At 60.8% G+C, this 56,045-nt stretch carries 53 protein-coding genes, 2 tRNA genes and 1 pseudogene (1 of these 56 running past the window's edge); 29 read left to right on the top strand and 27 right to left on the bottom strand.

Annotated elements, in window-relative coordinates; genetic code table 11:
- The 6 genes and pseudogenes from ACYASU_RS22935 to ACYASU_RS22910 all read right to left on the bottom strand — a co-directional run.
- On the bottom strand, positions 1 to 444 hold the 5' portion of the coding sequence (locus ACYASU_RS22935) for a CMD domain protein (RefSeq protein ID WP_463584297.1). It extends 78 nt beyond the left edge of the window; the window shows 444 of its 522 coding nt (coding positions 1-444); the start codon lies at positions 442 to 444; its stop codon lies off the left edge, out of view.
- Between the two features lie 93 nt (positions 445 to 537).
- Entirely contained in the window at positions 538 to 2,103 is a 1,566-nt protein-coding gene (locus ACYASU_RS22930; RefSeq protein WP_463584170.1) for an ABC transporter substrate-binding protein, read from the bottom strand.
- A 55-nt stretch (positions 2,104 to 2,158) separates the two neighbouring features.
- Positions 2,159 to 3,169 (bottom strand): ABC transporter ATP-binding protein, encoded by a 1,011-nt coding sequence (locus ACYASU_RS22925; protein ID WP_463584169.1) that lies wholly within the window; start codon positions 3,167 to 3,169, stop codon positions 2,159 to 2,161.
- Positions 3,159 to 4,178 (bottom strand): ABC transporter ATP-binding protein, encoded by a 1,020-nt coding sequence (locus ACYASU_RS22920; protein WP_463584168.1) that lies wholly within the window; start codon positions 4,176 to 4,178, stop codon positions 3,159 to 3,161. Before ACYASU_RS22920 ends, ACYASU_RS22925 begins: the two co-directional genes overlap by 11 nt.
- Positions 4,175 to 5,095 carry an ABC transporter permease gene (locus ACYASU_RS22915; protein WP_463584167.1) on the bottom strand — a complete coding sequence of 307 codons (921 nt, stop codon included), beginning with the start codon at positions 5,093 to 5,095 and terminating at the stop codon, positions 4,175 to 4,177. Before ACYASU_RS22915 ends, ACYASU_RS22920 begins: the two co-directional genes overlap by 4 nt.
- Positions 5,092 to 5,727 (bottom strand): annotated as a pseudogene (locus tag ACYASU_RS22910) (ABC transporter permease); the annotation flags it as partial. The gene ACYASU_RS22915 and the pseudogene ACYASU_RS22910, both read right to left, overlap by 4 nt.
- Before the next feature lie 227 nt (positions 5,728 to 5,954).
- Here ACYASU_RS22910 and ACYASU_RS22905 point away from each other — a divergent pair.
- The 9 genes from ACYASU_RS22905 to ACYASU_RS22865 all read left to right on the top strand — a co-directional run bounded on the left by ACYASU_RS22905 (position 5,955) and on the right by ACYASU_RS22865 (position 15,224).
- Positions 5,955 to 7,310: an iron-containing redox enzyme family protein gene (locus ACYASU_RS22905; protein WP_463584166.1), complete on the top strand. Its 1,356-nt coding sequence runs from the start codon at positions 5,955 to 5,957 to the stop codon at positions 7,308 to 7,310.
- A gap of 41 nt (positions 7,311 to 7,351) precedes the next feature.
- Positions 7,352 to 8,293 carry a methyltransferase gene (locus tag ACYASU_RS22900; protein ID WP_463584296.1) on the top strand — a complete coding sequence of 314 codons (942 nt, stop codon included), beginning with the start codon at positions 7,352 to 7,354 and terminating at the stop codon, positions 8,291 to 8,293.
- Positions 8,293 to 8,607, top strand: a complete 315-nt coding sequence (locus tag ACYASU_RS22895; RefSeq protein WP_463584295.1) for a hypothetical protein — start codon at positions 8,293 to 8,295, stop codon at positions 8,605 to 8,607. Before ACYASU_RS22900 ends, ACYASU_RS22895 begins: the two co-directional genes overlap by 1 nt.
- A 138-nt stretch (positions 8,608 to 8,745) precedes the next feature.
- Positions 8,746 to 9,261 (top strand): DUF4142 domain-containing protein, encoded by a 516-nt coding sequence (locus ACYASU_RS22890; protein WP_463584165.1) that lies wholly within the window; start codon positions 8,746 to 8,748, stop codon positions 9,259 to 9,261.
- Between the two features lie 134 nt (positions 9,262 to 9,395).
- Complete coding sequence (locus ACYASU_RS22885; RefSeq protein WP_192172498.1) at positions 9,396 to 9,638, top strand: hypothetical protein; 243 nt, start codon at positions 9,396 to 9,398, stop codon at positions 9,636 to 9,638.
- A gap of 342 nt (positions 9,639 to 9,980) precedes the next feature.
- Positions 9,981 to 12,662, top strand: coding sequence for a DNA ligase D (ligD, locus tag ACYASU_RS22880; protein WP_463584164.1), 2,682 nt, complete (start codon positions 9,981 to 9,983; stop codon positions 12,660 to 12,662).
- 415 nt (positions 12,663 to 13,077) lie between these two features.
- Positions 13,078 to 14,319 (top strand): zinc-dependent alcohol dehydrogenase, encoded by a 1,242-nt coding sequence (locus ACYASU_RS22875; RefSeq protein ID WP_192172496.1) that lies wholly within the window; start codon positions 13,078 to 13,080, stop codon positions 14,317 to 14,319.
- Between the two features lie 25 nt (positions 14,320 to 14,344).
- On the top strand, positions 14,345 to 14,563 hold the full coding sequence (locus ACYASU_RS22870) for a PLD nuclease N-terminal domain-containing protein (RefSeq protein ID WP_282371371.1): 219 nt from the start codon (positions 14,345 to 14,347) through the stop codon (positions 14,561 to 14,563).
- Positions 14,564 to 14,855: 292 nt separating this feature from the next.
- The gene (locus ACYASU_RS22865) at positions 14,856 to 15,224 is read left to right on the top strand and encodes a hypothetical protein (protein WP_463584163.1); all 369 of its coding nucleotides are present in this window, start codon (positions 14,856 to 14,858) and stop codon (positions 15,222 to 15,224) included.
- Positions 15,225 to 15,305: 81 nt separating this feature from the next.
- Here ACYASU_RS22865 and ACYASU_RS22860 read toward each other — a convergent pair whose 3' ends face one another.
- On the bottom strand, positions 15,306 to 16,163 hold the full coding sequence (locus tag ACYASU_RS22860) for an SDR family oxidoreductase (RefSeq protein ID WP_346628960.1): 858 nt from the start codon (positions 16,161 to 16,163) through the stop codon (positions 15,306 to 15,308).
- 443 nt (positions 16,164 to 16,606) lie between these two features.
- On the opposite strand from ACYASU_RS22860, the gene ACYASU_RS22855 reads away from it, so the two are divergent.
- On the top strand, positions 16,607 to 16,987 hold the full coding sequence (locus ACYASU_RS22855) for a RidA family protein (RefSeq protein WP_463584162.1): 381 nt from the start codon (positions 16,607 to 16,609) through the stop codon (positions 16,985 to 16,987).
- Between the two features lie 122 nt (positions 16,988 to 17,109).
- Complete coding sequence (locus ACYASU_RS22850) at positions 17,110 to 19,104, top strand: peptidase U32 family protein (protein ID WP_463584161.1); 1,995 nt, start codon at positions 17,110 to 17,112, stop codon at positions 19,102 to 19,104.
- Between the two features lie 67 nt (positions 19,105 to 19,171).
- On the opposite strand, the gene ACYASU_RS22845 is transcribed toward ACYASU_RS22850, so the two are convergent.
- Positions 19,172 to 19,501, bottom strand: a complete 330-nt coding sequence (locus ACYASU_RS22845) for a hypothetical protein (RefSeq protein WP_463584160.1) — start codon at positions 19,499 to 19,501, stop codon at positions 19,172 to 19,174.
- A 286-nt stretch (positions 19,502 to 19,787) separates the two neighbouring features.
- Between ACYASU_RS22845 and pcsA the strand changes: the two genes are divergently transcribed.
- Positions 19,788 to 20,507, top strand: a complete 720-nt coding sequence (gene pcsA / locus ACYASU_RS22840; RefSeq protein WP_133770588.1) for a phosphatidylcholine synthase — start codon at positions 19,788 to 19,790, stop codon at positions 20,505 to 20,507.
- A 98-nt stretch (positions 20,508 to 20,605) separates the two neighbouring features.
- Here the strand turns inward: pcsA and ACYASU_RS22835 are convergent, their stop codons facing one another.
- On the bottom strand, positions 20,606 to 21,067 hold the full coding sequence (locus ACYASU_RS22835) for an Lrp/AsnC family transcriptional regulator (RefSeq protein ID WP_463584159.1): 462 nt from the start codon (positions 21,065 to 21,067) through the stop codon (positions 20,606 to 20,608).
- A 206-nt stretch (positions 21,068 to 21,273) separates the two neighbouring features.
- Between ACYASU_RS22835 and ACYASU_RS22830 the strand changes: the two genes are divergently transcribed.
- Positions 21,274 to 22,440, top strand: coding sequence for a cysteine desulfurase family protein (locus ACYASU_RS22830; protein ID WP_463584158.1), 1,167 nt, complete (start codon positions 21,274 to 21,276; stop codon positions 22,438 to 22,440).
- A gap of 170 nt (positions 22,441 to 22,610) precedes the next feature.
- Here the strand turns inward: ACYASU_RS22830 and ACYASU_RS22825 are convergent, their stop codons facing one another.
- From ACYASU_RS22825 to ACYASU_RS22815, 3 genes are read right to left on the bottom strand one after another with little or no spacing between them, the layout of a single operon-like run.
- A complete protein-coding gene (locus ACYASU_RS22825) occupies positions 22,611 to 23,072 on the bottom strand; it encodes a hypothetical protein (protein WP_463584157.1) in 462 nt (153 codons plus the stop codon).
- Between the two features lie 6 nt (positions 23,073 to 23,078).
- Positions 23,079 to 23,486: a hypothetical protein gene (locus ACYASU_RS22820; protein ID WP_244655917.1), complete on the bottom strand. Its 408-nt coding sequence runs from the start codon at positions 23,484 to 23,486 to the stop codon at positions 23,079 to 23,081.
- Positions 23,483 to 28,159: an RHS repeat-associated core domain-containing protein gene (locus ACYASU_RS22815; RefSeq protein ID WP_463584156.1), complete on the bottom strand. Its 4,677-nt coding sequence runs from the start codon at positions 28,157 to 28,159 to the stop codon at positions 23,483 to 23,485. Before ACYASU_RS22815 ends, ACYASU_RS22820 begins: the two co-directional genes overlap by 4 nt.
- 454 nt (positions 28,160 to 28,613) lie before the next feature.
- Here ACYASU_RS22815 and ACYASU_RS22810 point away from each other — a divergent pair, with 454 nt between their 5' ends.
- Positions 28,614 to 28,958, top strand: coding sequence for a YggL family protein (locus ACYASU_RS22810; RefSeq protein WP_463584155.1), 345 nt, complete (start codon positions 28,614 to 28,616; stop codon positions 28,956 to 28,958).
- Between the two features lie 386 nt (positions 28,959 to 29,344).
- Entirely contained in the window at positions 29,345 to 30,811 is a 1,467-nt protein-coding gene (gene dacB / locus ACYASU_RS22805) for a D-alanyl-D-alanine carboxypeptidase/D-alanyl-D-alanine endopeptidase (protein ID WP_192172483.1), read from the top strand.
- Between the two features lie 78 nt (positions 30,812 to 30,889).
- Here the strand turns inward: dacB and ACYASU_RS22800 are convergent, their stop codons facing one another.
- The 3 genes from ACYASU_RS22800 to ACYASU_RS22790 are packed head-to-tail and all read right to left on the bottom strand — an operon-like array spanning position 30,890 to position 33,754.
- On the bottom strand, positions 30,890 to 31,684 hold the full coding sequence (locus ACYASU_RS22800; protein ID WP_463584154.1) for an ABC transporter ATP-binding protein: 795 nt from the start codon (positions 31,682 to 31,684) through the stop codon (positions 30,890 to 30,892).
- Positions 31,678 to 32,676 carry an ABC transporter permease gene (locus ACYASU_RS22795; RefSeq protein ID WP_463584153.1) on the bottom strand — a complete coding sequence of 333 codons (999 nt, stop codon included), beginning with the start codon at positions 32,674 to 32,676 and terminating at the stop codon, positions 31,678 to 31,680. Before ACYASU_RS22795 ends, ACYASU_RS22800 begins: the two co-directional genes overlap by 7 nt.
- Positions 32,663 to 33,754 (bottom strand): ABC transporter substrate-binding protein, encoded by a 1,092-nt coding sequence (locus tag ACYASU_RS22790; protein ID WP_463584152.1) that lies wholly within the window; start codon positions 33,752 to 33,754, stop codon positions 32,663 to 32,665. Before ACYASU_RS22790 ends, ACYASU_RS22795 begins: the two co-directional genes overlap by 14 nt.
- A 279-nt stretch (positions 33,755 to 34,033) precedes the next feature.
- Here ACYASU_RS22790 and ACYASU_RS22785 point away from each other — a divergent pair, with 279 nt between their 5' ends.
- On the top strand, positions 34,034 to 34,666 hold the full coding sequence (locus tag ACYASU_RS22785) for a DUF5666 domain-containing protein (RefSeq protein WP_463584151.1): 633 nt from the start codon (positions 34,034 to 34,036) through the stop codon (positions 34,664 to 34,666).
- 100 nt (positions 34,667 to 34,766) lie between these two features.
- Here ACYASU_RS22785 and ACYASU_RS22780 read toward each other — a convergent pair whose 3' ends face one another.
- From ACYASU_RS22780 to ACYASU_RS22770, 3 genes are all read right to left on the bottom strand, one after another.
- Positions 34,767 to 35,126, bottom strand: coding sequence for a 2-oxoacid ferredoxin oxidoreductase (locus ACYASU_RS22780; protein ID WP_244655915.1), 360 nt, complete (start codon positions 35,124 to 35,126; stop codon positions 34,767 to 34,769).
- Between the two features lie 78 nt (positions 35,127 to 35,204).
- The gene (locus tag ACYASU_RS22775; protein WP_192172478.1) at positions 35,205 to 35,762 is read right to left on the bottom strand and encodes a DUF4174 domain-containing protein; all 558 of its coding nucleotides are present in this window, start codon (positions 35,760 to 35,762) and stop codon (positions 35,205 to 35,207) included.
- Between the two features lie 255 nt (positions 35,763 to 36,017).
- A tRNA-Val gene (locus ACYASU_RS22770) sits at positions 36,018 to 36,094 on the bottom strand.
- Between the two features lie 309 nt (positions 36,095 to 36,403).
- Between ACYASU_RS22770 and ACYASU_RS22765 the strand changes: the two genes are divergently transcribed.
- Positions 36,404 to 36,727, top strand: coding sequence for a hypothetical protein (locus tag ACYASU_RS22765; RefSeq protein WP_282371330.1), 324 nt, complete (start codon positions 36,404 to 36,406; stop codon positions 36,725 to 36,727).
- A gap of 176 nt (positions 36,728 to 36,903) precedes the next feature.
- On the top strand, positions 36,904 to 37,125 hold the full coding sequence (locus ACYASU_RS22760; protein ID WP_197983806.1) for a hypothetical protein: 222 nt from the start codon (positions 36,904 to 36,906) through the stop codon (positions 37,123 to 37,125).
- A 111-nt stretch (positions 37,126 to 37,236) separates the two neighbouring features.
- On the opposite strand, the gene ACYASU_RS22755 is transcribed toward ACYASU_RS22760, so the two are convergent.
- Positions 37,237 to 37,313 (bottom strand) — tRNA-Val (locus ACYASU_RS22755).
- 248 nt (positions 37,314 to 37,561) lie between these two features.
- Between ACYASU_RS22755 and ACYASU_RS22750 the strand changes: the two genes are divergently transcribed.
- On the top strand, positions 37,562 to 38,845 hold the full coding sequence (locus tag ACYASU_RS22750) for an NAD(P)/FAD-dependent oxidoreductase (protein ID WP_346628948.1): 1,284 nt from the start codon (positions 37,562 to 37,564) through the stop codon (positions 38,843 to 38,845).
- 25 nt (positions 38,846 to 38,870) lie between these two features.
- On the opposite strand, the gene ACYASU_RS22745 is transcribed toward ACYASU_RS22750, so the two are convergent.
- Positions 38,871 to 39,572 (bottom strand): peptidase C39 family protein, encoded by a 702-nt coding sequence (locus ACYASU_RS22745; protein ID WP_463584150.1) that lies wholly within the window; start codon positions 39,570 to 39,572, stop codon positions 38,871 to 38,873.
- A 238-nt stretch (positions 39,573 to 39,810) separates the two neighbouring features.
- Between ACYASU_RS22745 and ACYASU_RS22740 the strand changes: the two genes are divergently transcribed.
- Positions 39,811 to 39,975, top strand: coding sequence for a hypothetical protein (locus tag ACYASU_RS22740; RefSeq protein ID WP_166650453.1), 165 nt, complete (start codon positions 39,811 to 39,813; stop codon positions 39,973 to 39,975).
- A 131-nt stretch (positions 39,976 to 40,106) separates the two neighbouring features.
- Here ACYASU_RS22740 and ACYASU_RS22735 read toward each other — a convergent pair whose 3' ends face one another.
- A complete protein-coding gene (locus ACYASU_RS22735) occupies positions 40,107 to 40,871 on the bottom strand; it encodes a TerC family protein (protein ID WP_192172472.1) in 765 nt (254 codons plus the stop codon).
- A 118-nt stretch (positions 40,872 to 40,989) separates the two neighbouring features.
- Between ACYASU_RS22735 and nhaR the strand changes: the two genes are divergently transcribed.
- Positions 40,990 to 41,886 carry a transcriptional activator NhaR gene (gene nhaR, locus ACYASU_RS22730; RefSeq protein WP_192172471.1) on the top strand — a complete coding sequence of 299 codons (897 nt, stop codon included), beginning with the start codon at positions 40,990 to 40,992 and terminating at the stop codon, positions 41,884 to 41,886.
- On the opposite strand, the gene ACYASU_RS22725 is transcribed toward nhaR, so the two are convergent.
- Both ACYASU_RS22725 and ACYASU_RS22720 read right to left on the bottom strand, forming a co-directional pair.
- Positions 41,883 to 43,040, bottom strand: a complete 1,158-nt coding sequence (locus tag ACYASU_RS22725; RefSeq protein WP_463584149.1) for an MFS transporter — start codon at positions 43,038 to 43,040, stop codon at positions 41,883 to 41,885. The genes nhaR and ACYASU_RS22725 overlap by 4 nt on opposite strands.
- A gap of 157 nt (positions 43,041 to 43,197) precedes the next feature.
- On the bottom strand, positions 43,198 to 43,707 hold the full coding sequence (locus tag ACYASU_RS22720; protein ID WP_192172469.1) for a DUF1993 domain-containing protein: 510 nt from the start codon (positions 43,705 to 43,707) through the stop codon (positions 43,198 to 43,200).
- A 109-nt stretch (positions 43,708 to 43,816) separates the two neighbouring features.
- On the opposite strand from ACYASU_RS22720, the gene ACYASU_RS22715 reads away from it, so the two are divergent.
- The gene (locus tag ACYASU_RS22715; protein ID WP_463584148.1) at positions 43,817 to 44,506 is read left to right on the top strand and encodes a YceH family protein; all 690 of its coding nucleotides are present in this window, start codon (positions 43,817 to 43,819) and stop codon (positions 44,504 to 44,506) included.
- 209 nt (positions 44,507 to 44,715) lie between these two features.
- Here the strand turns inward: ACYASU_RS22715 and ACYASU_RS22710 are convergent, their stop codons facing one another.
- Positions 44,716 to 45,528, bottom strand: coding sequence for a shikimate 5-dehydrogenase (locus ACYASU_RS22710; protein WP_463584147.1), 813 nt, complete (start codon positions 45,526 to 45,528; stop codon positions 44,716 to 44,718).
- 227 nt (positions 45,529 to 45,755) lie between these two features.
- Here ACYASU_RS22710 and ACYASU_RS22705 point away from each other — a divergent pair, with 227 nt between their 5' ends.
- The 3 genes from ACYASU_RS22705 to pbpG all read left to right on the top strand — a co-directional run bounded on the left by ACYASU_RS22705 (position 45,756) and on the right by pbpG (position 47,816).
- On the top strand, positions 45,756 to 46,103 hold the full coding sequence (locus tag ACYASU_RS22705; RefSeq protein ID WP_192172466.1) for a hypothetical protein: 348 nt from the start codon (positions 45,756 to 45,758) through the stop codon (positions 46,101 to 46,103).
- A gap of 242 nt (positions 46,104 to 46,345) precedes the next feature.
- Complete coding sequence (locus ACYASU_RS22700; protein WP_122538145.1) at positions 46,346 to 46,528, top strand: hypothetical protein; 183 nt, start codon at positions 46,346 to 46,348, stop codon at positions 46,526 to 46,528.
- A gap of 331 nt (positions 46,529 to 46,859) precedes the next feature.
- Positions 46,860 to 47,816 carry a D-alanyl-D-alanine endopeptidase gene (pbpG, locus tag ACYASU_RS22695; protein ID WP_407073228.1) on the top strand — a complete coding sequence of 319 codons (957 nt, stop codon included), beginning with the start codon at positions 46,860 to 46,862 and terminating at the stop codon, positions 47,814 to 47,816.
- Between the two features lie 44 nt (positions 47,817 to 47,860).
- Here the strand turns inward: pbpG and ACYASU_RS22690 are convergent, their stop codons facing one another.
- Positions 47,861 to 48,793, bottom strand: a complete 933-nt coding sequence (locus ACYASU_RS22690; protein WP_463584146.1) for a magnesium transporter CorA family protein — start codon at positions 48,791 to 48,793, stop codon at positions 47,861 to 47,863.
- A gap of 4 nt (positions 48,794 to 48,797) precedes the next feature.
- Positions 48,798 to 50,381: a RimK family protein gene (locus tag ACYASU_RS22685; protein WP_463584145.1), complete on the bottom strand. Its 1,584-nt coding sequence runs from the start codon at positions 50,379 to 50,381 to the stop codon at positions 48,798 to 48,800.
- An 89-nt stretch (positions 50,382 to 50,470) separates the two neighbouring features.
- On the opposite strand from ACYASU_RS22685, the gene ACYASU_RS22680 reads away from it, so the two are divergent.
- Together ACYASU_RS22680 and ACYASU_RS22675 are read left to right on the top strand one after the other, a co-directional pair.
- Positions 50,471 to 51,589, top strand: a complete 1,119-nt coding sequence (locus ACYASU_RS22680) for a peptidase C39 family protein (protein WP_463584144.1) — start codon at positions 50,471 to 50,473, stop codon at positions 51,587 to 51,589.
- A 353-nt stretch (positions 51,590 to 51,942) separates the two neighbouring features.
- Complete coding sequence (locus tag ACYASU_RS22675; protein ID WP_282373354.1) at positions 51,943 to 52,401, top strand: DUF2214 family protein; 459 nt, start codon at positions 51,943 to 51,945, stop codon at positions 52,399 to 52,401.
- Between the two features lie 30 nt (positions 52,402 to 52,431).
- Here ACYASU_RS22675 and ACYASU_RS22670 read toward each other — a convergent pair whose 3' ends face one another.
- A complete protein-coding gene (locus ACYASU_RS22670; RefSeq protein ID WP_463584143.1) occupies positions 52,432 to 53,751 on the bottom strand; it encodes an Nramp family divalent metal transporter in 1,320 nt (439 codons plus the stop codon).
- A 114-nt stretch (positions 53,752 to 53,865) separates the two neighbouring features.
- Between ACYASU_RS22670 and ACYASU_RS22665 the strand changes: the two genes are divergently transcribed.
- Positions 53,866 to 55,302, top strand: coding sequence for an MFS transporter (locus tag ACYASU_RS22665; RefSeq protein ID WP_463584142.1), 1,437 nt, complete (start codon positions 53,866 to 53,868; stop codon positions 55,300 to 55,302).
- 461 nt (positions 55,303 to 55,763) lie between these two features.
- Positions 55,764 to 56,045, top strand: a 282-nt coding sequence (locus ACYASU_RS22660; RefSeq protein WP_463584141.1) for a hypothetical protein, incomplete at its 3' end; no start/stop codon positions are given.

The following is a 56,045-nucleotide window of genomic DNA, read 5'->3' as shown; positions in this document are numbered from 1 at the left end:
CGCCAGCACGACGATTTCCTCAGTGCTCAGCCCGACATTGTGCAGCGCCTGCAACGCCGCCTGGTCGCCATGCACTGGCGACTCGATCAATGTCCGGGTGAATTCCAGAATGCCGCGCAATCGAGGGTCGCTCAGCTCATCCAGCGAACCGGAGTCAATGCTCGCCACGCTCAACGCGTCCACACGCTGGGCGTGCAACTGCGCCAGATAGTGCGCGGCCAGCGTTGGGTGCGGGGTCAGATGGGCGGCGTAATAGGCCACCCACAGGCGTTCGGTCAGCGACAGATTGCCCGGCAGTTCAGGGGCAAAAAACAAATCCTGACTGCCCTGGGTGGCCGAGGCGACCTTGTCGCGGGCATGGCGAACAGTGTGAAGCGTCGAGCCCGGCTGAATACCGAGCAGACCATCAAGCACATCGGGCTCAGTGCCCGGCACAGTGTCCAGCGGGTGAGAGGCGTTCAATGACATGACGTTTCCTGACAGTAAGTGGGACGTCGTCCCCGCCGCGCACCTGTGTCGCCGCGGGGACATGCAGAATCAAGGTTGCTCGGTGACCATGGTCGCGGCGGTGCGGTCGCTCACCAGCGGCTCGACTTTCAGGCCCTTACGCGCCGCCCAGATGTTCTGGTAATGAAACAGCGGGATGATGCCGACGTCGTCGCTGACCACCTTCACTGAGTCCTCCAGAATCTGCCGGCGCTTGGCTTCGTCGAATTCGGCGGTTGAATCGACCAGCGCCTTGTCCACCAGCGGGTTGCTGTAATGACCCCAGTTCGAAGCGCCCTGCCCCTTGGCGCTGTCGACGGTGGTGAGAATGTTGGTCAGCGCGTAGGCCGCTTCGCCGGTGCCGTTGCCCCAGGCGATGACACTGATCGCCAGTTCATTCTTGTTGGCCTTGCCGGCATACACCGCCCACGGCAGCACTTCGAGCTGCACCTTGACGCCGATCCGCGACCAGAACTGCGCCACCGCCTGCATCGCTTCCGGCGCCTGCGGGTAACGGTCGCCCGGCACGTGGACGGTCAGCTGAAAGCCTTCGGGAAAGCCGGCCTGGGCCAGCAGATCTTTGGCCTGCTTGACGTCGTAGGGGATGTTTTTCACCTGCGGGTTGTAGCCGAAGGTGTTGGCCGGCATCCACTGATTGGCCTCGGTCACGGTGCCTTGCATGATGCGTTCGTCGATGGCCTGGCGGTTGATCGCCAGGGACAGCGCCTTGCGCACGCGTACGTCACGCAGCGGGTTCTCGGCCAGCGGCTTGCCGGCGTTGTCGCGGATGAACTCGTTAGGCCCTTCGCGGAAACTCGGCTGAATGATCAGCGCACGCAGGCCCTGATAGGCAAACACGTTGACGCTCGGGGTCTTGCGCAACCGCTCCACGTCCGTCGGCGAAACCTTGTCGATCACGTCGACGTCGCCGGCCAGAAGCGCGGCCGTGCGGTTCGCGGCGTTGGCGATAAAGCGAAAATCGACCTTGTCCCAGGTCGGCTTGCCGCCCCAGTAACTGTCGTTGCGCGCGAAGATCGTCCGGTCACCCGGCACGTAGGAGACGAAGCGATACGGCCCGGTGCCGATCATCGCCTTGCCGGCGTTGTAATCGGCACTGCTGGCGTTCGCCCCGGCATGGCGGCTGACGATGTAGATCGAGTCGACGTCAGGCAGCAGATTGGCGTTCGGCGTGCGGGTTTTGATGATCAGCGTGTGGGCGTCCTTCGCGCTGACCGACTCGACCGTGCGCATGGCGCCGGCGTACGACGCCACACTGCCGGGCACGTTGCGCGCGCGCTCGAAGGAGAACACGAAATCATCGGCGGTCAGCGGCGTGCCGTCCTGCCATTTGACGTCATCGCGCAGGTCGAACTGCCAGGTGGTCGGGTCCACGACTTTCCAGCTCTTGGCCAGGCCCGGCAGGGTCTTGTCATCGTGGCGATTGACCAGGGATTCGAAGGCGTGCAGCGCCACCGAGCGGTCGCCGGCGTAGTTGTTCAGTTGCGGGTCGAGGGACGAGACCGGGTCGGCGTAACCGATCCGCAGATCCTGGGCCGAGACACCCCCGGCGGCCAGCAGCAGTGCCGTGGCGATCAGTGAGCGAACACGTGGTTGCATGGGAGATTCCTTGTACGCAATGGCTGGGATTCAGGACGCGCTTCGAGGGGCGCGCTCATGACAGATCGTTGAGGTGACAAGCACTCAGGTGGTTCGGCGAAACCTCCCTCAGGGCCGGAACTTCCTCGCGGCAGCGCGCCGTGGCATGCGGGCAGCGAGGGTGGAAATGACACCCGGCAGGCGGGTTCAGCGGGCTGGGGATTTCCCCTTTGATCGCGTCATAACGGGTACTGCGCACATCGAAACGCGGGATCTGCGCCAACAGCGCCTGGGTGTAGGGATGATTGGCGCGGGCGAACAGGTCATCGACCGAGGCGCTTTCCACCACCCGGCCGAGGTACATGACCACCACGCGATCGCACAGGTGCTCGACCACGCCCAGGTCATGGCTGATGAACAGATAGGTCAGCCCCAGTTCGTCGCGCAGGTCCATGAACAGATTGAGGATCTGCGCCTGAATCGACACGTCCAGCGCCGCCACGGACTCGTCGCACACCAGCAACTCAGGCTGCACCGCCAGCGCCCGGGCGATGCCGATGCGCTGGCGCTGGCCGCCGCTGAACTGGTGCGGATAACGCTGGCGCAGTTGCGGGCTGAGCCCGGCGCGCTGCAATTGCGCGCTGACGTAATCGTCGAAACCGGCCTTATCAGTCAGACCGTGCAACAGCGCGCCCTCGCCGACGATGCGGTCCACCCGCAGGCGCGGGTTCAGGCTCGACGACGGGTCCTGGAAAATCATCTGCACTTTCAAGCGTACGGCGTGGCGCTCTTGCGGGGTCAGGCTGTCCCGCGCCTGACCGTCCACCAGCGCGGTGCCCGACGACACCGGCAACAGCCCCGCGACCATGCGACCGAGGGAGGACTTGCCGCAGCCGGACTCGCCAACCAGCCCCACCACTTCGCCGCGCTGAATGCGCAGATCCACCTTGTCGACGGCGTGGGTGACCGGCCGTGGACGGGTAACGTGCAGGCGTTGCAGAAGGCGCTGAACGGAGCTGTCCGCCGCTGTGCCGAAGGTCTTGCTGACCTGGCGCAGCTCGATGAGCGGGGTTGATTCACTGCGCATCGGCGGCTCCGGGATGAAAACAACGGACGGTCTGGCCGGGCGCAATCTCGCGCTCGGCCGGTTCTTCAGCGCAGACCGACGAGGCGCGCGAGCAGCGCGCGGCAAAGGCGCAACCGGTCGGCATCGACAGCAGATCCGGGGCCATGCCGGGGATCTGCCGCAGGCGCTGGCCGCGCTTGTTGCGGCTCGGCAGGCTGTCGATCAGGCCCTGGGTGTAAGGGTGTTGCGGACGGTCGAGCACATCGGCCACCGAACCCTGCTCGACGATGCGCCCGGCGTACATCACCGCCACGTCATCGGCCAGGCCGGCGACCACCGACAGGTCATGGGTGATCCAGATCAGCGAGGTGCCCTGCTCCCGCACCAGCTTCTGCACCTCGCTGAGGATCTGCGCCTGAATGGTCACGTCCAGCGCCGTGGTCGGTTCGTCGGCGATGATCAAGTCCGGGGCATGCAGTAGCGCAATGGCAATCGCCACCCGCTGACGCATGCCGCCGGACAGTTGGTGCGGGTAGGCACGCAGGCGTTCTTCCGGGCTGGGAATGCCCATCAGCGCCAGGGTACGACCGGCATGGGCGCGGGCTTCGCGTTTGCTGACGGTACGATGGGCGCGCACGGCCTCGATCATTTGCGTGTCGACCCGCAGCACCGGGTTCAGGGTCATCATCGGGTCCTGAAAAATCATGGCGATGCGGTTGCCCTGCAATTCCCGCAAGCCGGCTGCGCTGAGCTGGGTCAGGTCACGCCCCTTGAAGAGCACCTGACCGCCGCTGATCCGGCCGGGCCCATCGACCAGGCCAAGGATGGAAAAGCCGGTCACGGACTTGCCCGAACCGGACTCCCCCACCAGACCGAGAATGCGCCCCGGCGCGACCCGCAATGACACGTCGCGCACTGCCGGCAACACGCCCGCGCGGGTGTAGAAAGAGGTGCATAGATTGCGCACTTCCAGCGTTGGCGTTTGTGTGGGCGTGGACATGGTCGCCGCGTTGCGTTCAGGCAGGCTCATCGCAACAACCTCGGGTTGAGGACATCGCGCAAACGATCGCCCACCAGATTGATAGCGACGATGGTGATCAACAGCGCCAGGCCGGGAAACAGGCTGATCCAGTACTCGTTGCTGAGCATGTATTGAAAGCCGTTGGCGATCAGCAACCCCAGTGAAGGCTCGGTGACCGGCACGCCCAGGCCGAGAAATGACAGGGTCGCTTCCAGGGTAATCGCCCGGGCAATCTGCAGCGCGCCGATGACGATCAGCGGCGGCAGGCAGTTGGGCAGAATGTGGCCGACGACAATGCGCCACGGTCGGATGCCCTGGCCGCGGGCGGCATCCACGTATTCGCGGCGGCTTTCGGTCAGGGCCTGACCCCGCGCCGTGCGGGCGTAATACGCCCATTCCAGCAGGATCAGCGTGAGCATCACGTTGCCCACGCCCTTGCCCAGCCACGCCAGAATCATCAGCGCCATGAGAATCACCGGGAACGACAGCAGCAGGTCGACCAGGCGCATCAGCAAGGCGTCGAGCCAGCCGCCGACGTAAGCCGAGACCAGCCCGACCAGGGTGCCGATGACCGCCGCGATCAGCGCCGAACCGATGCCGACCCACAGGCTGATGCGCAGGCCATACAGGATCGCCGACACCAGATCGCGGCCCTGTCCGTCAGTGCCCAGCCAATAGGTGTAACCGCTGTCCATATTGGCGCTGCCGGGTGCGAGCCGCGCATCCAGCACGTTCAGTTGCATGAGGTCGTAGGGGTTTTGCACCACGATCCATGGCGCCAGCACCGCCACCAGCACGATCAGCACAAGCACCAGCAAGCCAACGACGGCAGTGGGCGAACTGATGAATTCGAGGACGACCCGGCGCCAGGGTGATTGCGCCTGCAGGCCAACGTGGGACGGGACCGGTTTGGAAGCGGCGTTCATCGCGAGCCCTCCACACGAACCCGGGGATCGAGCAGGTAATACAGGCCATCGACGATCAGGTTAAGCACCACGAATATCACCACCACGACCATCAGATAAGCCACCACCACCGGGCGATCCAGCATGTTGATGCTGTCCAGAATCAGCTTGCCGGCACCGGGCCAGGAAAAAATGCTCTCGGTGACCACGGCGTAGGCGATGGTCGAGCCCAGTTCCATGGCCAGCACCGTCACCACCGGAATCATGGTGTTGCGCATGACGTGCATGCACATCACCCGCATCGGCGAGAGGCCTTTGGCCCGGGCGAATTTGACGAACTCCTGGGGCAGCACTTCGCGCACACCGGCGCGGGTCAGACGCAGCACCAGCGAGATTTTGAACAGCGCCAGATTCAACGCCGGCAGCAGCAGGTGTTGCAGGCCGTCGAGGGTCAGCCACGACCACTGCACGCCAAACAGCTCGCGGGTTTCACCGCGACCGCTGGCCGGCAGCCAGCCGAGCTTGATGGAGAACAGCATGATCATCATCAGCGCGACCCAGAACGCCGGCAGCGAGAAGCCGACGATGCTGGCGGCCATCATCATTCGCGACAGCGGGTGATCCGGGAAGGTGCCGGCAAACATGCCCAGGGGCCCGAAGTCTACACGGTGAGGCGAAAACGGCGCGAGGTCCTCTACCCGACCCTCGGCGCCGGTGCCCGTCCTTGTACGATCCTGACTTCAGTGATCGTCATTTGAGTACAGATCCCGGCCATTCATCCGCCACGGGTGTCGATCATCGACTGCCCTGCAACTCGATGGAATTTTCGCGAACCGCCTCCCTCTGAACCTACATATCAAGAAAAGTCAGCAGGCTACCCATGACCTCTTTACAGCTTCTTTCCGAGCGTTCTGCCACGGCGCACTTATCCAACGGCGCCCACCACTCGCTTTACTCCCGTCTGCTGCGCGGACAGGTGGAAGCCGAGCGGGACAACGCCCGTGATTTCCTTCAGGAGCAACTGGATGTCGCGAAGATGCTGCCGTCAAACCTGCCTGATGACCTGAATGATCTGTCGGCATGGGTGGCCAATAACAGTCATTCAGTGGCCGAGCAATATCGCGTCTATCTCGAGGAACGCCGCGCCGGCGGGCCCCGCAAGTTCTTCACCAACAAAGCTCACGCCCTGTTCTTCCTGCAAAGCGTTGCACCGAGCAAGCTGGTGGACGGCGCCTGGCTGTACGGCACGGTGAAGCATGCCAATGACTGGCGCTATCACGGCCTGATCCGCACCTACCTCGAAGAGCTGGGCGACGGTGAGCCTGCACTGAACCACGTGGTGCTGTACCGCAATCTGCTGACCGAACACGATTGCGCGCCCATCGCGCAGCTGGACGACTCGTTGTATTTGCAGGGCGCCATTCAACTGGGTCTCGGCCACTTGAGCGACGAGTTCCTGCCAGAAGTGCTGGGCTACAACCTCGGCTACGAACAACTGCCGCTGCACCTGCTGATCACCGCCTTCGAACTGAGTGAGCTGGGCATCGACCCGTATTACTTTACCCTGCACGTGACCATCGACAACGCCAGCTCGGGCCACGCCCACAAGGCGGTACAGGCCGTATTGGATCTGTTGCCGAACGACGATAGCAAGGATGAATTTCTTCAGCGTCTGCGCGCAGGCTACCTGCTCAATGATCTAGGCATTGGTTCGACCGACATCGTCCGCGCGTTCGATCTGGAAGAAGAAGTGGTCTCGATGCTGGAGACCAAAAGCACCTTCGGCCAGCATATGCATTCGGACTATTGCCGCCTCGAAGGTCGCACGATCAATGACTGGCTCGCCACTCCTGGCCAGAGCCGTCGGCTGCTGAGTGCGCTGGAAGATCGCGGCTGGATCAAGCGCAATCAAGACCCGCAGGACAGCCGCTTCTGGCAACTGATCGACGGCCCCGGCGCGGTGATGTTCGGCGTGTTCAGCGGTTATGAAATGCAGCTGTTGAAAGACTGGATCGCCGGTGACTGGCAGGCCGCCGAGCAGAGCAACCCGTTCCGCACCCGCTTTCGTCGCCGCCACGTGGCCGCCAACGACGTCGCACAGCCGCGCAACGCCCCTGCCCTGCCTCTGGAGAAGCTGGTTGAGCTGATCGCTCCCGATTCCCATCCAACGCCGGAAGGTCTGGCGGCCACCCGAATCTATGCCCGCCAGTTGGCGCAAGGAAGCCTGACACGATGAACCAGCAGACATTGCTCGGGCCGACATTCGATACCCCGGAAATGACCGACGAAAGCCACGACCTCGCGCTGCTGCAGTTGGGCCAACGCCTGCAGGCGGATAACTATCGTTTCATGACGGTTACACCGTTGACCCATCAGCGCGTCAACGGACGTGAGCAGAACCGTAAAGCCCGTAGCCTGCGCGACGTTTTCGGCTGGAGCCGCCCTTTCGAAACCGGCCTGCTGGACGAAGCCGAGCTCGAAACCTTGCTTGCCGCCGGCGTACTCCGTGCCCATGCTGGCCTGTGGGTCAGCGACGTGCGCTGGTCGAGCCTCGACGATTTGCTGTTCGTCCACTCCGCCTTCCCTACCGTGGCCCACGATTCGGTGTTCTTCGGACCCGACACCTATCGCTTCGCCCAGGCCATCGAGGAGCATTTGCGCACCTCGACGCACCCGATCCGCACCGCCGTCGACATCGGCTGCGGCAGTGGCGTCGGCGCGATCTTGATCGGCCGTGCCCGCCGGGATGCCAGCGTGCTGGCCGTGGACATCAACCCCACTGCCCTGCGCTTTACCGCCGTCAACGCGTCGCTGGCCAAGGCCGATAACGTGGTCGCCTACCACAGCGACATTCTGGCGGGCACCACGGGCGAGTTTGACTTGATCGTCGCCAACCCGCCTTACATGAAAGACAGTCAGGAACGCGCCTACCGCCATGGTGGCGATCAGCTGGGTTCGGAGCTTTCGGTGCGCATTCTGGCCCAAGCCATCGAGCGACTGGCCCCGGGCGGCAGCGTCTTGTTGTACACCGGCGCTCCCTCGGTGGACGGCGTTGACCTCTTCCTTGAGCAGGCGCGCAAGCTTGTCGACCGTCCTGACCTCGCCTGGTCCTATCGCGAGATGGACCCCGACGTGTTCGGTGAAGAGCTGGACACCGAGACCTATCAGGAAGCTGACCGCATTGCCGCCGTGGTGCTGACGGTGACGCGGATCCAGTGATCTATCCGACCACGCCGGATGGCCGCTATTTCGTGGTCAAGGGCCAACTGTGGCGCTGCAGCAACCCCGCCCTTGGCGAAGAAGAGCGGCAGCAGTGGGTCAACGCGCTGATGAAGGCCCGCCAAGCGGTCAAAGTCGCCAAGCGCGCCGATGATGCAGACGCGCTCAAGGCGGCCCGTGCTTCGGTCAACGCGGCGAAGATTGCACTGGGTGAGCGCGGTCCGGTGTGGTGGTCGGACGGCGCGGCAGATTTCAATCGCTACAAGGCTGTGAATACGCCCTATCGGAACTGGTTCGAGTCAATGCAACAGTGAGCGGCTGCTGACGCCAGACTTGCAACACATGACCTGACAGCGGCGCGTTATCAAATTCTCTGAACGATTAACGCGTTCATTGCGTCGGAATAAATACGGGCACTCAAGCCACGTCAAGGACAGAAGAGGAACTTCACTATGGCAAATCTCATTCAGACTTCCGCACTCGCATTGTTGATGGCCATCGGTAGCCAAGGCGCTTTCGCTGCCCAAGACAATGACGACTTCGTTGAAGATGCATCCGCCAAAGGTGTGGCTGAAGTCGAAGCCGGCAAACTCGCGCTGGAAAAAGGCAGTTCTGCGGATGTAAAAGCGTTCGCGGAAATGATGGTCAAAGACCACACCGCCGCCAATGCCAAACTCAAAGGCATCGCTGACACCAAGAAGCTGGAAGTCTCCGACAACGCCATGCTGATGGACAAAGCGAAAGCGATGATCCTGGAATTGCGCAGCTCGAAGTCGTTCGATCAGGCGTATGCGAACAACCAGGTGGTTGCCCACGAACAAACGATCGCGCTGTTCAAGAAAGAAGCCGCTGAAGGTAAGGACGCTGATCTGAAAGCGTTCGCGACGGCGACTCTGCCTAAGCTGGAAGAGCACCTGACCCACGCCAAGGCCCTGGCCAAAGCACACGGCGGTGACGCTGCCAAGTAATTCGGGCGGTGCCTGTTAAAGGCTAATTCGAACATTTAGTTGAGAGAGGCAGGGTTTAGAGACCCTGCCTTTTTCATATCTGTCAGAGTGTCTTCATGGGACATACGCCCGCCCCTTAGTAAGTGAGGCCCGACATGAGCAATGCAACCCGCAATCAAATGGCTGTTGTCCTCAACCAACTCAACGAACTTCGCGGCAGCGTGAACGAACTGTTCCGCCTTGAGCTGTCCGAGGTCACCGAGCTGACCGGGCACCAGACGGTGGACGACAAGCAGAGCATCGCCCAGTGCTTCGCCACGCTGGAGGCCTCCATCGTCGACATGGAGCAGACCCTGGCGATGCTGGCCGAAGCGACCGAGCAGCGTGGGGCTGTTTGACCTGCTCCGCTATCGTGATCTTGCAGTGTCTGGGCCGACGCCTTCCCGGCTGAAGCCAGTCCTACTATGGAAACGCGATCCTTTAGTGGGACCGGCTTTAGCCGGGAAGAGGCCCGTTCAAGCGCCTCCGTACTGCAGTGTCTTAGGCGACGCCTTCCCGGCTGAAGCCAGTCCTACTATGGAAACGCGATCCTTTAGTGGGACCGGCTTCAGCCGGGAAGAGGCCCGTTCAGGCGCCATCATTTTTGCAGGTGTAAGGAGACGATCGCTCCCACTCTGGAACTCCGACCTCGCCGCGAACTCTGCGTTTAACAGACACATGCCGCAGGGTGAGGGATTTCCATGAGCGCCGGACTGGACGAATACAACCGCAAGCGAGATTTCGACGCCACGCCTGAGCCCTCAGGCAGCGCAAAGAAAAAACGCGCTTCGAGCAAAAAGGCCGCCCATGCCCTGCAGTTCTGTATCCAGAAGCATGACGCCTCCCGCCTGCATTACGACTTCCGCCTCGAGATCGATGGCACCCTGAAAAGCTGGGCCGTGCCCAAGGGCCCTTCGCTGGACCCCAAAGCCAAGCGCCTGGCGGTCCATGTGGAAGACCACCCCGTCGAATACGCCACCTTCGAGGGCAGCATTCCCGAAGGGCATTACGGTGCAGGCGACGTCATCGTCTGGGACCGCGGCGTGTGGACGCCCCTCTCCGACCCCGCCGACGCCTACGCCAAGGGCAAACTCAAATTTGAATTGCAGGGCGAGAAGCTCGGCGGCGTGTGGAACCTGGTCAAGACGCACATTCCCGGCAGGCAGGAACAATGGTTTCTGATCAAGCATCAGGACGAATTCGCCCGCCCGGAAACCGACTACGACGTGGTCAAGGCGCTGCCCGACAGCGTGCTCAGCGAGCGCACCCTGATCCCGAAAAAACGTGGCGGCACGTCGACCGCGTCCAGGTCGGCAAAGCCCCAGCCTGAACAGCCGAAGCCCGTAGAGAAGGTCCCTGCCCCACGGAAAAAATCCGCCAAGGCGCAGCTGGTGGGCGCCGAACCTGCAGAGCTCCCGGACCTCATCAAGCCGGAACTGGCCACCCTGGTGGAGTCCGCCCCCGAAGGCGACTGGCGCTACGAGATCAAATTCGATGGCTACCGGGTCATGGCGCGGGTCGCCGACGGCAAGGTGCAGCTGTTCACCCGCAACGGCCATGACTGGACCCATAAACTGCCGCGCCAGGCCGAAGCCATCGCCGGGCTGGGCCTTGAGTCGGCCTGGCTCGACGGCGAGATGGTCGTCGCCAACGATGACGGCGTGCCTGACTTCCAGGCCCTGCAGAACGCCTTCGAGGCCGGCCGCAGCGGCAACATCATTTATTACCTGTTCGACATGCCTTTCCTGAACGGCATGGACCTGCGGGAAGTGCCGGTGGAACAGCGACGCACCGCACTGTCCAAGGTGCTCGAACGCACCGACGACGAGGTGCTCAGGTACTCCGAGGACTTCGCCGAAGTGCCGGAAGTCCTGCTTAACAGCGCCTGCCAGATGAAGATGGAAGGCCTGATCGGCAAGCGCGCCGGCAGCCCCTACGTGTCACGCCGCAGCGGCGACTGGATCAAGCTCAAGTGCAAACGCCGCCAGGAATTCATCGTCGTGGGCTACACCGATCCGAAGGGCGCGCGCAGCAAATTCGGCGCGTTGCTGCTGGGTCTGCACGATGCCGACAGCGGTGAACTGAGGTACGCCGGCAAGGTGGGCACCGGTTTCAACGAAGCGACATTGGGCACGATCTACGACCAGTTGACCCCGCTCCACGGGAAGAAGGCTGCGGTGGTCAATCCGCCCACCGGATTTGAAGCCAAAGGCGTGCACTGGCTGAAACCGGTGCTGCTGGCGGAAGTGGCCTTCGCCGAGATCACCAAAGACGGATCGGTGCGGCACGCAGTGTTCCATGGCCTGCGCACCGACAAACCTGCCGAATCGATCACCGAAGAGCTTCCGGCTCCGGCGGTTTCTGCCGAGCAAACCTCCGAGCCAGAGTCGGAGCGAGAAGAGCCTGAGGAGAAGCCAAAGCCCGCGCGCAAACGCGCAACAGCATCCAGGGCAGCCAAGTCCGAAGAAAGCCGGCCTGGATCAGCAGCGCCCACCGACGCCACAACGGGCAAGATCCGCCTGACCCACCCCGAGCGGGTCATCGACCCCACCAGCGGCGCGACCAAGCGTGACCTCGCCGATTACTACATCCGTATTTCCGAGTGGCTGCTGCCGCAACTGGCCCAACGCCCCGTGGCACTGGTGCGTGCGCCGGAGGGCATCGGCGGGGAGCTGTTCTTTCAGAAAAACGCCGACCGCCTGGCCATCCCCGGCATCGAGACCATGGGCAAGGAATACACCGGCCACCCCGTGATGCTGCTCAACAACATCGAGGCGCTGATCGGTGCGGTGCAGATGAGCGCCATGGAACTGCACACCTGGAACGCTGTTTCCAGGGATCTGGAGCGGCCGGACCGCTTCATTCTCGACCTCGACCCTGACCCGGCGCTGCCCTGGAAAACCATGGTGGAGGCCACGCAATTGACCCTCGCCGTGCTGGATGAACTGGGGCTTAAATCGTTCCTGAAAACCAGCGGCGGCAAGGGCATTCATGTGGTCGTGCCGCTGACGCCGAAAGCCGACTGGGACGCCGTGAAGGAGTTCAGCCACGCCATCGTCAAGCACATCGCCAGGCTGCTGCCGGAGCGGTTTTCGGCGGTGTCGGGGCCGAAGAACCGGATTGGCAAGATATTCATCGATTACCTGCGCAACGGCCTCGGCGCCACCACCATCTGCGCCTACTCGGTGCGCACCCGGGAAGGCCTGCCGGTGTCGGTGCCGATCCATCGCGAAGAGCTGCTGGAGATCAAAGGCGCCAACGCCTGGGACATCAACACCGTCCACGAACGCCTTGCCGAAATCGACAGCGACCCGTGGGCGGACTTGAGCAAAACCCGGCAGACCATCACGGCGGAGATGCGCAAGCGGGTTGGCCTCAAATAGCCCCGCCGCGCGCACTCCGTTGTGAGGCCGCGATCCCATAGTGGGACCGCGTGCTCATTGCAGGACTGGCTTTAGCCGGGAAGGCGTCAGCAATCACACTGCAGAATTGATGGCGCACACACAGCCCTCTTCCCGGCTGAAGCCGGTCCTACTAATCGACCGCGTGCTCATGGTAGGACCGGCTTTAGCCGGGAAGGCGTCGGTTGTCACACCGCAGAATTGAGGGTGCACCCACTGGCCTCTTCCCGGCCGAAGCCGATCCCACCAAAGCAACGCGTTTTACCAGCGGGACCGCGATCACATAGTGGCCCCGCACGCACCGCTAATCCCCCACCGCTGCAAAGTCCTGAACTAAACCCCTCGCCGCCTGCTCCGCTACTTAGTTGCCCCTAATTAATCGCGGAGAAAAATCACAATGAGAGCACTCACCTACCACGGCGCCCATGACGTCAAAGTCGACACCGTTGCCGATCCGGTCCTCGAACAAGCTGACGACATCATCCTGCGCGTGACCGCCACGGCGATCTGCGGCTCCGACCTGCACCTGTATCGCGGCAAAATCCCCACCGTTGAACACGGCGATATCTTCGGCCACGAATTCATGGGCATTGTTGAAGACACCGGCTCAGCCGTGACCGCCGTGCAGCGCGGCGACCGGGTCGTGATCCCCTTCGTCATTGCCTGCGGCGAATGCTTCTTCTGCAACCTGGACCTGTACGCCGCCTGTGAAACCACCAACACCGGTCGCGGCGCGATCATGAACAAGAAGGCCATACCGCCGGGGGCGGCGCTGTTCGGCTTCAGCCACTTGTACGGCGGTATCCCCGGCGGCCAGGCCGAATACGTGCGAGTGCCGAAGGCTAACACCGGCCCGTTCAAGGTCCCCGGCACGCTGTCGGACGAGAAGGTGCTGTTCCTCTCCGACATCCTGCCCACCGGCTATCAGGCGGTCCTGAACACCGGCATCGGCCAGGGCTCAAGCATCGCCATCTACGGCGCGGGGCCTGTGGGTCTGATGGCGGCGGCCGTCGCCCGGATGCTCGGCGCCGATCAGATTTTCATGGTCGACCACCACGCCTACCGGCTCGCATACGCCCAGGCCACCTACGGCGTGATCCCGATCAACTTCGATGAAGACGACGATCCGGCCGACACCATCATTCGTCAGACCAAGGGCATGCGCGGCGTCGACGGCGTGGTCGATGCGGTAGGTTTCGAAGCCAAAGGCAGCACCACCGAAACCATTCTGACCAACCTGAAAATGGAAGGCAGCAGCGGCAAGGCCTTGCGCCAGTGCATCGCAGCAGTACGCCGTGGTGGCGTGGTCAGCGTGCCGGGTGTGTACGCCGGCTTCATCCACGGCTTCCTGTTCGGCGATGCGTTCGACAAGGGCCTGACCTTCAAAATGGGCCAGACCCACGTGCAACGCTACCTGCCGGAACTGCTCGAGCACATTGAGGCCGGCCGCCTTGCCCCCGAGGCGATCATCAGCCACCGAATGTCGCTGGAGCAGGCCGCCGAAGGCTACAAGATTTTCGACAAGAAACAGGAAGACTGCCGCAAGGTCATCCTGACACCGGGCAGCCCTGAAATCCCTCTGACCGAAACCGAAACCGTGACCCAAACCGGAACCGTCACCGGCATCCCCGCCATGTGATTGCGCGCGCACCGAGGACATTGATATGGAAACGCTCTTCTCGATCGCCCTGGCGGTGATCATCCTTCTGGTCGACGTGTGGGCCATCGCCAGTGTCTGGCGCAGCACCAAATCGTCCGGCACCAAGATCGGCTGGGCGGTGCTGATCTTCATCTTCCCTGTCATCGGTGTCGCCATCTGGGGCATCGCCGGCCCGCGAGGTATCGTCGAGGCACCCACGTCCAAGGCGCACAGCAAGGGCTGAGACAGGCCCGTTTTACGGCGCGCGGTCGCAATGACCGCGCGCCGATGCTGCCCTCACATTCCCCTCGTTTGAATCAATTCACGCCCGAACAGATCGATCATGGCCCCGCCTTTCCAGCGTTCGGATCAACTGCTCGACCGTCCGTCTTCGACCCCGAACTCCCGCTTCCCTAGGCCCCTCCACCCTTACACAGCGTGCAGATTCGCTGCCGCGTGAGATGGCCAGGTGCGCCCGTCCCTGAGTGTGCCTTTGCCCCGAATGATGTCCCGATTGATTTAAGGATGATGATCAAATGCCCACATTCAGCGAAGACACCCCAGGCACTCAAAACCCCCATGGGTCAGCCGGCGAAGCGCAGCACACGCGGCACGACAACGCGAAAGGCCTGATTGACGCAGCCCGTGACCACGGTACCGAGCCGTTCGGCAGTGATCGCGACAGCGCCGCCGATCAGATTGAAAACCTGGCACGGACGGCAAGCGCTGCGGCTGAAGAACTGCAAGACAGAGACACCCTCGGCATCTCCCATTGCATCAGCGACATCGCCGAAAGCCTGAGCGCGTTTGCAACCAGCCTGCGCAGTAAAAGCGCCGAGGAAATGCTGCAGCGGGCAAGCCGTCTGGCAGGGGTAAAGCTCGACGGTATTCGGCCAACCCGGTGAGGGACGAAAAAAGGGGCTGCGTTGGCAGCCCCTTCCTGGACGCGCTACGAGCCAAACGTCCACGCACGGCAATCGAGCCCCTTACAGAATGGGCTTGCCGCCGGTCACGCCATAACGTGTCCCCGAGATGTAACTGCCCTCGTCGGAGCCCAGCAGCACATAGATCGGCGAGACTTCCACCGGCTGCCCCGGCCGCCCAAGCGGAGTTTCTTCGCCGAAGCTTTTCACGTCTTCGTCAGTCATGGTCGACACGATCAACGGCGTCCAGATCGGGCCGGGCGCGACGCTGTTCACGCGAATGCCGCGTTCACCCAACAACTGCGCCAGGCCGGCGGTGAAGTTGGCGATGGCGCCTTTGGTGGCGGCATAGGGCAGCAGCGTCGGCTTCGGCGAGTCGGAATTGACCGAGCTGGTGTTGATGATCGAACTGCCCGCGGCCATGTGGGGCACTGCGGCCTTGCAGATGCGAAACATTGCGGTGATGTTGATATCAAAGGTCTTCACCCACTCCTCGTCGGGGATTTCTTCGAGGGTTTTGTGGGACATCTGAAAGGCAGCGTTATTGACCAGCACGTCGATGCGGCCAAATTTCTTCACCGTCTCGTCGACAATCGCCAGGCACTGGGCCTTCTCGGCCAGATCGCCCGGCAGCAGCAGGCACTGACGGCCCGCCTCCTCCACCCAGCGTGCGGTTTCCTTGGCGTCTTCGTGCTCATCAAGGTAGGAAATCGCCACGTCGGCGCCTTCGCGAGCGTAGGCAATTGCCACTGCGCGACCGATGCCGCTGTCACCGCCGGTGATCAGCGCAATTTTGTTGCTCATGCGGCCCGAGCCTTTGTAGCTGGTCTCGCCGCAATCCGGGTATGGCTCCATTCGGCTCTGATCGCCAGGCACTGTTTGCTGCTGAGGCTTGAACGGCGGTTTCGGGTAATCAGTCATGGGGCTCTCCTTGAAATAGTCCAACGCAAACGGTCAGCGTCAAAGGTGGACTGAAGGCGCGAGGGATGAGTTCGGAGTTTTTTAAAACGGCCTTGCCAGGCGGTTTCATCGAGTACCGATGCGATGTGGATTCTTTCCACATCCGCAACACTGTATTGCTAAATGTTAGCTAGCTAACGGAATCGACCGCTGCTACTTTCAATCACGTTGAATCCGCCGATTTGACAACCCCCCCGGAGCCGCCTTCGCGTCAGAGATAACGTGAGGGCGGCTCGCTTTTTTGTGCCGGCCCCTGGCGCATCGGTATCAGGATTTGATCGTAAGCCATGCCGACATGGCCCGCCTAAACACCGTCAGGCCTCCCCTTTCCCTTCCGAGTCGGACATCATGAGCGTCGGCCGTTTCCTGGCCCGTCATCCACACACTCGTAGAAGAGAGCTCCCATGGCAAACCACGACATCACCTTCACGCCGGATCCCGACGCCGATTCCATCTCCTCGGACGTCGCCGGCTTCGGTGGTCTGCTGGTGTCCACGCAGATCCCCACGCGCGCTGACGGCAGCCTGGAACTGGGCGGTATCGTCGAGCAGAGCGAATGCACGCTGCAGGCGCTGAAAGTGGCGCTGGAGCGGGCCGGCAGTTCCATGGACCGCGTGTTGCACCTGACCATCTACCTCACCGACATGGCCGATCGCGCCGCTTTCAACGACGTCTATAAACGCTTTTTCGCCAAACCCTGGCCGGTGCGCGCCGCTGTTGGCGTCGCGGCGCTGGCCGTCGAAGGCATGCGCGTGGAAGTCACGGCGATGGCCGCCAAGGCCTGATCCCGCGGGTTTCCCGGCGCCCCGCTCAACAGGCAGGCGCCACCGGGCAGCAGACGGGTGCCGGTCAAGCGTTTCGCCGCTACAATGCGCGCCTTGACCGTGACCGTGCCGACTAAAAAAATATGTCTCTGCCCAAACATCACCTGGAATTGCTCAGCCCCGCCCGCGACGTGGCCATTGCCCGCGAGGCCATTCTGCATGGCGCTGACGCGATCTACATTGGCGGCCCCAGCTTCGGCGCGCGCCACAACGCGGCCAACGACGTCAGCGAAATCGCCCAACTGGTCGAGTTCGCCCGCCGTTACCACGCCCGCGTCTTCACCACCATCAACACCATTCTTCACGACAACGAGCTGGAGCCGGCGCGCAAGCTGATCCATCAGCTCTACGACGCAGGCGTCGACGCGCTGATCGTGCAGGACCTCGGCGTGATGGAGCTGGACATTCCGCCCATCGAGCTGCACGCCAGCACCCAGACCGACATCCGCACGCTGGAACGCGCCCGTTTCCTCGATCAGGCCGGCTTCTCGCAGCTGGTACTGGCCCGTGAGCTGAACCTGCAAGAGATCCGCGCCATCGCCGACGAAACCGATGCCGCCATCGAATTCTTCATTCACGGCGCGTTGTGTGTGGCCTTCTCCGGTCAGTGCAATATTTCCCACGCGCAGACCGGTCGCAGTGCCAACCGGGGTGACTGCTCCCAGGCCTGCCGTCTGCCCTACACGTTGAAAGACGATCAGGGTCGCGTCGTTGCGTACGAAAAACACTTGCTGTCGATGAAAGACAACAACCAGAGCGCCAACCTGCGCGCACTGGTGGATGCGGGCGTGCGTTCATTCAAGATCGAAGGCCGCTACAAGGACATGGGCTACGTGAAGAACATCACGGCCTATTACCGCCAGCGTCTGGACGAGATTCTCGAAGACCGCCCGGACCTGGCCCGCGCCTCCAGCGGCCGCACCGCGCACTTCTTCCTGCCGGACCCGGACAAGACCTTCCACCGGGGCAGCACCGACTACTTCGTCACCGATCGCAAGATCGACATTGGCGCATTCGACTCTCCGACCTTCACCGGCCTGTTGGTCGGCGTGGTCGAGAAAGTCGGCAAGCGTGATTTGCAGGTGGTCACCCATGAGCCGCTGTCCAACGGCGACGGCCTCAACGTGCTGGTCAAGCGCGAAGTGGTGGGTTTCCGCGCCAACATCGCCGAGCCCAAAGGCGAGTTCGAAGAAGACGGCGAGAAGCGCTATCGCTACCGCGTCGAGCCGAACGAGATGCCGAAGGGTCTGCAACTGCGGCCCAACCATCCCCTCAGCCGCAACCTCGATCACAACTGGCAGCAAGCGCTGCAAAAGACCTCGGCCGAACGCCGCATTGGCCTGTCATGGGCCGCGCGTCTGCGTGAAGAGCGTCTGGAACTGGTTGCCACCAGCGAAGAAGGCATCAGCGCCCGCGTCGAGCTGAACGGCCCGTTTGGCGTCGCCAACAAACCGGAGCAGGCACTGGAACAGCTGCACGATCTGCTCGGCCAACTCGGCACAACCGAATACCACGCGACGGCCATCGAGCTGGACGCGCCCCAGGCGTTCTTCATTCCGAACTCGCAACTCAAGGCCTTGCGCCGTGAGGTGATCGAGAGCTTGACCGCCGCCCGCATCCAGGCGCACCCGCGCGGTGCCCGCAAGCCGGAAACCTCGCCGCCGCCGGTTTACCCTGAGGCGCACCTGTCGTTTCTGGCCAACGTCTACAACGAGAAGGCGCGGCACTTCTATCACCGTCACGGCGTGCAGTTGATCGACGCCGCGTACGAGGCCCACGAAGAGAAAGGCGAAGTGCCGGTGATGATCACCAAACACTGCCTGCGCTTCTCCTTCAACCTGTGTCCGAAGCAGGCCAAGGGCGTAACCGGCGTGCGCACCAAGGTGGCGCCGATGCAGCTGGTGCATGGCGATGAAGTGCTGACGTTGAAGTTCGACTGCAAGCCGTGCGAGATGCACGTGATCGGCAAGATCAAGGGCCACATTCTGGGTCTGCCGCATCCGGGCAGCGGCGTGCAGGTGGTGGGGCATATCAGCCCCGCTGATCTGCTGAAGACCATCCCGCGCGCACCCCACTGATCCGGGCCTGTTGCGCTGACCGCGCTGCACCTTTCGGAATGGAGCTTCCGTGATGCAGCGCGGTGAGTCAGCGGCGAGCGACTTCGTGCTTGATGCAGCCTTCGTAATACACCTGTTTGACGCTTTCCGGCCGCAGTCGCGACGGGCTGTCGTAGGTCTGTTCGGTGATGCCCAGTGCGCTCATGCGCATCCATTGCTGGGCGAAGTGCTGGGCCTGCATCTTCTTGCGTGCGCCGTACAGCGTCAGGCCAGAGAGTTTGTATTGCTGAGCGGCGCCCGCCATCCCGGCGCCCCAGGTGCAGAGGTCGCGTTCGTTCTTGCTCGGTGGGCGCGCAAAGGCTTGGGAAGTCACCGTTGCGAGAACGCAGAAGGTCAGTAGAGCCCTGAGAAATGACATGCGATTCCTTGCCTAAGTGACTGATCAGGCGCGGATTCTGACGACAGCGCCCTTCCACCGGGGCCAGCATATTGCCTTCTTTCTCGGCCAGCCGACCAATGACACCCGCGCCGCCATGTCTCAGGGCTCCGCGTCACATTTGATTAACGAAAGCCTGCGCCGCCTGCTACCGTGTAGGGGTTACGTATGAACCTTATCGGCCGATCCCCGGTCGATAGATGCACCTCTGGTTCCGTCGACCGCTGCTGTACCCGACCGAACCCGCTTATTTCCAGAAGGACCGTCCATGATTCCAATTCAACGCATCGCCTGGCTCAAGGCCTGGGGCGCCCATGGTTTTACCGCCACGGGCGTGGTGCTCGCCTTTCTCGCGACCATTGCTCTGTTCGACAATCAACCCAAGGCGTGCCTGCTCTGGCTGGGCTTTGCCCTGATTGTCGATGGCGTGGACGGCTCCCTGGCGCGCAAGCTCAACGTGCAGTCGGTCCTGCCGCACTTCGACGGCTCGGTGCTGGACCTGGTGATCGATTACCTGACCTACGTATTCATCCCCGCCCTGTTCATCTACCGCTACATCCCGCTGCCGGAATACACCCTGCTGCTGACCACTTCGATCATTCTGGTGTCGTCGCTGTTCTGTTTCTGCAACGTCGAGATGAAGAGCAAGGACAACTACTTTCAGGGCTTCCCCGCCGCCTGGAACGTCGTTGCCCTGTGCGTGTACATCCTTTCCCCTGCGCCGTGGCTGACGTTCATCACGGTGATCTGCCTGGCGCTGCTGACCGTCACTCGCATGAAGTTCCTGCACCCGTTCCGTGTTCGCCGCTTTATGCCGCTCAACATCGCGGTCACGGCCGTGTGGTTTTTCTGCAGCTTCCTGCTGGTGATGAACCACCCGTACAACGCATCGGTGACGCTGTTCGTGTGGCTGGCGATGTCGGCGTATTTCCTGGGGATCTGCATCTGGCGCACGTCCATGGAATGGATCGACAAAGCCCGCGTCTGATTCTTCCGACGGCTTTATTCGACGCACAAAAAAAGCAGCCCTCTTCGGATGGCTGCTTTTTTTTACGCGGGGTTTAACCAGGCGTTTTTGACGCGGGCTTAGAGGGTGTAACTCAACGGCAGCTGGGTCGTTGACTTGATCTGCTCCATGGCAAAGCTGGAACTCATGTCGGTGATCCCGGACAGCTGGATCAGCTTCTTGTAGACGGCGTCATAGCCGGCGATGTCCGGCACCACGATCCGCAGCATGTAGTCGGTGTCGCCAGCCATGCGGTAGCACTCCACCACTTCGGGCAACGTGGCGATAAGATCATGGAAACGACCCAGCCACTGGGCATTGTGCTGGTTGGTGCGAATGGCGGCGAACACCGTCACGGCGACGTTCAATTGCACAGGATCAAGCAACGCCACCCGCCCGCGAATCATGCCCTGCTCTTCAAGCTTCTGTACCCGACGCCAGCATGCGGTGCTGCCAAGGCCGACGCTGTCGGCGATTTCCGCGATCGGACGGGTGCAGTCGTTTTGCAGAATGCTCAGGATGGCCTGGTCGAATTTGTCCATGGGATGCGCGGTGGCCTCGGGTGAAGTCATATGCCGGGAAGCGATAAAGATAGGCCAAAAAGAGCGGAGCTGAAACCATATTCCGCTAACTGGGGTTTTACCGGAAATATATTCTAAGCCGAGTCTAAATCTCCGTTGAGGAATCAATTTTTTTTCAGCCTGACGCTAGTAGTATTTTCTGCACGATGGACAGCGCAGAAATCCCCATGAAAACACTCCCTTGTTATTTCGATTACGCCGCTACCACACCGGTTGATGACCGCGTCATCCAGGCCATGGTCACCTGCCTGGGCCGCGAAGGCACCTTTGGCAACCCAGCTTCCACCTCCCACGCCTACGGCAATCAAGCCCGCCAGGCCGTTGAATTGGCGCGCCGCCAGGTAGCAGAACTGGTGGGCTGCAGTGCCGATGCTGTGGTCTGGACCTCAGGCGCGACCGAATCCAACAATCTGGCGATCAAGGGCATCGCGCTCAACCCCAACAACGGCGCCCGTCGCCACCTCATCACCAGCACCATCGAACACAAAGCCGTCATCGACACCGTGCGCCAGCTTGAGCAGGCCGGTTGCCCGGTGACCTGGCTCGAACCCGATAACCGCGGCCTGATTCACCCCGATGCCGTGCGCCAGGCGCTGCGCGACGACACCCTGCTGGTGTCGCTGATGCTGGTCAACAACGAGCTGGGCACCGTCACTGACATTGCCGCCATCGGCCAAATCGTCCGTGAACACGGCGCCTTGTTCCACGTCGACGCCGCTCAAGGCGCTGGCAAACTGGCAATCGACTTGAGCGCGTTGCCGGTGGACCTGATGTCCTTCTCGGCGCACAAAACCTACGGCCCCAAAGGCATCGGCGCACTCTACATAGGCGATCGCGCACGGCCGTTGCTCGAAGCACAGATGCACGGCGGCGGCCACGAACAGGGTTACCGCTCCGGCACCCTCGCCACCCACCAGATCGTCGGCATGGGCGCGGCTTACGCACTGGCCAGCGCGGAAATGGACGAGGAAGTCGCGCGCATCAGTGCCTTGTCGGCGCAACTGCGTGAAGGCCTGCTCAGCCTGAAGGGCGTAAGCCTTAACGGCGATCCGCAACAGCGTGTCCCCCACACGCTCAACGTTTGCATCGACAGCCCGGGGTTTAACGTCGCCAGCCTTGCAAGCGAATTGGCGGTTTCGTCGACCTCGGCGTGTAACTCTGCAAGCAGCAGCGTTTCCCACGTGTTGCTGGCGCTGGGGTTGAGTCAGGGTCAGGCGGGCAGCAGCTTGAGGCTGAGCTTGGGGCGGTATACCGAGGTGGGTGATGTGGAGAAGGCGATTGCGGTGATTGCGGTGATTGCCGGGAAGTTGAGTGCGCCGGCGACGTTTTGGTGAGAAGGTGGGTTGGATCGTAAGGGGACAGGTTTATTTACAGCGCTTCACCGTAAATAAACCTGTCCCCTCTGACTGCTTGGAACTTCGAAAGTTAAGGGAAGCTGTATTTATACAGCACTTTAAATTCGTTAGTTTTCTACCAGAGACTGTAAGACGCTGTACACTCTTGACTACGTAGGCGCCCCATCAAAGTAAAACTTAGAGACCTCAACTCCCTTTTTCTTGTTCTGTTTACTCTTAACATCTTCAAGGTTGTAGCCTGCGGCGCGTGCCACATGCTTGTTTTCATCACCATATAATCTTTCCAATATCTCAATTGGTGTTTTTTTGTTGGCGGCTATAGCTATTCTTACAACATGGCTTTCATCCTGAGAAAGAGCCTCAAACATCGCTGGTGATAGCTTTCTCTTGGCTGCCACGAACTGCCTGATAGTACTATCAAACTGGCACAGCTCCTCTAAAATCTCCAATGGCACACTTTTATTGTGCGCCACCCATCGCCTGTAATCCGGATAATTTTTGATCACCTCGCGCCACACCGAAATGGGTGCTTCTTCAGTTGCCGCTCTGTCGTACTCACTTTTAATTGAGCTACTCCTTAGCGCAACAAATTCCTCAGCAGATGTGATCATTTTTCATCACTGGCTAGTTTTTCGATCATCAAGGTTGAGTCTAGCTACGTTCGCGACATCTTCGTCCTGATCTGTCAGCAATCTCTCTAAAATCGCGATTGGTGTTTTTCTATTTGCGGCTATCGCCACCCTTACAACATCACTAACGTCTCTGGAGAGTGTTTCAAACAGCGCCGGCGATAATTTCCGTTTTCTTGCGACGGCCTGCCTGATCGTACTGTCAAAAATACACAGATCTTCAAGGATCTCCAGCGGCACGGTTTTGTTATGCGCAACCCATCGCCTATAGTTGGGGTACTTTATGATGATCTCGCGCCAGACAGATGCCGGAGCTTCTTCCATCGCAGCTCTGTCATACTCACTTTTTAAGTCACTACTTCGTAGCGCGACAAATTCTTCAGCAGACTTTATCATTTATTGTCCTTGCATTTTAAAGACCTGAAATCAATGTTCTTTCCGATTCCGCTCTTGTGCTTGCTCATGTGATCACCATAGACGTCCGCGTCAGCGACCCACGTACCAGTTTTATCGTAAACTTTCCACGCGCTTTTTCCATGACCCGTTTTATCAATCGACCACCATTGGCTCCATTTCGGTTCATAAAAGTATTTTGCATAACCCACGCCGGCGACATTACCCTCACAAACGCGGTCGTAGCGATTGACCTCCCATTTTTTTCTGCATGCGCGTTTGCAGTTCTGATTAGGCTTATCTGACTTAGGCTTACGCCCTGGTCCGACGGGCGAACTTGCCAGCCCTAACGGGTCGACCCAACTGATTGAGTTTGGCCCATATTGGTAGATGTTCAATCCACCTAAATAGCCAATCGGATCCTTGCTGATGAACCGCCCGACCTTTGGATCATAGTACCGATGCCGGTTGTAGTGCAGGCCGGTTTCGTGGTCGTGGTATTGGCCTTGGAAACGGATGGTGTTGGTCAGGCCGACTTGCTGGGCGAACTCTGAGCGCTGTTCTTGCGCCTCGCCCCACGCTTTGTACTGAGCGCTCCACGCGGTGTTGCCGTTCTGGTCGGTCATTTCCTGGGGCGTGCCGAGGTGGTCGCATTGGTACCAGGCGAGTGCGTCAATCGGCAGCGCGACTGGCTTGTAGTTCCAGAGCGGGTCTTCTTTGAAGTTGTAGCGGCCTTCGTAGGTCGGTTGGCTTACGAGGCGGATGGTTTCGTGGCGGATGGCCTGGGCCACTGGCACGAAAGTGCCGGGTTCATGGATGTAGTGGACGGTTCGGCCGAGGGCGCCGGCGTATGGCGGCGGACTGCTTTCCCAGGCGAGGTTGTCGCCGTCCCAGCCGTACAGGGTGAAGCCGCAGCCGAGCTCGCGCTCTTTGCGGGCGTGTTCGTTTTCGTTCCAGCCGGTGCCGGCTTCGGGGCGCGGTCGGTAGTGGGCTTTGGAGAGTTTGTAGAGGCGACGTCCGAGGGGGTCGTAGCCGAAGTCGACAGTCAGACGCGGATCTCGAAAATGCACAAGGCGATCAAAGAGGTCCCAGTGCAGTTCGCTGCGCAGGCCGTTGGTCCAGCGCTCGGTCTGGTTGCCGCGTTCGTCGTATTCGTAGTGGTTGCCGGCGTAGTCGCGCAGCAGGTTGTCGACGAGTTTGTTTTGAGCCGGCTCGGGGTCTAGTGGGCGGCGCGCGGGTACGGCGCTGTCATCGAGCAGGTTGCTGGCCGGGTCGAAGGCAAAGGTTTCGGTGCCGAGGCGACTGGTTGCGGCGAGCAGGCGGCTGACCGGGTCGTATTTATAAGCAAGGACACCACGGCGGCTGTCGTTGATGTCGGTGAGCTGCCCGGCAGCGTCGTAGGTGTACGTGCGTTTGATGACGGTGGTTTTGTCGTCTGCTCGGCCCAGTAGCTGTTCTTGAAGGCGTCCCGCCGGATCCCAGCTTTGGGTTTGCAGGAGTTGGTTGCCCTGATGGCGGGCGACTTCGCGGTGCAAATCATCGCGCTCGTAAGTGAGCAGTTCGTGCTCGTCGAGCTTCAGACCGAGCAGATGGCCACTGCCGTAGGTCAGCCAGCTGACGCGATGGCCGTCCGGGCGAATGGTGGCAATGCAGTAGTTGAGCGCGTCGTACTCGTGCTGCCACACGGCAACCAGCGGTTTATCCAGATTCGAGTAATGCTGATGCTCGCGCAGGAGGTTACCGGCGGGATCATGAAACCATTGCAGTTTGCTGATGGCGTTGGTCGCCATGACCAGATGGCCGTTGCCGTCGTAGGCGAAGGTTTCGCTTTGGGCTTGTTCGCCGAGGGTGGCGCGGCGTTCGGTCAGGCGGCCCATCGGGTCGAATGTCAAAGCAATGGAGCGCTGGCCGTTGATAGTCTCGGCAAGGCGCCCGGTTTCTGGGTCGTACTGATAGTGAGTCGAGCGACCGTCGAAGCCGCGCTCTTCCAGCAGTCGCCCGACTGGATCGTAGTGAAAGTCGGCGCGGCGTTCGTTTTCGTTTTCCAGCGCAACGAGGCGGCCAAGCTTGTCCCAGCGGTAACGCAAGGTTTGCTCGGCAGCGTCGACGCGTTCGGCGATAAATCCCGCAGCGGTATAGCGCCATGTGGTGCAGAGTTCCAGGCCATCGGAGTGGGCGAGCAGCCTGCCTTCGGCGTCGCGACTAAAACGTTCTTCGGTTTTGTCCGGATGCTTGATCAGGACCAACTGACCTGATTTGTATTCATACGTGGTGCCGTGGCCAGCGGGATCGGTGAAGCGAACCATCTGACCGCGTTCGTCGTATTCCCAGCTACTCACCTTGCCCGAGCAGTCGGTGTACTTAACGAGTTGTCCGGCATCGTTGTAGGCCAACGCCTTCTTGTTGCCATTGGCATCCCTGATCGCAGTAGGAAGACCAAACGAGTTGTAGGCGTACTCGGTGACGTTCTCTAGCGGATCAATCGCCTCAACGAGATTGCCGCGAAGGTCATAGTCCCGTTTCCACAGCCCACCCTCGCCATCGCTGATTTTGATCAGATGGCTTTTTTCGTCGTAGGCGTAATTCATCACGCTGTGATCAGCGCGGGTGTGTTCCGTCAGATTGCTGAGCTTGTCGTAGCGATACCGATCCGTGCTGCCGTCGGTGTGGACGTGGCGGATGATGTTTTTCGCGGCGTCGCGGAAGAACCACTCGGAACGCCCGTCGGCGTGGCAGATGCGGTACGTGTAGCCGAGGCTGTCGTAGTAGTGCCGGGTTTCGTGGCCCAAAGCATCGGTGACGTAGGTCAGGCGGATATTTTCGTCCCACGCCAGTCGGGTTTCGAAACTGCCGTCATCGGCCCATTCGCGCACGGCCTTGGCATCGGGGCCGGAGCCTTGCCATTGCAGATTCAAACCGCGATTGGTGCGGTCGGTATAACGGGTAATCAGGTGGTTTTGATACTGGTAGCGCCAGGCCGAACCGTTCTCGTCCTGAGCCAGAACAAGGTCACCAAAATCATCGTATTGATACGCGCACAGTTGCCGTTTGACGTCGGCATCACGAACCTCCCAAAGACCGGTCAGACGCCCCTGATCATCGATCAAAGTGCCCAGGCGCAGATGAACTTTGTTGACGTCTTTTTCCGAGTAAGTGACTAACTCGGAGAGCACCATCCGATCTCCATGGCGATGCTCGTGATGCAACATCACCCCGGCGCCATTCGGCAAAACCTTGTTGATCAGAACGAAACGATCACCCCGCTGAACATAGGTCTCCCTTTGCTCCAAGCCCCGCATCAGCACCAACCGATCCTTGCTGACGCGAACGACGGTCAGATTTTCAATGGCGTTAAAGTGAAACAGCTTGACCTTGGGAAGAGGGAATTCATGGCTACGCCCGTCGAAGTCATGAAACACCAAACCGTCGCCGACGAGATCAAAACGTGTAGTAAACGCCGTAATCCACCGCGCACCGATTACATCATCATCAAACGCATCCAGACTCGAACAGTAAGTCCGCGTCCACTCAATCGGAAACGGACCCGGCAGACTGAAATCGGTGTGACTAACCGACTCCGAGCCCATCGCAAAGCTGATGCTCTTGATCGTCGCCGCACAGGCGCAATTCTTCTGTTCGTTGGGCCGACCCTTTGCAGGCTTCTCGAACTGAACAGCCTCAAGCTTGCCTTCACTCGCCTTGCGCTTGGCCTGATTAACCATCCCCGGTTTGATGTTGAACGACTGGCCATGCCCATTGCGCGACCGCCAGGTGACCACCGCATCACCCAGCGTGAGCAGGAGCGAACCAATGGAATTCTGAACCCCAGGATCCGCCAGACGATTGATCTGATCCCGAAGCTCCGGGCCCAGTGATCGCAACGAAGCCGCATGTCTGAGCACCTGCGCCTTCAGCGCTTCAGGCACGAAATATTCGGCAGCACCGTTAACAGCGCCTTTACCCGCAGCAATGCAAACATCCGCAGCGGCCGCAAAAATATTGCCAATCGCAGCCTGAGGGTCGTAAGCCCAGAGATCACCGGCGGCATGAATCAATTTCTCCGCTTCCAGCAAATCAGCCTTGGCGTTCAGCTCAGGGTTAACCAGCTTTTCAAGACCGGAAGCGATCTCAAGAAGCACACCTTCCCCAAGTTTCCCGGCATCCTCAAGAATGCCGGGGAGCTTGGCCTGCGCCTGTGGCACAAAGTCATCAAGCGTCCCGACGATGTCCGCGTTGAGGTGCCCGATCAGAATCTCGATCAGCACGTCACCCAACACCAATTTCCCGCTCCGACGCATCTCCTGGCGCACCAGAAACAGCATTGGCCGCAGGCTCATCCGTGCCGCCGCCATGCGAGGCGGGCGTGGCATCACTCCGATCAGATTGATGCCCAGACTCACCCAATCCAGCGGATCGCGATTCTCGCTGTTCCACAACCTGGCGATGTCATTCAAGGCATCGACCAGCGCCATGATGTTGCCCACCACCGGCAGTCCGCCTGCCTGGGCCTTGATTCGATCAAGCGAAACAACGCCGCCGCTGATCTCCTGTAACCAGGCATCGACGTTTGCAGCACCGACGCCAACGTCCTCAAGCTGAATCAGATCAAGCGGAACGATCGCCACTTGAGGCTCGCGTTTCTGGTCGCTGCCGGGCGTAACTACGGGGTTTGCCAAGGATGCTCTCCGTGCTCAAAAACCATCCGGCAGGCGTGTTTGCCAAACCGGGGGCGACGGAGATATCAAGGGCTATGCCAGCTATAAATTAGCGAAGCAAAATCAATTGCTTACGAGAAATAAAGCCAGATTTAAGCGAACGCTAAACCCGAAAACAAAGAAGAAGTGCGCAAGAAGTTGCGCACCCCTGTGCAACTTCTTGCGCACTCGTCTGCACACTACGAACGACGTGGCCTCCAACCCATCAACTACCCCATTCTCACGAAACGAGTGCGCAACTTTTCGCGCATCATGGCTATGAGTCATCCCAAAGCTCTCTGCGCCAGCGCCAGCGCCAGCGCCAGCCCCTCCCCGACCACAGTGAGAAATGCGACAACCCTGATCAGCATCAAGCAGGCGCCATCAGGACGAAGCTGATAGACTGCGCCCCGAAATTACTCAAGAGGAACGCTTCATGGCCACTAACCGCTCCCGTCGTCTGCGCAAAAAACTCTGTGTCGACGAATTCCAGGAATTGGGCTTCGAACTGAAGCTGGGCTTCGAAGAGGACCTGGATGACGAGGCCATCGATGCTTTCCTCGACGCTTTCCTGACAGAGGCCATGGACGCTAACGGTCTGGACTACGTCGGCGGCGACGACTTCGGTCTGGTTTGCCTGGCGAACCGTGGTTCGGTCAGCGAAGAACAGCGCGCTGCTGTCGAAGCATGGCTCAAAGGCCGCAGCGAGCTGACTGAAGTTGAAGTCAGCCCTCTGCAGGACGCCTGGTACCCGGAAAAGCCGATCAACGCGGCTGTCTGATGAGCTGGCGGGCCTTCCCGCCGAGCTGATACTGAAAAAGCCATCCTTCGGGATGGCTTTTTTGTGTCCGCGATTCGAGGTTTTGTTGTGTTCACCGGACAAAACCGCAGCCGGACGTCACGAATGCTGCTGGGAAATGGCGGCCTGCAGTCGGCGTTACGGGAAAAAACCACGGTTTAACGTGACTTTGAATGGGCAAGCGCAAAAAATAGCGCCGTTTGACGGCAGTACCCCGGCGCAAGTCACGAAAGCTTGGGGCATAATGCCGCTTTACCGAAACGCCAGTGTCACGCCCTGCCATCGGGCATTTTCTGGTGGATCGTTCACAATGCGAGGGAATTCACCCCCTCTTCATCTTCGTTGTTCGCTGCAGTAGGGTTTATTGAATGATCAAGTCTTTGCGTCCGCTGTTTATCGCCACCCTGCTTTTGCCCCTCTCGTTCTCCATCGCCGCCGCCCCTATCAATACCGCCCTGCCCCCCAAGGTTCAGGAAGCACTCAAAGCCAGCAAGCTGCAGAACGATGCGCTTTCGCTGGTGATGCTGCCGGTCAGCGGCCCCGGCACCCCGACTGTTTTCAACGCCGACGTGTCGGTCAACCCGGCCTCGACCATGAAGCTGGTGACCACCTACGCCGCCCTGGAAATGCTCGGCCCGACCCATCAGTGGAAAACAGAGTTCTACACCGACGGCACCCTCAGCAATGGCGTTCTGCGTGGCAACCTGTACCTCAAGGGCGGCGGCGATCCCAAGCTGAACATGGAACGCTTGTGGCTGCTGATGCGCGACCTGCGTGCCAACGGCGTGCAGCAGGTGACCGGCGATCTGGTGCTCGATCGCAGTCATTTCGTACAACCGCAACTGCCGGTGTTCGACGACGATGGCAACGATAAGAACAAGCCATTCCTGGTGCGCCCCGACTCCTTGATGGTCAACCTCAAGGCCCTGCGTTTCGTCACCCGCAACGACGGCGGCAGGATTCTGGTTTCGGTGGAGCCGCCCATCGCCGCGATCCACATCAACAATCAGGTCAAGGCGCTGTCATCCAGCAAATGCACCGGCGACGTGCTGTACAACCCGGTGCCGGAAGCCGATGGCGGCATCACCGTCACGGTGTCCGGCCAGTTGGGTGACGGCTGCAACTCCCAGACCTATCTGTCCCTGCTCGATCACCCGACCTATACCGCCGGCGCCGTGCGCGCCATCTGGCAGGAACTGGGCGGGACCATTCTCGGCAAGGACCGTCTGGACGTGACACCGGGCAGCGCCAAGTTGCTGGCCAGGGCCTTCTCGCCGGATCTGGCGGAGATCATCCGCGACATTAATAAATTCAGTAACAACACCATGGCCCAGCAGCTGTTCCTGAGCCTGGGCGCCGAGTTCCGTAACGAAGCCGACGGTGACGACGCCAAAGCCGCACAGCGTGTGGTGCGCCAATGGCTGGCGAAGAAAGGCATCATCGCGACGCATCTGGTGATGGAAAACGGTTCAGGCCTGTCCCGCGCCGAACGGGTCAGCGCACGGGAAATGGCGCAGATGCTCCAGGCCGCGTGGAACAGCCCGTTTCAAGCCGAATTCATGAGTTCGCTGCCGCTGGCAGGGATGGACGGCACCATGCGCAAACGCCTGAAACGTACCGCCCTGCGCGGTGAAGCCCACATCAAGACCGGCACATTGAACACCGTCCGGGCGATCTCCGGATTCAGTCGCGACAGCAATGGCAACACCTGGGTAGTGGTCGCAATCCTCAACGACCCGCGTCCATGGGGTGCGTCTTCGGTGCTGGATGAAGTACTGGTCAGCCTGTACAACCAGCCGAAACTGGCGAGCACGTCTATTTCGCTTCAGCAATAACGTCACGCGCCGGGTTGTGCAAGGTCGCTCGACGACATGCGCACAGCCCGGCGGCCAGCCTTTACATACCTGCTCTGCCTACCAGCTCTGCCCCAACCCCAGCAATCCGAGAATCTGTTTGCGCAGGTCAACCAGATACGGGTCGTCACGGTGCCGTGGATAGGCACGATCGATGATCAGCTCGGCCTTGATCTGCGCGGGCCGGTCGCTGAAGACAATGACGCGATTGGCGAGCAGCAGCGCCTCCTCGACATCGTGGGTGACCAACAGCGCCGTGTAACCCTGGCGCTGCCACAGATCGATCAACTCCTGCTGCATGGCAATCCGGGTCAGCGAATCGAGCTTGCCCAGCGGCTCATCGAGAATCAGCAGTCTTGGCTCGTTGACCAACGCCCGCGCCAGCGCCACCCGCTGTGCCATGCCGCCCGACAGCTGTCGCGGATAGGCTCGTGCGAATTGACTCAAACCGACCTTCGCCAAGGCCTCATCAACCTTGCCCTTGGTGGTTTTGAGCAGACCCTGGGCTTCCAGGCCGAGGGCAACGTTGTCCCAGACCCGACGCCACGGGTACAGGGTCGGGTCCTGGAACACCACCACCCGCGTCGGATCCGGCCCGGTGATCGCCACACCGTCCGCCGTAATGCTCCCGCTGCCCGCACCTTCCAGCCCCGCGACCAGCCGCAGCAGGGTGGACTTTCCACAACCCGACGGTCCTAACAGGGCGACGAATTCCCCCGGTTCAACCTCCAGCGACACCCGCTGCAGCACCGGCAGCTTGTGCCCTTCGAGGGAGAAACCGTGGCTCAGGTTATCGATGCGCAGCGCCAGGCCACGACTGTGCTCGGCGCTTGCCGCTCTGGCTGCATTTACCATTTCATTGCTCCTTGCTGCCAGGCCAGCAGACGGTCACGAATCAGAAACAGCGCCGAGATCAGCCCCGAACAAGCCAGGGCCATGATCAACAATGCTGCGTACATGTTGGCGTACGCCGCCCACCCCTGGGCCCATTGCAGGTACCAGCCGATGCCGGACTTCACGCCCATCATCTCGGCGACCACCAGGGTGGAAAACGATGCGCCGAGGCCCATGAACAAGCCGACGAAAACGTGAGGCAGCGCAGCGGGAATTGCTACTTTGAAGATGAGAAAACCCTGTTTTGCGCCCAAGGTGCGGGCCACGTCGTAGTAGGCCTTGTCGACGCTCGACACCCCTGACCACGTCAGCACCGTCACCGGAAACCAGGTCGCCAGCGCAATGAGAAACACGCTCGCACTCCAACTGCTGGGGAACAGAAAGAAGCACAGCGGCAGCAAGGCGGTGGACGGCACCGGGCCGAGGATCCTCAACACCGGGTGCAGCCAGTAGCCGATGCTCCGCGACCAGCCGATGGCGACGCCGGCGACGAACCCTGTCAGTGCGCCGAGGGCAACACCGCTGCCCAGCAGAATTGCCGAATGAAACAGGCTGTCGGCGAGACGCGGCCAGTCCTCGACGTAGACGTCCAGCAGCGCTTGGGGTGGCGCGAAGAACGGCACCGGCAATACGCCGAATTTGGCGGTAAGCAGCTCCCAGATCGTGAGCAGAATCGGCAGCGCGATCAGCCAGGGGCCAAGCGTTTGCGTACGCGCGGCGATGCGCGGAGACCAACGCGCTGCCGTTACCGCCAGCAGGATCAGCCCCGACATGATCAGGCACAGATTCGCCAGACCCTGGGTCATCGGCCAGAGACGGGTGGCGTTGGGCAGATACACGATCAATAGCGCCGCCGCGAGCCAGACCGCCGCCGCCACTACGCCGTGCAGCCAGAAGCGCCCCGCCGGTTTTTTCAGCCGTTCGACGCCGGCCGCCAGCTCAACTGAAGACATCGGCAGTGATCTCCGCAGCAAAGGCGTTGGCATCAGTGCTTTGACGGATGACCTCGACGGTTTTCAGGTCGCGAACGTAGGTGGCGATCTCGGCGGTCAGTACCGCGCCGACGGCGTGATGTCCATGGGTGTGATCGTGGAGGATGGCGACGACTTCCTCGGTGGTGGTGTTCAGCGCGTAAGCCTGGAACCCTTTGGCCACCTCCTCCGGATGCTTGACCGAGTAATCGTGAGCTTCAAGAATCGCTTGAGTCAGCGCGGCCACGGCGCGTCTGTCGTCCCGCGCCAGTTTGCCGGTCACACCCACCACGCAGCAGCTGAGGTTGGCGTAGTCCTCCACCAGATTCGACGACAGTTCGCGAGCCTTGCCGGCGTTGATCAGTCGGTACATGAACGGGTCGCTGCCGCTCACCGCCTGCACTTCGCCGCGCTCCAGCGCCGTACCCAGCAAATCGGCCGGATACAGGCGCCACTCTACGTCGCGCACCGGGTCGACGCCATGTTTCTTCAGGAGGATGGAAAAGAAGTTACGGTCGGGACTGGCCATGTCTGTCACGCCGATGGCCTTGCCTTTTAGGTCTTCGAGTGTCTTCACGTTGCCACTCGCCGCCGTCAACAACCGCAGGCATCCGCCGTGGGTTCCGGCAGTCAGCTTGACGTCGAAGCCCTGCTCCAGCGCTTTCAGCCACCGCAGCGCCATGCCGATGCCGGCGTCCGCTTTGCCCGTCGCAATGGCTTCCAGCAACACTTCGGTCGAGTTGCCGAAATTGACCAGCTCGACGTCCAGATTGTGCTTCTTGAAAAAGCCCTGCCCGTGGGCGATGACCACGGGGGCCAGGCACACGGCGTTCAGGTTGATCGCAAGCTTCAGCGCCCTTGGCTGATCGAGCCTGATGAACTCACCCGTGCCCGCAGGCTCGCTCGCCCCGCCACTGACGTCGGCGCCGTGCCCGGCATGCTCCGCATGTTCGTCCGCAGCCCAGACGCCGCGCGGTAATGACAGCAGAAGTGGCGATGCCAGCGCAGCGCCGGCGAGGCTCAGCACCCGCCGACGGCTCAGTTGATCGAAAACAGCCATGGTGTTCCCTTACCCGGTGAGTGAAATGGTCGTCGCCGAACAAGCATTTTTAATAACCAAATCCTGGGGTTTCGCCGACTGCTTAAAACATTAGCACCGGCCATTTAATTAATTAAATTCATTTTTGTTCTATATGACTATGCAAATAGTCTATCTGGATGAGTTCGCAGCCTGCATGTCCGGGGCATCGAAGCGTCCTCGCTGACGGCAATGTCATGCACCACCTCGTGCACTACCGCTATGCTGCGTGCTCGACCCATCACCGGATTCGCGTCGCCAATGAAGACCTCCAAGACCCAGCCCCTCCGCCACTCTCTTCTCATCTCGGGACTGCTCAGCGCGTTGCTATCGGCAGCGCTGCCTGCCCACGCCGAAGACAGCAAACCCACCCGCGTGCGCGGCGCCATCACAGCGATCGAAGGCGATGCGCTGAAAATTCACAGCAATCGCGGAGAGGACCTGCAGGTTGCGCTGACGCCTGACACGCAGATTCGCGGCGTCACGTTGGCGCAGGTGTCGGAAATCAAACCGGGCAGCTACATAGGCTCCGCCGCGGTGCCGCTGCCGGACGGTTCGTTGAAGGCGCTCGAGGTGCATGTGTTCCCGCCGGAAATGGCGGGCACGGGGGATGGCCATCGGGCCTTTGACCTGACGCCGGACAGCACGATGACCAACGGATCGGTCGGCGATCTGGTCGCCAGTAATGGCCGCACCATCACGGTGAATTACAAAGGCGGGCAGAAGAAGATCGTCATCCCTGATGACGTGCCGATCGTCAACCTGGTGCCAGGCGATCGCAGCTTGCTCAAGCCCGGTGTGAAGGTGGTGCTGCAGGCGCAGAAAGGTTCGGACAACTCGCTGACGGCGCTGTCGATTTCTGCAGGGGAAAATGGCGTGACGCCGCCAATGTGAAGCGGCCAATGTGCAGGGCTTGTAGCGTTAAAAACCTGCGTGGCGCCGGTAGATGAAACAGCACCGGTCAGCATGCGCAGGTCAATTAATCAGGTCTGACTTAGAGACAGGTCGCGAGCACCGCGCCACGTTGCTCAACCACCTTGGCGCCGGGCTTGGCGTAGAAATTGACCTTGGTCATGCCCGCCTTGCCCGCCACGTCAGCGAAATATTCGCCCTCGGTGGTGTAGACCGTGAACGCGCCCGGCTCGCCTTTGGCCATGAACACGTCGGCCACATCACCGAACAGCTGAACGTTGGCCCAGGTGACCTTGATGCACTCGGCAACGGCGACCGCAGGCTTCTGACTGGTGTAAACCTGCGCCGGCCCTGCCGAACGTGTCTGATTCAAGCTCATGCAACCCGACAACAGGATCAGTGCCACAGCGCCCGCCCAATGTTTCATGCCAGTCCCGTTCATCAAACGTCCTTTTCGTTAAAAAAGGAACGATGTTACCAGCAACCTCAAGCGAGCCCCATGGGTAAGCCGTCCGAGCGCTTAATCATCCAGCCCGGCGGGCGGTGCAGCAGGCGCGGCCTTGCCGGGCTTGGCCGATTTGCCTGACGGCGTTGCGGTCTTCGGCTCGGCGACGGGCGCAGGTGGAGCAGCGGCGGCTGCTTCCTTCTCGGCCATCGGCATCTGGTCGATGGTGCTGAAAATCTCCTTCGGATCGATGGGGCCGTTGTGAGTCATTTTCTTCTCGCCGTCCTTGCCCACCAGAATCACCTGCGCCTGTTTTTCTGTCTGTGCGCCAAGCTTGAGTTCGCGGATCAGGGCCATGGTGGTCTGGGCGTCGAGGTCTTTACCGTTACGCTGCCCCACGGTATTGATGATGGTGTAAAGGACCATGTCACGTTTGGCGAAACCATCTTTGTTGGCGGGTTCGTCCAGACTTTTCTTAAGGGCCCCCAGCGTCGGGTCTGCCGAACTCGACGCGATAACGATCAGTGGACGGGCCTTGCCGCGCTCCTGGGAAAGTGGGCCATCACCGTCGGCAGCCAGCAAAGGGCTCGACACGGCGAACAAAACGGCAAGGGTCAACGACCGGCTAAACATACACACCTCCTCTGGATTTCCATGCACTGATGATCGCGCATCATGGGAAAAGGTCCAGACGGTAGCGGGAAAAAAACCGGATTTATTTCGCGGCGCGCAGAGGCTTGCGGGTATCGAATAGGGTCAAAACGTCCGGCCATAGGGGCTATGGCTGACGTGAGCACCGCTGGCCCGACGGGAAAATTTCGGGCAACAAAAAAGGGCGAATCTTTCGATTCGCCCTTTTTTGTCACCGCCCAGCAGAGCGGATTTGTTTGGTAGGCGCGATTGGACTCGAACCAACGACCCCCACCATGTCAAGGTGGTGCTCTAACCAACTGAGCTACGTGCCTGCTGTGGGTCGGCATTCTACGGATATTCAAATGACTGTCAACGTCTTTTTCGCCCACTAAGCCTATGAATATGCAAATTATTTCCCCGTAGCATCGACATGGGCGGATCAACCTACAGAGTCGCCGTCGATCAGCGAGATTCGGGCGGTGAACGCCATGACCGGCCTCCCGATCGCCAGCGGATGCTTAAGTGAATCAACGAGGGCCCTCGACTTGCGCACCGAACATGCCGCCTGTCGCCATCATGGCACTTCGGACGAACTTCAGATGCCCAATGATGACAAGGAATCACGACACGGAGATCACCTGATGAACAGATTATTGACTGCCTTCACCCTCGGTTGCGCACTGACATGCACTTCTCTCACAGCGCTGGCTGGCGCCACATCGCCAGACATGGGTCCGCCACCGTCCCAGACCGGCATCGACCCGCGCGTACAGGGCAGCGACCCGGCTCGCCAGGGCTCTGATGTGGACACGCAAACCAAGAAAGGCATCAGCATTGGCGGCGGCACGTCGATGAGCAATGGCACCGGCAATAACAACGACGCCGATTTGCCCGGTGGCGATACCACCAATGGCGGCGGCAGCAAGGGCTCGGGTTCGTCGAGCGCGGGCGGCGCTGGCGGTTGAAGCACTACGTAGGCGCGGGCCGCTACAGACGAATCATTAAGGGCGCTTGAACAGCGCCCTTTTCGTGCCCGGTTGTCGTGGCTTACCGTCGTGCTTTGATATAGTGCGTGGCCGCCGCGCCTCAACCAGGGTCGCGGACCCGGGCGTCATCAACAGTGGAGAGCGGCACCGTGGGCATGAAGAAATCAGCGCTGGAACTCAAGCGTGACCTGAGCACCATCGCGGCCAATCTGGAAAGCACTGCAGGCGAAATCAGCCGACTGGCCGAACGGGTCAACGATGTGGACGTGGTCGCGGTGCTGCACTTGATGAACCAGCAGTACAAGGACGCTGACCGCCTGCGCGCCTATGTGGACGAGATCAGGGCGGGCCGCATTACCCGCGCCAAGGCCGACTGATCGGCCGGCGCAATGGCCGCTCGCCCGGGGTGATTCAGGTTCAAGCAAGCAAAAAAGGGTGACCCTCTCGGGCCACCCTTTTTTGTTACCGCCCAGCAGAGCGGATTTGTTTGGTAGGCGCGATTGGACTCGAACCAACGACCCCCACCATGTCAAGGTGGTGCTCTAACCAACTGAGCTACGTGCCTGCTGTGGGGCGGCATTCTACCGGGATCCGGAACGCTGTCAACTTTGATTCATCCCTAAGCCTATGAATGTGCGAGCTATTTACCCCTGCACTGGCGAATCGGGCTAAATGAACGCGCCCATGCCTCGGTGGCCAATGCCTTGCCGGCATCGCGTCAAGGCCCGCAAACCTCCAGCGTCGGCTGGCCGCAAAATTTCATCTCAGGTAGGATCCGCCCACTCGTAAAAAATATAAAACAGGGGTTACAGGATGACGAACACGCCATACCCACATTCCTACTACGCCGCTTCCGCTAATCCGGTTCCGGTTCGGCCTCGGCTGCAGGGGGACGTCGAGACCGACGTGGTCATCATCGGCGCCGGTTACACCGGGCTCTCCAGCGCGCTGTTTCTCCTGGAACACGGCTTCAAGGTTACCGTGCTGGAAGCGGCGAAAGTCGGTTTCGGCGCCTCGGGACGTAACGGCGGACAGATCGTCAACAGCTACAGCCGCGACATCGACACCATCGAAAAGAGCGTCGGGCCCAAGGAAGCACAATTGCTCGGGCACATGGCCTTCGAGGGCGCGCAGATCATCCGGGACCGCGTCGCCAAATACCAGATCCAGTGCGACCTCAAAGACGGCGGGGTTTTCGCCGCGATCACGCCCAAGCAAATGGGCCATCTGGAGTCGCAGAAACGTCTCTGGGAACGCTACGGCCACACGCAGCTGGAGCTGATGGACCAGCGCCGCATCCGTGAGGTGGTGGCGTGCGACCAATACATCGGCGGCATGCTCGACATGAGCGGCGGTCACATCCACCCGCTGAACCTGGCGCTGGGCGAGGCGGCGGCGGTCGAGTCCCTGGGCGGGGTTATTTACGAACAGTCTGCGGCTACCCGCATTGATCGCGGCGCCAGCCCGGTCGTGCACACCGCCGAGGGCAAGGTTCGGGCGAAGTTCGTGATCGTGGCAGGCAACGCCTATCTGGGCAATCTGGTCCCGGAACTGGCGGCCAAATCGATGCCCTGTGGCACGCAGGTGATCACCACCGAGCCGCTGAGTGAGGAACTGGCGAGCACGTTGCTGCCCCAGGATTACTGCGTCGAGGACTGCAACTACCTGCTGGATTATTACCGGCTTTCCGGCGACAAGCGTCTGATCTTTGGCGGCGGCGTGGTCTACGGCGCCCGCGATCCGGCGAACATCGAAGCGATCATCCGGCCGAAGATGCTCAAAGCGTTTCCGCAACTGAAGGACGTGAAGATCGATTACGCCTGGACCGGAAACTTCCTGCTGACCTTGTCGCGGTTGCCCCAAGTCGGCCGGCTGGGCGACAACATCTATTACTCCCAGGGATGCAGCGGACACGGCGTGACTTACACCCATCTGGCCGGCAAAGTGCTGGCCGAAGCCTTGCGCGGACAGGCAGAGCGATTCGACGCCTTCGCCGGCCTGCCGCACTACCCGTTCCCCGGCGGGCAATTGTTGCGCACGCCGCTGACTGCATTGGGTGCCTGGTATTACAGCCTGCGGGACAAGCTGGGGTTCTGAATCAGAGGCGATGAACGGCCAACCGTTAACGGGCAGCTGGATTGTTCAGCGCCTTCACCGCCTCGCCAGCCGCCTGTTCCTGACCGGCCTGGGCCAGATCATTGGCGGCTTTGAGCCAGCGTTCACGGTCTACCGGCACGGGCACCTGGCGTGGGCTCTGGATCAGCACCGCCCAGTTGCCGGCGTCGTTCCAGTCCGAGGTGAACGAATCGAAGCTCACCGTCACTCGCCCCGGCCCGGTATAGATCAGCACCGTTCGCTTGTTCTGATCGAACCCGGCCAGCACGCCGTAGCGCTGTTCTTTCCAGAACATCGAGCCGTCCGAAAACCGCACCATGACCGGATACCCCGCCGACACCTGCGCCAGCAGGTCTGGAAAACCGTGGTCGACGGGGTACACCACAAACCCGTATTCCCGGGCCAAGTCCAGCATGCTGCGGTCGAGCTTGTCTTCGGCGCCCGGGAGTTTGAGCGGTTTTTCCAGCAGCCCCGGCGTGGTCTGTACGCCATGGACGGTCAGCATGCTGGCCAGTGCGAACGGCGCGCTTTGATAATCCTTGCCCCGGAACGACGGCACCGCGTTGATTTCAACCCGGTCGGGCAGCGTCTTGTACATCGGCGGGTAGCCGGGTTTCCAGTTGTGGGCATTCGAGCAGCCTGCCAAGACCAGCACGGCGGCGAGCGCCAGCCATTTGCGTCGACCTGCAACGCTATCCAATCGCGTCAATGCCCGCACGTTCTTCACTCACTTGACTGATGGCGAGGGATCCCTGGATCCGGCCGGAACGCGGATGATAGAGCCGCCACCGGTTGCGGTATAGCCCGAAACGCTGTCAACGCGAGTGGATAGAACAAATCGGTCATGCAATTCCTACCACCGGTCAATTTTTGGCAACAACAGGGAGGCTAGACTGTCGGTTACTAAGAGACGAAGAGAAGAGCCGGAGGAAGCCATGAGCCTCGGAATGACCATTGTGATGTTGATCGCTGCCTGGCTGGCCGTTGCGGCCGCCATGTTGTGGGGGGTGATGCGTATCTCGCGTCGCCATCATCCGCATTATCGGGAAACCGAAGCCGCGAAATCCGTAGAACGCGCACAACGCAAAATCCGTCATGTCACGGCCCATTGATACTGCCGTGTAACGACTGATCACCGTACAAATGAAAACGGTCGGTAATGGCATCCCATTCCCGACCGTTTTTTATTGCCCTGCTTTTGTGCTGCTTCGCTCTTTATCGGCGGGCGAAGCTTATCCAGGCGTCAGACCTTCTGGCCCTGCGCTTCGGCATCCAGGCGGCGCTGGCGGGACCGACGAACTAGCATGTTCAGCACTTCAATCAGCGCCGAGAACGCCATGGCGGTGTACACGTAGCCTTTCGGAACGTGGGCGCCGAAGCCTTCGGCGATCAGCGTCATGCCGATCATGATCAGGAAGCCCAGCGCCAGCATGACCACGGTCGGGTTATCGTTGATGAACTTGGCCAGGGGCTCCGACGCCACCAGCATCACGACTACGGCGGCCACCACGGCGATGACCATGATCGGCAAGTGCTCGGTCATGCCAACGGCGGTGACGATACTGTCGATGGAGAACACCAGGTCGAGCATCAGGATCTGACCGATCGCAGCGGCCATGCCCAGGGTGACGGTGCTGGACGCGGCTTTCTCGGCTTCGCTTTTGACGTCGACGCTGTGGTGAATCTCGGTCGTTGCCTTCCAGACCAGGAACAGGCCACCGGCGATCAGGATCATGTCCTTCCAGGAGAAGGCCTGGCCGAACACTTCGATCACCGGCGCGGTCAGCTGGACAATCCACGCCACGGTGGTCAGCAGGCCCAGACGCAGGATCAACGCCATGCTGATACCGATCCGGCGCGCCTTGGTGCGCTGATGAACCGGCAGCTTGTTGGTGAGAATCGAGATGAAAATGAGGTTGTCGATACCGAGCACGATTTCCATGACGACGAGTGTCGCCAGAGCGATCCACGCCGTTGGGCTTGCAGCCAGTTCCAGAAGGTATTCCATATACGCGAGTGTCCAGGATCAGTTCAAGGGATAGGGCGGCATTCTAGGGACGGAAACACTTCAGCAAAATTCGTATTTTTCAGGCGTATACTTCGGTTTTCCCGAAGTGACAGCGCCCATGCTCAATTACCGACAGCTGCATTATTTCTGGGTCGTGGCCAAAACCGGCAGCATTGTCCGCGCCTGCGAGCAATTGAACCTCACGCCACAGACCATCAGCGGGCAAATCAGCCTGCTGGAGCAGACCTACGGCGTCGAGTTGTTCAAGCGCGTTGGCCGCCAGCTGGAGCTGACCGAAACAGGCCGCGTCGCCCTGCCCTACGCCGAGCAGATGTTCCAGCTCGGTGGCGAGCTCGAAGCGGTGTTGCGCGCACAGCCCGACGAACAGCAAATTCTCTTCCGCGTCGGCGTCGCCGATGTCGTGCCCAAATCCATTGTCTATCGGCTCATCGCGCCGAGCATGGCGCTCAATGAGCTGGTGCGCATCAGTTGCCGGGAAGACCAGCTCGAACGCCTGCTGGCGGATCTCGCGATTCAGCGCCTGGACCTGGTGATTTCCGACAGCCCGATGCCTTCTCATCTGGACATTAAAGGCTACAGCCAGAAGCTGGGCGAATGCGGCGTGAGCTTTTTTGCCACCCGCGCCCTCGCCGCCCTGTACGGCGAGAACTTCCCCCACGGCATGCAAGGCGCGCCGCTGCTGGTCCCAGGACAGCAAACGGTGGTGCGCAGTCGCCTGATGCGCTGGTTCGCCGAGCAGAATATCCAGCCGAAAATCGTCGGGGAGTTCGACGACAGCGCCCTGATGAAGGCGTTCGGCAAGTCCGGCAGCGGGATCTTCATCGCGCCAAGCGTGATCGCCGATGAAGTGATCGAGCAATACGACGTCGAGCTGATCGGCCATACCGATGCCGTGACCGAGTCGTTCTACGCGATTTCGGTCGAGCGCAAGGTCAGGCACCCCGGCATCGTCGCGATTACCGAAGGCGCACGCCACCAGTTGTTCCCGGACTAGGCGTCGCAGGCTGCGGGGTTTGGGCGGACGGTCATCAGCAGCAGGGCCAGCAGAATCGACAGCAGAATGATGCCAGCCGCCGCGAAGCCCAGACTGCCAAGGCCCAGATGATCGATCACCCGCCCGCCAATGATCGCGCCAATGCCGATGCCCAGATTGGCGCCCGCGATGTTCAGCGATGCGGCGAAGGCCGGGGCCTGTGGCGCCGCTTTCATCAGCCGGACGTGGCTGACCAGAAACAGCGCCGCCTGGGTTGCGCCCCACACGGCCAACGCCAGGGCCAGCGCAGGCAGGGAATGCATGCTCGGCACCACCATGACCATGCCGCCAATCATGAACGTACAAAAGGTCAGGCTGGCGATCAGTGGGTGGCGATCCACCAGCCGCCCGCCCAGTGAATTGCCCAGCAAGCCCACCGCGCCGAAGCCCATCAGGCACCAGCCGACCACCGTGCCGTTGAAGCCGGCGAGCCGCTCGAGCATGTCCGCCAGGTACGTGTAGGCGGTGAACATACCGCTGAAGACCAGCACCGACAGCAGCACGTGGCCCTGCATCAACGGGCTGCGCAGAATGCGGAACTGGCTGCGGAACGAGGCCTGATCCTTGTGCACGCTGCGGGGCAGGTAAATGAACAGCAGCAGCGCCTTGGCGAACGCCATCACCGCGAGGACGGCGAAGGCGCTGCGCCAGCCGATGGCGTCCGAGATCAAGGTGCCGACGGGGATACCGAACACCGTGGCGCAGACGATACCGAAACCGATCTTGGCAATCGCGCGGCCGGCGTGGTCAGGGCCAACGATGTCTACGGCGGTTTCGCTGGCCAGGGCCCAGAACACCGGCAGCCCGAGGGCCGGGATCAGCCGCGCGGCGGCCATCACCCAAATGTTGGGCGCCAGCGCGGCAACGGCGTTGGAGACGCCAAACATGATCAGCACCGAAATGAACAGGCGCTTGCGCTCGAAGCGCGAAAAATACGCGGTCAGGAACGGTCCGAAGCAGGCCACCGTGAAGGCGAACAGCGTGACCAGCAAGCCGGCCTGGGGGATGGTGACGGCCAGGTCGCGGGCGATGGCGGGAAGCAGACCGACGATGACGAACTCTGTGGTCAGCACGGTAAAGCCCGCAGCCGACAGCAGATAGATGGGGAAAAACATGAAATCTCCAGAACGACAAAACGACCGGTCCTCGCGGAGCGGTCGATCGGATGTGGCGTGAATCAGGACGCGGAGGTTATCAGAGCCGGGCGCTTGGGAGCCAGGCGCCGGACGAGCCACGTGTCGCTGCCCGAGCAGAGCCGGGCAGCGAGGCCTGTCAGTAAGCGCCCATGTAGTCGCGCTTGCCGACTTCCACGCCGTTGTGGCGCAGCAGGTCATAGGTGGTGGTGACGTGGAAGAAGAACTGCGGCAGCGAGTAATGCAGCAGGTAGGTCTGGGTGCTCAGACGTTTTTCCTTGTCGGTGCCAGGGCGCAGGACGATTTCCCGCGCTTCGTTGCCATCGACCTGTTCGGCCTTGATCGTGTCGAGGAACGCCAGCACTTTGGTCAGCAGCGCTTGCAGGTCGGCGAAGGTGGTTTCGGTGTCTTCGTACTTCGGCGGCTCAAGACCTGCCAATCGTGCGCCGGCGCCTTTGGCGAAATCAACGGCAATCTGCACCTGACGCACCAGCGGGAACATGTCAGGGAACAGACGCGCCTGCAGCAGGGCATCCGGCTGAATGTTTTTGGCGGTGGCGTGGGCTTCGCCTTTGGCCAGGACGGCGCTGAGGGCGGTGAGCATTTGCTTGAAGACAGGGATCGAAGCGGCGTAGAGAGAAAGGGTCATGGCAGTTCCTCGGGAAATGAGTCGCACGGAGGCGGACGCGAACGCGGCTTGTCTTTTACCTCATCCAGCCCCTACCCTCATAGCCTTTTCAACGCTTGGGGAATGGGTCATGTCTGACGAGCTGGATTCCAAAAACACCGTTGAAGCCTCGGATGCGCTGCAGCTGAGCAGCACCGAAGTGCGTATTTTGGGCTGCCTGATCGAGAAGCAGGCGACCCATCCCGAGACCTACCCCTTGACCCTCAACGCACTGGTGCTGGCCTGCAACCAGAAGACCAGTCGCGAGCCGGTGATGAACCTCACGCCCGGCCAGGTTGGCCAGAGCCTGCGCGCGCTGGAAAGCCTGCAATTGACGCGTCTGGTCATGGGCAGCCGGGCGGACCGCTGGGAACACCGCGTCGACAAAACCCTGGAGCTGGTGCCGGCGCAACTCATCCTCACCGGCCTGCTGTTGCTGCGCGGCCCGCAAACCGTCAACGAGCTCTTGACTCGCAGCAACCGCCTGCATGACTTCGAGGATACCGACGCAGTGCTGCATCAGCTTGACCGGCTCATTGGCCGAGGGCTGGCGGTGTTGATCCCGAAACAGGCAGGCCAGCGCGAAGACCGCTATATGCATGCGCTGGGTGATCCGGCTGACAGGGAGACAATGCTTGCCGCCCGCGCGCATCCGGCAGAGCGCAATAGCGGCGGCAGCCATTCGGGCAGCGCGGGCAGCTCGGCGATGGCGGAGAGGGTCGAAGCCCTCGAAGCCCGCATCGCCGCCCTGGAAGAGCGGCTGGCATTGCTGGAAGGTTGAGAGCGGCTCCGAGGAATCCTAAGCCTGGTGCAAAACCTGTGGGAGCGAGCTTGCTCGCGAAGGGGCGGGTACATCCACTGCATGTGCAGCGGCGGATATACCGTCTTCGTGAGCAAGCTCACTCCCACATGTCCCCTGTCTGCCGCGCGACAGCGTGCTGCCTGAAGATCGGTAGCCAAGCACACCCTGGCGTTACCCAAGCGCAAGCATCAACCCCGCGCGAACGCCGCCGCTGCCTGATACTGCTCCTCGGTGGGCGTCACGCCGGTGTAAAGAATGAACTGCTCCAGCGCTTGTATCGCCGCGACCTGGTCACCGGTGATCAGGCGCTTGCCGAGGCGCTCGGCCTCGACAATGAACGGCGTGCGCGCCGGCGTGGCGACCACGTCAAACGCGGTGTTGGCGTGTTCGATGGCGGACACGTCGAAGGCCAGCGCATCGGCCTGATCGCCAGCCATCCCCAGCGGGGTGACGTTGACCAGCAGCGGTGGGCGCTCGCTGCCCAGTTCGGCTTGCCACGCGAAGCCGCAGGTCTGTGCAAGCGCCCTGCCCGCCTGCTCGTTGCGCGCCACGATCAGCCCGTCAGTAAAGCCGGCGTCACGCAGGGCACAGGCGACGGCCTTGGCCATGCCACCACTGCCGCGCAAGGCAAAGCGGGTGCGCGGCACTTCATGGGTATCGACCAGTTGGGCGATGGCGATGTAATCGGTGTTGTAGGCTTTCAAGTGGCCATCGGTGTTGACGATGGTGTTGATGGATTGAATGGCGTCGGCGGACGCGTCCAGTTCATCGACCAGTGCAATAGAGGCTTCTTTAAACGGCATCGACACGCCGCACCCGCGAATGCCCAATGAACGCATACCGGCAATGGCTGCAGGCAGGTCGTTTGGCGAAAAGGCCTTGTAATAGAAGTTCAAGCCCAACTGTTGATACAGGTGGTTGTGGAAGCGCACGCCGAAGTTGCCCGGGCGTCCGGCCAGCGACATGCACAACAGCGTTTCCTTACTGGCAGTGACCAACATGAAATCTCCCGAGTGGTATTAGAAGACGCCTGGGGAAAGGCGTAGAATCGCGACGCTCCGCCGAAAGCGGCAAAGCCATTGTCATTAAAAGTGTCGAATACCTTACACAAAATTTACGCAACGGCCTCGCAGATATTTCCGAAACCGTTGTCTGAGAAGTTATCCCGTGGCAGTGCCTGAGCGTAACGCAGGCTCGCGACAACGGGACTGAACACCGAGGAACAGTCATGATTCGTCAGATCCCCAAAGTTGCCTTGTTGTTAGGCGCCCTCGCCCTCGCAGGCCAGGCTGAAGCCCATGGCGGCGGCCCGGGCTGGGGTGGAGCCGCCGTAATCGGTGCGGTCGTCGGCGGTGTTGTCGGCGCGGCAGTGGCGTCCGGGCCGGTTTACGCAGCACCCGCTCCCGTGTACGCGGCCCCGGCGCCGGTTTATTACGCGCCACCGCCTCCACCGCCGGTTTACTACCAGCCGGCTTATGTCGTTGAGCGCCCGGTCGTCTACGCACCGCGTTACTACGGCCCGCCACGTTATTACGGCCCACCACCGGGCTACTACCATGGTGGCGGTCGCTGGTAACAGCGGTTTGCTCCTGAGCACAGGGCTGTCGATCCATGGTCGCCAGCCCTCACCCAACACAGACCCCGCCTTCCCGGCGGGGTTTTTGTTTCAGGGGTATTGATGCCGGACCGCAGCACCGCTTTGCGCACGTGTCCCCATCACTGTCCCTACCCGCTCATCAATGACGACTATCGAGAGCGGTGATTTCTGCATCGACCGGTCGGGCCTTAAAGTAGCGCCATAGATTGTTGGAGGCACTTATGACCAAGGTTCAAATCATGTCGGTTGTCGGCAGCGCAGTTCCCCCTCAGCTTCGTGAGCGCGGTCTGTTAGCGTGCTGGTACCTGATGCAGAACGGCGAACCCGTCAGTGGTCCTTTGCCTTCACTGCCAGCGGCGCAGGCCCTGTCGCAGCAACTTGAATGCCGCTCACTCAACAGCTGAACTCCTATTCGCTCTTCCCTGTGAATCGTGCGTTGCTCCGCACACCCCTTTAGCCCGCCTCTTTAATGACGCGGGCTTTTTTTTGCGTGACGATCCGATGTTGAGGCGCAGCGCCGTTTAACAGCCAGGCCATAATCGGCAATTCGACCCGTTTAAATACAGGCTTTTTGGATCCGCCACCTGAACCTGACCTATACAACGGTGCTTTATTAGCGAAACCCCGCACCGCCCCATCGACAACTTCAGAAACTTGCTCCTAAAATGCGCCGAACTTGTTGTCGTGCTTGAAGAAAGTCCGACGTTCCACGCTATTTCCATCCTTTAGTGAGCTTTGCTCTTGAAAATTCGCCCAACCGTCATCGGCCTATTATTTGCACTTACAGGCTGCGCACTTTCCACTGCCGCATTTTCCACCACCGCACTGGCGAAAGAGCCGGCGGCGTTCAATCGCGACCCGGCCAATCTTCATCTGGCCTCCGGCAGCGCCATGATCACCGATCTGCAAACGGGTCAGGTGTTGTATGCGAGTAACCCCGACATTGTCGTGCCGATCGCCTCGGTGACCAAGCTGATGACCGCGATGGTCACCCTCGACGCCAAGCTGCCGATGGACGAGATGATCAAGGTCGACATCTCCCAGACCGCGGAAATGAAAGGCGTGTTCTCCCGGGTCAAGCTGGGCAGTGAGCTGAACCGCCACGACATGATGCTGATCACCCTGATGTCGTCGGAAAACCGCGCAGCGGCGAGTCTGGCGCACAGTTATCCGGGCGGTTATCCAGCGTTTATCCGGGCAATGAATGCCAAGGCCAAGTCCCTGGGCATGAACCACACCGTGTACATGGAGCCCACCGGCCTGTCGGTGTACAACGTTTCCACCGCGCGGGACCTGACCAAGCTGGCCCTGGCCGCACGCAACTACCCGATGCTGCGCGAGCTGAGCACCACGCCGGAGAAAACCGTGACCTTCCGCAAGCCGAATTACATCCTCGGCTTCAGCAACACCGACCATCTTGTGCGTAAATCCAACTGGGACATCAAGCTGACCAAAACCGGCTTCACCAACCAGGCGGGTCACTGTCTGGTGCTGTTGACCAGCATGGCCAATCGTCCGGTGTCCGTGGTCATTCTCGACGCCTTCGGCAAATACACCCACTTCGCCGATGCCAGCCGCATGCGCTTGTGGATGGAAACCGGCAAGAGCGGCCCGGCGCCGGAAGTTGCACTGCAGTACAAAAAAGAAAAGAACCAGGTGATGAGGCAGAAGGGTTTGCAGGCGTCGGAATAAGACGTCGCGCCCCTGTCAGTGGGAACCCGTCGGGCGCCCACTGATCACTGACTCGCCCGCGCCATGCGCTTGAGTATCACCACCATCCCCACGCCCAGCCCGGCCATGCCGACCAGCAACGCCGGGTAGCTGATCCACCACGCAATGGGCGTGGTCATCATGCTGTATTCCGACATCCCGCCAATCCCCGCCACCAGATTCAATGGCAAGAACACCACGTTGATCAACGTCAGCTTGCGCAGCAGGTTATTGGTGTTGTTATTGACCAGATTACCCCGCGCATCCATCAGACTGGCGAACACCGTGGAGTAGATGTTCGCCTGTTTATGGCACTGCTCGTTCTCGATGATCATGTCTTCGATCAGCGCCAGGCTGTCGCCGGAAAACTGATGCTTGTGGGCGTGATTGCGCAAGCGCGTCAGCACCGAACCGTTGCTGTCGATGGCGTTGATGTAATAGACCAGGCTTTCGCTCAGGTTGAACATCTGCACCAGATGGCGGCTGTCCATCGACGCATTGAACTGATGCTGCAGTTCACGAGCGATCATCTTGATCACCTTGAGGTGACCCAGATAGTGATGGATGTTCTGGAACAGCACCTCCAGCAACACGTCCAGCAGCGTGTGCATCGGCCGGTGCTGTCCGAGGTCGCTGATCTGCTTGCTGTCGGCACAGATCAGCACCATGTGATGGGGGCTGAGCAGCACCCCGAACGACGACACGTCGAAGGAAAACGTGTCCTTGCCCGAGTAGTTTTCCGGGCGCTTCCAGATCATGAACAGCGCGTCAGGATGAAACTCGATGCGCGACACCTCGTCGGGGTCCAGCGCCGAGGCCAGAGCGTGGTCGTCGAGGTTGAAGCGCTCCAGCAGCAGCGTCTTTTCGGCGGCGTCCGGGTCGCTGAACCAGAGCACGCTGGCATCCGCTTCGGCGCATTCCCGTAACCTGCCCGCCTCCAGGCGGTGGCCCTTGATCACCGGCCTAACCCGCCAGACCGCGACGTTTGATGTCGAGGCGGCGAATGAACTCTTCCAGCACCAGCGCGTACAGATCGTCCTGCAGCCAGGCGTCTTCAATGCCGGCGTCGAGGTTGGGGTTGTCGTTGACTTCGATAACCACCACGCGATCGCCGGACTGCTTCAAGTCGACGCCATACAGCCCGTCGCCGATCAGGTTGGCAGTCTTCACCGCCAGATCCACCACGGCCTTTGGCGCGTCGTGAACCGCGAGCGTGCGGCACTCGCCGTTGATTTCCGCATCGATGGCCTTGTGGTTGTAAATCTGCCAATGCCCCTTGGACATAAAGTACTGGCAGGCGAACACCGGTTTGCGATTGAGCACGCCGATGCGCCAGTCGTATTCGGTGTAGAGGTATTCCTGGGCCAGCAACAGCACCGAATGCTCAAACAGTTCCCGCGCCGCTTCCTGCAATTGCTGCGCGTCCTGCACTTTGATCACGCCCTTGGAAAAACAGCCATCGGGGATTTTCAGCACCAGCGGAAAGCCAAGCCGTGCCGCGACGTACTCCAAATCATCCGGTCGCTCCTTGTAGAGGATTTCCGTGGCCGGCATGCCCAGCTTGTGGCTCTTGAGCAGGTCGGTCAGGTAGACCTTGTTGGTGCAACGCAGGATCGACGCCGGGTCATCCATCACCACCAGCCCTTCGCTCTCGGCCTTTTTGGCGAAGCGGTAGGTGTGGTTGTCGACGCTGGTGGTCTCGCGGATCAGCAGCGCGTCGTATTCGGCCAGCCGCGAGTAATCCTTCTTCTCGATCAGCTCGACGTCCACGCCCAGTTGCTGGCCGACGCGGATGAAGTTGTCCAGCGCCTTGCGGTTGGACGGCGGCAACGCCTCCTGCGGGTCATGCAGGATCGCCAGGTCGTAGCGATAGGTGCGAGGGGAACGGGGCTGGCGCCAAATCTTGCGGCTGAAACTGTCGAGAGATTGCGCGAACTGGTCCTGCTGGTGATCACGCAGGCGGGTCAAGGCGCCGGTCTTGATGCCGACGATGTGCCAGTTGTCGCGCTTGCGAAACTCCACCAGCAGGATCGGCGCCGGAAACGCCTCGAACAGTTGACGGGCAAGGTCCTGCAACGGAGCGAGATCGGTCTGACCGAAATACAGGCTCAGGGTGAAGCCTTCGGTTTCGTCATACGGATGGTCACGCAGTGCGTGTTCGAGGCGCTTGTCGAGGTCATCCAGGGCCAGGCCGTAAAGGGATTTCCGGGTCAGTTCGCTGATGGTTTTGACCGACGGAATCACGTGGTGACCCCGGGCTTCGGCCAACAGCGAGCAGTAATAACCGTGGCCCAGGTAGCGGTAACTGCGGCACAGGCTGATCACTTGCACCCGCTGACCGGCAGTATTCTGGGGCGGATTTTCCAGGTAGTCCTGGGCGCTGATCAGGTGTTCGCTGGGCAAGTAAGACGACCAGTCTTCAAGCCGCTCCACAACAATCAACAGTTGGCTTCGGGTTGAAACAGGTCTCAGCGGATTGACATTTAAAGTTGCCGAACGCTGAGGTTGTGCTGATACTTCGTCGGTCTTCACCGGCACCGCATTCATGAGTTGATCCTTCGGGAAACAGTCCTTTCTATAAAACATGGCTTTGTAGAAATGTCCCGTTTCGTTACTCACTCTTTACGGTGTCGGACATGAACTTTATATATCGCCTCGCCCAGCCTGCCGATGTGGATGAACTGTTGGTGCTGGAAAACCAGTGCTTCGAATCCGATCGCCTGAATGCGCGCAGCTTTCACTGGATGGTCACGCGGGCCAATGCGCGATTGATCGTCGCGCTATGCGATCAGGCCGATCAACGCCTGGCCGGTTACGCGCTGGTGCTGTTCCATCGCGGCACGTCTCTGGGCCGGCTTTACTCCCTGGCGATCAGCGACGATGCCCGGGGCCAGGGCCTCGGACAGCAACTGCTGGCCCAGGCCGAACAGCATGCCCTTGAGCGTGAGTGTGCCTATTTGCGGCTCGAAGTCCGCCCGGACAACGCCCCGGCGATTCGCTTGTACGAGCGCAACGGCTATCGCCTGTTCGACCGCATCGACGATTACTACGAAGACCACGCCCCGGCGCTGCGCTACGAAAAACGCATCCGCGAACACGCCACCGGCGTTGCCCGTCACGTGCCCTACTACCCGCAAACCCTGGACTTCAGCTGCGGCCCGGCGTGCCTGTTGATGGCGATGAAAGCCCTGCAACCGCCACGCGCCATGCAACGTCACGAGGAGCTGCAGATCTGGCGCGAGGCGACGACGGTGTTCATGACTTCAGGCCACGGCGGATGCAGCCCGCAAGGTTTGGCGCTTGCCGCATTGCGCCGAGGCTTCGAGGTCGGCCTGCAGGTGTCGGTGCGTGGGCCGTTGTTTCTGGCTGGAGTGCGCAGCGAAGAGAAGCGCGAGGTCATGCGCCTGGTGCATGAGGAATTCAGCCGCGAGCTGGCTGAAAGCACGGTCCGTCAACTGGGCAGTGCGCCGCTTAATCTCTGGCAACTGCAAAAGGACAACAGCCTGGCGCTGGTGCTGATCAGCAGCTATCGGTTGACCCGTTCCAAGGCACCCCACTGGGTGCTGGTCACCGGTTGCGATGATGACTTCGTGTATTTGCACGACCCCGATATCGATCACAGCCAACAGCGTCAGGCCATGGACTGCCAATACATGCCGGTCAGCCACAAAGAGTTCGCCGGCATGAGTTGCTTTGGCGCCGACAAACTTCGCGCGGCGGTGGTTCTTTATCCCCAGGGGCATGCGCCTATATAAACGGCGTCAGGCAAGGCGCCGTTTGCGTAAAGATCCCGTCGTATTGATTGCAGTTGCACCGGCAAAAGGAATGAATAGTCGCTCAGCCTTTGGGCGACTTACTGGATGAGCGTGATGGATAACTCGGTAATCGGTTTGATAATTCTTTCGGTGATAGCGCTGTTTGGCGTGTCGGCGTTCTACTTTGATTTTGTTCATCCGCACCGCGAGGGCAAGCACCCGCAGAACTGATGAGCGACGCCCCAACGGATTATTTTTCTTTTCCCACTTGATCGATCAGGGCGTAACGCCAACGACCCGCTAAGCTTGAGTCGTTGACGCTTGCTTTGCACATCGCTCGGGGGAGTTGAAACATGCTCATCAAATGGGTACTGGCTGCATTGCACCTGCTGGCGTTCGGTTTTGCCATAGCGGCGGTGCTGGCGAGGGGACGGGCGTTGCGGCGGTTGCGCACGGATGATCCGCGATCGTTCAGGGATGTCTTCGTGGTCGACAATATCTGGGGCGTTTCAGCAGGGGTTCTGCTGATTACCGGGGCGTTTCGGGCGTTCGGCGGGCTGGAAAAAGGCTCGTACTACTACCTGCATCAGCCACTGTTTCACCTGAAAATGGCGGCGTTCGTGGCCATGCTGGCGCTGGAAGTGGTGCCGATGTTCGCGCTGATCAAATGGCGCATCGCGTTCAAGAAGAACCAGCCCATTGATACGTCCCTGTCCCGGCGGTTCGCGCGGATCAGCCATATGGAGGCGCTGCTGATGGTCATCATCGTCATCGCCGCCACGGGTATGGCGCGGGGAATCTTGTTGAGCTGAGGCCTGAGCCGATGCCCAGACCTCCAGCGGTCAGGTCACCCAGAAGAACATCAGGGTCAGGTTCGCGCCCGAGATCAGTCCGAACAGACCCCAGGCCAGGGTTTTGGTCAGGCGGCTGTTGGCGAACGGGCCCATCAGTTGCGGGTCGCTGGTGAAGCGGATCAGCGGCCACAGTGCGAACGGTAACTGCAGGCTGAGGACGACCTGGCTGAGCACCAGCATCTTGCCCACCGCACCATCGCCAAACCAGATCACCCCGACGAATGCCGGAATCAGCGCCAGCCCGCGCGTCGCCAGGCGGCGTTGCCAGCACGGTATCTTCGCTTTCAGAAACCCTTCCAGCACCACTTGGCCGGCGATGGTCCCGGTGAACGTCGAGCTCTGCCCTGCCGCCAGCAACGCGACACCGAACAACACGCTGGCCACGGCGCCGCCCACCAGCGGATCGAGCAAGTGGTAGGCGTCCTGAATTTCCACGATGTCGGTGTGGCCAGTGCCGTGGAACGCGGCAGCCGCCAGAATCAGAATGGCCGCGTTGATCACCAGCGCCAGGCTCAGGGAGGCAATGGTGTCGACCCGGGCGTATCGAATGGCGCTGGCCTTGCTTTCGAGCGAGGTGCCGTTGACCCGGGTCTGCACCACCGATGAATGCAAGTACAGGTTATGGGGCATGACCGTCGCACCGAGAATCCCGATGGCGATGTACAGCGGCTCTTGATTGCTCAGCATCTCCCACGACGGCTTGAGCCCCGCCACGACGTCCGGCCAGAACGGTTTGATCAGCACCAGCTCGATAAAGAAGCAGGTCGCGATGGTCGCGATCAGCCCCAGCACAATGGCCTCCAGACGGCGGAAATTGGCGCCCTGCAAAGCCAGCACGATGACCGTGTCGAACGCCGTCAGCGCCACTCCCGTGGTAATCGACACCCCCAGCAGCAAGTGAAACGCCAGCGCGGCACCCAGCACTTCCGCCAGATCGGTCGCCAGGATCGACAGCTCGGCGAGAATCCACTGGCCCATGCCGACCCGGCGGCTGTAGTGCTCCGAGGACAGCTGCGCCAGATCGCGGCCGGTGGCGATGCCCAGGCGTGAACACAGATTTTGCAGCACCATGCCCGACAGACTGGCCAGCACCACCACAAACAGCAGCGAATAACCGAAACGCGAACCGGCTTCGATGGCGGTGGCCCAGTTACCGGGGTCCATGTAGCCGATGGAGATCAACAGGCCGGGGCCGACGAACAGCATCAGCTTGCGCAGGAAGGACGCATTGGCGGGAATGGCGACGCTGTCGGTGGTTGCCGACGGGCAAAATGGCGCGGTGGCGGTGGTCGGTAGTTTGTACTTCACGGGAATCCGAAACGTGGTGGCGGTCAGCCCCGGAGCTTAAACGCGCAGAAACGTTTTGTCTTGAATCTCTGGGGCACTAACATGCTGCGTCTCACCGATCCGGAAAAAACAATAATGCATGCCGCTTCTGACAGCCCCGATAACGCCCGCCCGACCCAGGACGGACTCGACCCGATACGCGCGGCGCGGATTTCCGCCCGCATCGACCGCCTGCCCGCCGTCGCCACGATCTGGAAACTGGTGGCGCTGCTGTCCATTGGCGGCTTCTTCGAACTTTACGATCTGTTCCAGACCGCCTACATCAGCCCCGGCCTGATGCGCGACGGACTGTTCGCCACCGGGGCGCAGGGCGTGTTCGGCTTTTCCGATCAGGCAGCGTTTGCGTCGGCGACCTTTCTGGGGCTGTTCCTCGGTGCCAGCCTGCTGAGCCCGATCGCCGACCGCTACGGCCGCCGCGCGATCTTCACCTTCGCGTTGATCTGGTACACCGTCGCCACGGTGCTGATGGGCATACAGACCTCCGCACTGGGCATCATCTGCATGCGCTTTCTGGTGGGCATCGGCCTGGGCATCGAACTGGTGACCATCGACGCGTACCTCTCGGAACTGGTGCCCAAGCGGATGCGCAGCGCGGCGTTCGCCTTCGCGTTTTTCGTGCAGTTCCTGTCGGTGCCTTCAGTGGCATTGATGTCCTGGTGGCTGGTCCCGCAGGACCCGTTCGGCGTCGCCGGCTGGCGCTGGGTGGTGTTGGCCAGCGCCGTGTTCGCGCTGTTCATCTGGTGGCTGCGCTCGCGCCTGCCGGAATCACCGCGCTGGCTGGCGCAACACGGCCGCTTCAGCGAGGCCGAAAAGATCATGGACGACCTCGAAGCCCGCTGCATCAAGGATCACGGTCAGGCCCTGGACGAACCGGAAACCCACAACGTGGCCGTCGAAGGCAAAGGCCGCTTCGCCGACATCTGGCAACCGCCGTATCGCCGTCGCGCGCTGATGTTGATTGTGTTTCATGTGTTTCAGGCGATCGGCTTTTTCGGTTTCGGCAACTGGCTGCCTGCGTTGCTTTCGGGTCAGGGCGTGAGCGTGACCCACAGTCTGGCGTATGCCTTCGTGATCACCCTCGCCTATCCGCTGGGGCCGCTGTTGTTCGTGAAATTCGCCAACCGGTTCGAGAATAAGTGGCAGATTGTCGGCTCGGCGTTGGGCTCGATGATCTTCGGCACGCTGTTCGCGCAGCAGACGACGGCGGCGGGGCTGATTTTTTGCGGGGTGATGATCACGTTCTGCAATGCGTGGCTGAGTTTCAGTTATCACTCGTACCAGAGCGAGTTGTTCCCGACCAACATCCGCGCCCGGGCGGTGGGGTTCTGTTATTCGTTCAGTCGTCTGTCGACGGTGTTCAGCAGTTTGTTGATCGGGTTGTTTCTGGATCACTTTGGCACGCCGGGGGTGTTGACGTTCATTGTGATGAGTATGTTGATTGTGATCATCACGATTGGCGGGTTTGGGCCGAAGACGCGGAATCTGGCGCTCGAAGATATTGCTCATCGATAGGGTTCGCGGTGCGGCTTAGGGAAGATCAAGATCAAGAGCGTCTGCCTAACGGCAGACATTTCGCCTTCGGCGAGTTACTTGGAAAAGTCGAAAGTCGCACCATCCCCAAGTAACCAAGGGTGCTTGCTCTCGGTTGGGCCCGACTCCGTCGGGTTCCCTCACTCCGACGACGCTCCGTGGGCCCGCGCCGAACGGACATCCATGTCCTGGCGGCGCTCTCGCGGCATCCATGCCGCTCGGCCCACTCCGCGTCGTCTACGTTCGGCCTGCACCAAAGTCGCGTTCTGCGGTGGCTGGAATTTCTGTGTCTGAAGATCAAAAGCAGATCAAGGGCAGATCAAACGCTAAGAACTTGCAGGAGTGAGCTTGCTCACGAAGGGATCGGTACAACCATCGAATATCTGATGTTTTTGATAAAGCATTCGCGAGCAAGCTCGCTCCCACAGGTAGGGGGTGTAGTCATGAAAATTGTTGGCGCCTGGGCTGGCGTCTTCCCGGCTAAAGCCGGTCCCACTAAACAGCAGCGCGTGTATTCAGTAAAAGTGACAGCGACCTCGACTGTAGGACCGGCTTCAGCCGGGAAGCTTTTGATCTGCTTCAAACGCGCTTTTGATCTTCAAACGCAAATGGCTCAAACACCACAAATCGCGACTTGGGTGCAGGCTGAACGCAGGTCTCGCGGAGTGGGCCGAGCCGCATGGATGCGGCGAGAGCGCCGTCAGGACATGGATGTCCGTTCGGCG

It is taken from the genome of Pseudomonas sp. HP_12, assembly GCF_055283955.1.
This window is presented reverse-complemented; position numbering and strand designations above follow the sequence as displayed.

Bases quoted from the DNA above. Each gene is read 5' to 3' on its own strand.
- ACYASU_RS22930 (WP_463584170.1), bottom strand. From the start codon at position 2,103: ATGCAACCACGTGTTCGCTCACTGATCGCCACGGCACTGCTGCTGGCC.
- ACYASU_RS22925 (WP_463584169.1), bottom strand. From the start codon at position 3,169: ATGCGCAGTGAATCAACCCCGCTCATCGAGCTGCGCCAGGTCAGCAAG.
- ACYASU_RS22920 (WP_463584168.1), bottom strand. From the start codon at position 4,178: ATGAGCCTGCCTGAACGCAACGCGGCGACCATGTCCACGCCCACACAA.
- ACYASU_RS22915 (WP_463584167.1), bottom strand. From the start codon at position 5,095: ATGAACGCCGCTTCCAAACCGGTCCCGTCCCACGTTGGCCTGCAGGCG.
- ACYASU_RS22905 (WP_463584166.1), top strand. From the start codon at position 5,955: ATGACCTCTTTACAGCTTCTTTCCGAGCGTTCTGCCACGGCGCACTTA.
- ACYASU_RS22900 (WP_463584296.1), top strand. From the start codon at position 7,352: ATGACCGACGAAAGCCACGACCTCGCGCTGCTGCAGTTGGGCCAACGC.
- ACYASU_RS22890 (WP_463584165.1), top strand. From the start codon at position 8,746: ATGGCAAATCTCATTCAGACTTCCGCACTCGCATTGTTGATGGCCATC.
- ACYASU_RS22885 (WP_192172498.1), top strand. From the start codon at position 9,396: ATGAGCAATGCAACCCGCAATCAAATGGCTGTTGTCCTCAACCAACTC.
- ligD (WP_463584164.1), top strand. From the start codon at position 9,981: ATGAGCGCCGGACTGGACGAATACAACCGCAAGCGAGATTTCGACGCC.
- ACYASU_RS22875 (WP_192172496.1), top strand. From the start codon at position 13,078: ATGAGAGCACTCACCTACCACGGCGCCCATGACGTCAAAGTCGACACC.
- ACYASU_RS22870 (WP_282371371.1), top strand. From the start codon at position 14,345: ATGGAAACGCTCTTCTCGATCGCCCTGGCGGTGATCATCCTTCTGGTC.
- ACYASU_RS22865 (WP_463584163.1), top strand. From the start codon at position 14,856: ATGCCCACATTCAGCGAAGACACCCCAGGCACTCAAAACCCCCATGGG.
- ACYASU_RS22860 (WP_346628960.1), bottom strand. From the start codon at position 16,163: ATGACTGATTACCCGAAACCGCCGTTCAAGCCTCAGCAGCAAACAGTG.
- ACYASU_RS22855 (WP_463584162.1), top strand. From the start codon at position 16,607: ATGGCAAACCACGACATCACCTTCACGCCGGATCCCGACGCCGATTCC.
- ACYASU_RS22850 (WP_463584161.1), top strand. From the start codon at position 17,110: ATGTCTCTGCCCAAACATCACCTGGAATTGCTCAGCCCCGCCCGCGAC.
- ACYASU_RS22845 (WP_463584160.1), bottom strand. From the start codon at position 19,501: ATGTCATTTCTCAGGGCTCTACTGACCTTCTGCGTTCTCGCAACGGTG.
- pcsA (WP_133770588.1), top strand. From the start codon at position 19,788: ATGATTCCAATTCAACGCATCGCCTGGCTCAAGGCCTGGGGCGCCCAT.
- ACYASU_RS22835 (WP_463584159.1), bottom strand. From the start codon at position 21,067: ATGGACAAATTCGACCAGGCCATCCTGAGCATTCTGCAAAACGACTGC.
- ACYASU_RS22830 (WP_463584158.1), top strand. From the start codon at position 21,274: ATGAAAACACTCCCTTGTTATTTCGATTACGCCGCTACCACACCGGTT.
- ACYASU_RS22825 (WP_463584157.1), bottom strand. From the start codon at position 23,072: ATGATCACATCTGCTGAGGAATTTGTTGCGCTAAGGAGTAGCTCAATT.
- ACYASU_RS22820 (WP_244655917.1), bottom strand. From the start codon at position 23,486: ATGATAAAGTCTGCTGAAGAATTTGTCGCGCTACGAAGTAGTGACTTA.
- ACYASU_RS22810 (WP_463584155.1), top strand. From the start codon at position 28,614: ATGGCCACTAACCGCTCCCGTCGTCTGCGCAAAAAACTCTGTGTCGAC.
- dacB (WP_192172483.1), top strand. From the start codon at position 29,345: ATGATCAAGTCTTTGCGTCCGCTGTTTATCGCCACCCTGCTTTTGCCC.
- ACYASU_RS22800 (WP_463584154.1), bottom strand. From the start codon at position 31,684: ATGGTAAATGCAGCCAGAGCGGCAAGCGCCGAGCACAGTCGTGGCCTG.
- ACYASU_RS22795 (WP_463584153.1), bottom strand. From the start codon at position 32,676: ATGTCTTCAGTTGAGCTGGCGGCCGGCGTCGAACGGCTGAAAAAACCG.
- ACYASU_RS22790 (WP_463584152.1), bottom strand. From the start codon at position 33,754: ATGGCTGTTTTCGATCAACTGAGCCGTCGGCGGGTGCTGAGCCTCGCC.
- ACYASU_RS22785 (WP_463584151.1), top strand. From the start codon at position 34,034: ATGAAGACCTCCAAGACCCAGCCCCTCCGCCACTCTCTTCTCATCTCG.
- ACYASU_RS22780 (WP_244655915.1), bottom strand. From the start codon at position 35,126: ATGAACGGGACTGGCATGAAACATTGGGCGGGCGCTGTGGCACTGATC.
- ACYASU_RS22775 (WP_192172478.1), bottom strand. From the start codon at position 35,762: ATGTTTAGCCGGTCGTTGACCCTTGCCGTTTTGTTCGCCGTGTCGAGC.
- ACYASU_RS22765 (WP_282371330.1), top strand. From the start codon at position 36,404: ATGAACAGATTATTGACTGCCTTCACCCTCGGTTGCGCACTGACATGC.
- ACYASU_RS22760 (WP_197983806.1), top strand. From the start codon at position 36,904: ATGAAGAAATCAGCGCTGGAACTCAAGCGTGACCTGAGCACCATCGCG.
- ACYASU_RS22750 (WP_346628948.1), top strand. From the start codon at position 37,562: ATGACGAACACGCCATACCCACATTCCTACTACGCCGCTTCCGCTAAT.
- ACYASU_RS22740 (WP_166650453.1), top strand. From the start codon at position 39,811: ATGACCATTGTGATGTTGATCGCTGCCTGGCTGGCCGTTGCGGCCGCC.
- ACYASU_RS22735 (WP_192172472.1), bottom strand. From the start codon at position 40,871: ATGGAATACCTTCTGGAACTGGCTGCAAGCCCAACGGCGTGGATCGCT.
- nhaR (WP_192172471.1), top strand. From the start codon at position 40,990: ATGCTCAATTACCGACAGCTGCATTATTTCTGGGTCGTGGCCAAAACC.
- ACYASU_RS22725 (WP_463584149.1), bottom strand. From the start codon at position 43,040: ATGTTTTTCCCCATCTATCTGCTGTCGGCTGCGGGCTTTACCGTGCTG.
- ACYASU_RS22720 (WP_192172469.1), bottom strand. From the start codon at position 43,707: ATGACCCTTTCTCTCTACGCCGCTTCGATCCCTGTCTTCAAGCAAATG.
- ACYASU_RS22715 (WP_463584148.1), top strand. From the start codon at position 43,817: ATGTCTGACGAGCTGGATTCCAAAAACACCGTTGAAGCCTCGGATGCG.
- ACYASU_RS22710 (WP_463584147.1), bottom strand. From the start codon at position 45,528: ATGTTGGTCACTGCCAGTAAGGAAACGCTGTTGTGCATGTCGCTGGCC.
- ACYASU_RS22705 (WP_192172466.1), top strand. From the start codon at position 45,756: ATGATTCGTCAGATCCCCAAAGTTGCCTTGTTGTTAGGCGCCCTCGCC.
- ACYASU_RS22700 (WP_122538145.1), top strand. From the start codon at position 46,346: ATGACCAAGGTTCAAATCATGTCGGTTGTCGGCAGCGCAGTTCCCCCT.
- ACYASU_RS22685 (WP_463584145.1), bottom strand. From the start codon at position 50,381: ATGAATGCGGTGCCGGTGAAGACCGACGAAGTATCAGCACAACCTCAG.
- ACYASU_RS22680 (WP_463584144.1), top strand. From the start codon at position 50,471: ATGAACTTTATATATCGCCTCGCCCAGCCTGCCGATGTGGATGAACTG.
- ACYASU_RS22675 (WP_282373354.1), top strand. From the start codon at position 51,943: ATGCTCATCAAATGGGTACTGGCTGCATTGCACCTGCTGGCGTTCGGT.
- ACYASU_RS22665 (WP_463584142.1), top strand. From the start codon at position 53,866: ATGCATGCCGCTTCTGACAGCCCCGATAACGCCCGCCCGACCCAGGAC.